A 57,671-nucleotide genomic window follows, 5' to 3' on the forward strand; every position below is an offset into this window, starting at 1 on the left:
GACCCGCCGGGCTGCCCTGCCCCTTCCCAGCTGCTCGGGTCCTAGCCGCTCGGGACGAGGCGGGACAGCAGGCGGCCGAAGTCGATGAGGCGGGCGATCTGGCCGGGGCCGCCGTCCTCCAGGGACTTGCTGAACCGGAAGGACTCCGGGCGCAGGCGCGCGGTGACGTGCGGCGGCGGGGCGTCCGGGTCGGGCTGGATGGTGGTGACCTCGTGGGGCATGGCGGTGGCCAGCACCAGGTAGACCCCGCGGTCCACGCGGTGCCCGCGCTCGTCGTGCCCGACGAGCGTGCGCATGCCGATGTGGCCGATCGCGTCGAGCGGCAGCACCTGCACCGAGGAGTCCAGCACGGTCCCGCCCGGGGCGCTCTCGTCGGCGGACTCCTCGCTGTGCCACAGGATGAGCCGCCGGCCGTCGCAGACCGCCGCCTCCTGCCAGATCGAGGTGCCGGCCTCCGTCAGGTCCACCACCCGCTCCAGGGTGAAGCCGCGCACGCGGCGCCGGCCGAGCACCCCGCCGATCGCCTCCAACGCGATGTCCGGGTGCAGGAAGTAGGCCTGCACGGCGTCCCTCAGCCGGGGGTGGGCGGACCAGTCCGCGCCTGCGGTACCCACGCCCAGATCCGTCATCGGGCGGCTCCTCGTCGCCTTGCTGAACATCTCCACACCTGCTTCGCGGTCCCGACTCATCAGGCCGACTCGACCCGTCCCCCGTTGCACCTTACCCACGGGGAGTGACAAGCCGGAGCCTGCGGGCGAGGACCGGCAAACCCCGACCGGCCGCCGGGCGCACGGCTCCTGACGGGCATGCAAAGCACAGGCAACGGGGCGTCAGGCGGGAGCAAAACACGGTCAGCGGCGAGCAAAGACGCTCGGAAAACGGGCCGGGCGGCGGGCGGCCCCTCGGCGGCCGTGGTGGGGGCTCGGGGGGATCTTCCCCGCCACGGCCGTCACCCAGCACAACGCGCCTGCCCGGAAGGGGTTACGGTGGCGGACATGCCCACCGTGATCCTCGTCCGGCACGGCCGTTCGACCGCCAACACCGACGGCGTACTGGCCGGCTGGACCCCCGGCGTCGCCCTCGACCACACCGGGCGCGCCCAGGCCACCGCGCTCGCCGCCCGCCTCGCCGCGCTCCCGCTGGCCGCGGTCGTCGCCAGCCCCCTGGAGCGCTGCCAGGAGACCGTCGGCCCGCTGCTGGCGACCCGGTCCGAACTGCCGCTGCACACCGACGACCGGTTCGGCGAGTGCCACTACGGCGACTGGACCGGCCGGAAGATCGGCGAGCTGGTCGCGGAGCCGCTGTGGGAGACCGTGCAGCGCCACCCCTCCGCCGCGGTCTTCCCCGGCGCCGAGGGCGAGTCGATGCGGGCGATGCAGGCCCGCGCGGTCGACGCCGTACGGGACTGGAACGCCCGGATCGAGGCCGCGCACGGCCCGGACGCGCTGTACCTGGTCTGCTCGCACGGCGACGTCATCAAGGCGCTGGTCGCCGACGCGCTCGGCATGCACCTCGACCTCTTCCAGCGGATCAACGCCGACCCCTGCTCGGTCACGGTGGTCCGCTACACCCCGCACCGGCCGTTCCTGCTGCGGCTGGGCGACACCGGCGACCTCACCGGGCTGATCCCGGTGCCGCCGGCCGAGGGCGCCGCGGACGCGCGCGCGGCGGGCCGGATCGACCCCGGGGACGCGGTGGTGGGCGGCTCGACCGGCACCTCGTGATCTCCTTCCGCAGTAGGGTGGATGACCGGCGGCCCGCGCCCCGGCGTGCCGCCCGCCACCAGCACAGTCGATCCATTCGATCGCGTCGAGTAAACGGAGCAGGGCGTGCCCCGTCAGGTCTTCTTCTACGAACACCCGGAGCGTTTCGTCGCCGGGACCGTCGGTCAGCCGGGACAGCGGACGTTCTTCCTCCAGGCCACCGCGCTGGGCCGGACCACCAGCGTGGCGCTGGAGAAGACGCAGGTGGCCGCGCTCGCCGAGCGCATCGACGAACTCCTGGACGAGGTGGTGCGCAGGACCGGCGGCAATGCCGCGGTGCCCGCCGTCGCCCCCAGCGAGATGCTGGACGCCGCCCCGCTGGAGGTGCCGGTCGAGGAGGAGTTCCGGGTCGGCACCATGGCGCTGGCGTGGGACGGCACCCATGAGCGGATGGTCATCGAGGCACAGGCCCTGGTGGAGCTGGTCGGCGGGGACGAGGAGGAGCTGGAGGCGGCCGAGGAGCAGCTGCTCCAGGACGACGAGAACGGCCCGCCGCTGCTGCGGGTGCTGCTCACCGGCGCGCAGGCCCGGTCGTTCGCCAAGCGCGCGCTCGACGTGGTCTCCGCCGGCCGCCCGCCCTGCCCGCTGTGCAGCCTGCCCCTGGACCCGGAAGGACACGTATGCCCGCGCCAGAACGGGTACCGGAGGTCGGCCTGAGCACCGGGACGGACCCGGGGACCGGCACCGCGGCACCGGCCGTCACCCCGGCCGTCGCTCCGGCCGCGTTCGACCCGCGGGACATGGAGGCGCTGCGCCACGGCGAGCTGACGGTGCGGGGGCAGATCCGCGACGCGTCCAACGCCGTGCTGCTGTGCGAGAGCACCCACGAGGGCCACACCGTCGTCTGCGTGTACAAACCGGTACGCGGCGAGCGGCCGCTGTGGGACTTCCCCGACGGCACCCTCGCCGAGCGCGAGGTCGCCGCCTACCTCGTCTCCGAGGCCACCGGCTGGGGCCTGGTGCCTCCCACCGTCCTGCGCGACGGACCGTACGGCGAGGGCATGGTCCAGCTGTGGATCGACTCCGCGGACGAGGACGACCCGGCCGACGACGACCCGGCCGAGGACGCCGGTGAGGACGCGGGCGCGGACGAGGAGGCCGGCGGCGCGGGGGGCGCCGGTGCGCTGCTGGCGCTGACGGAGGACCTGGAGCCGGCGCCGGGCTGGAAGGCGGTCGTCCGCGCCGAACTCGACGGCGGCGGCACCGCGCTGCTCGTCCACGCCGACGACCCGAGGCTGCGCCGGCTGGCCGTCCTGGACGCCGTGGTGAACAACGCCGACCGCAAGGGCGGCCACCTGCTGGTCGCCGCCGACGGCCGGCTCTACGGCATCGACCACGGCGTGACCTTCCACACCGACGACAAGCTGCGCACCCTGCTGTGGGGGTGGGCGGGCGAGCCGCTGCCGGTAGAGGCCGCCGACATGCTCCGACGGCTCGCAGCCGACCTCTCCGGCCCGCTCGGCGACCGGCTGGCCGAACTCCTCACCCCCGCCGAGACCGCCGCCCTGCGCGCCCGGGTGGACCGGCTCCTGGCCACCGGCGTCCATCCCTCGCCCTCCGGCGAGTGGCCCGCCATCCCCTGGCCGCCGGTCTGACCGGGCTGGAGGGCCTGGTCACGGGCGGGTTTCCGCCGGGCCCGCGAGGAGTGGGCGCGAGGCCGCCCGGTTACCCTCATCTCATGCATGCCTGGCCAGCCTCCGACGTCCCCGCCCTTCCGGGCACCGGACGCCCCCTCCGTCTGCACGACACGTCGACCGGGGGACTCGTGTCCGTCGAGCCCGGTCCGGTCGCCCGCCTGTACGTCTGCGGGATCACCCCGTACGACGCCACCCACATGGGGCACGCGGCGACCTACAACGCGTTCGACCTGGTGCAGCGGGTGTGGCTCGACACCAAGCGCCAGGTCGAGTACGTGCAGAACGTCACGGACGTGGACGACCCGCTGCTGGAGCGGGCCGCGGACACCGGGGACGACTGGACCGCGCTCGCCGAGCGCGAGACCGCGCTGTTCCGCGAGGACATGACGGCGCTGCGGCTGCTGCCCCCGGCCCACTACATCGGCGCCGTCGAGGCCATACCCGGCATCGTGCCGCTGATCGAGCGCCTGCGGGAGGCGGGCGCCGCCTACGACGTGGACGGCGACGTGTACTTCTCGGTCGAGTGCGACCCGCACTTCGGCTCGGTCTCCCGCCTGGACGCGGCGGCGATGCGGGTGCTCTCCGCGGAGCGCGGCGGCGACCCGGAGCGCCCGGGCAAGAAGAACCCGCTCGACCCGATGCTGTGGCGCGCCGAGCGGCCGGGCGAGCCGAGCTGGGACGGCGCGTCCCTCGGGCCCGGGCGGCCCGGCTGGCACATCGAGTGCGTGGCGATCGCGCTGGACCATCTCGGGATGGGCTTCGACGTCCAGGGCGGCGGCTCCGACCTCGCCTTCCCGCACCACGAGATGGGCGCCTCGCACGCCCAGGTGCTCACCGGCGGGTACCCGTTCGCGAAGGCGTACGTCCACGCCGGGATGGTCGGCCTCGACGGCGAGAAGATGTCCAAGTCCCGGGGCAACCTCGTCTTCGTCTCCGCGCTGCGCAAGGACGGGGTCGATCCGGCCGCGATCCGGCTGGCGCTGCTCGCGCACCACTACCGGGCCGACTGGGAGTGGACCGACGCCGTCCTCGCCGACGCCGTCGCCCGCCTCGGCCGCTGGCGCGCCGCCGTCTCCCGCCCGGACGGTCCGTCCGCCGACGCGCTGCTCGAAGAGGTGCGGGCCGCCCTCGCGGACGACCTGGACGCGCCTCGCGCCCTCGCCGCCGTCGACGCCTGGGCGGCCTCGCAGGCGGCGGGTGGGGGTACGGACACAGGTGCCCCCGGGCTGGTCTCCCGCACGGTCGACGCCCTCCTGGGCGTGGCCCTGTAATACGGCGCGCCGCTACTCGTCGCCGTCTTCCCCGGAGGAGCCGGAGCCGCTCTCGTCGTCGCCCTCGGCCTCGTCAGGAGCGGACTCCGGCTCCTGACGGGGCTCGGGTTTGGCGCGGAAGTTGGGCACCCCGTCCGTACCCTCGCTCGTCGCGTAGTCCCCGGGGTCGCGGCGCCGCAGGTACCGCTCGAACTCCTTGGCGATGGCCTCGCCGGATGCCTCCGGCAGCTCCGCGGTGTCCCGCGCCTCCTCCAGCGTCTGGACGTACTCCGCGACCTCGCTGTCCTCCGCGGCCAGCTGGTCGACGCCGACCTGCCAGGCGCGGGCGTCCTCGGGCAGCTCGCCCTGCGGGACGCGCAGGTCGAGCAGGTCCTCCAGACGGTTCAGGAGTGCCAACGTGGCCTTGGGGTTGGGCGGTTGGGAGACGTAGTGCGGCACCGCGGCCCACAGGCTCACCGCGGGGATGCCCGCGTGCGTGCACGCCTCCTGGAGGATGCCGACGATACCGGTGGGGCCCTCGTAGCGGGACTCCTCCAGGTTCATGGTGGCGGCCAGGTCCGCGTCGGAGGTGACCCCGGAGACCGGGACGGGCCGGGTGTGCGGGGTGTCGCCGAGCAGCGCGCCGAGGACGACGACCATCTCGACGCCCAACTCGTGGGCGAAGCCCAGGATCTCGTTGCAGAACGAGCGCCACCGCATGCTGGGCTCGATCCCGCGCACCAGCACCAGGTCGCGCGGCTTGGGCGACTGGATGCGGACCACCGACAGCCGGGTGGTGGGCCAGGTGATCTTCCGGGTGCCGCCGTCCATCCACACCGTGGGCCGGTTGACCTGGAAGTCGTAGTAGTCCTCCGCGTCGAGTGCCGCGAAGACCTCGCCCTTGAACTCCCGGTCGAGGTGGTCGACCGCGGTGGAGGCCGCGTCCCCGGCGTCGTTCCAGCCCTCGAACGCGGCCACCATGACCGGGTCGATCAGCTCGGGAACACCCTCCAGCTCGATCACCCAGCTCCTCCTTCCGGCCGGCGGAGGCGGCGGTCCGCCCCCGTACCGGCTTGCCGTGCGCGCGGTGTACGTCCACGTGCGGGAACAAGCCTACGGCGTCGGGGGCGGTGCGCCGCAGTCCGCGCCGGGGCCGGCCCTCCGCGTGCCGCCCCGCACACCCCGCCGGCCGGCTCCCCGGCCGCTGGAACCGGAATACGTCGGATCTGTTGTCGACCATTTCCGGCCTCCCTCTGGACGGAGCGCGCCATCCGGGGCTATACATCGGATCACCGATAGAGATCCGATGTCTCGTGACGGGAGAGTGCATGAGTCCGACCATCACCGGGGTCGAGGTGTCCGACATCCGCTTCCCGACCTCGGAGCAGCTCGACGGCTCGGACGCCATGAACCCCGACCCGGACTACTCCGCCGCCTATGTGGTGCTGCGCACCGACGGGCCGGACGAACTGGCCGGACACGCGCTGTGCTTCACCATCGGCCGCGGCAACGACGTCGTCGCCGCCGCGATCGGCGCCCTGCGCCCGTACGTGGTCGGCCGCACCGTGGACAGCGTCACCGCCGACCTCGGCGGCTTCGCCCGCCTGCTCACCCACGACTCGCAACTGCGCTGGCTCGGCCCGGAGAAGGGCGTGATGCACATGGCGGCCGGCGCGGTCGTCAACGCCGCCTGGGACCTGGCCGCCCGCCGGGCCGGCCGCCCGGTGTGGGAACTGCTGGCCGAAATGACCCCGGAACAGCTCGTGGACCTGGTCGACTTCCGCTACCTCGGCGACGCGCTGACCCGCGACGAGGCCCTGGAGATCCTGCGCCGCGCCGAACCCGGCCGCGCCGAGCGGGCGCGGCGGCTGCGCCGCGAGGGCTACCCCGCCTACACCACCGAGCCCGGCTGGCTCGGCTACACCGACGAGAAGCTGACCCGGCTGGCCCGCGAGGCGGTCGCGGCCGGCTTCACCCAGATCAAGCTGAAGGTCGGCGCCGACCTCGACGACGACCTGCGGCGGATGCGGCTGGCCCGGGCGGCGGTCGGCCCGGACATCCGGATCGCCGTCGACGCCAACCAGCGCTGGGAGGCGGCCGAGGCGATCACGTGGATGCGCGCGCTCGCCCCCTACGACCCGTACTGGATCGAGGAGCCGACCAGCCCCGACGACGTGCTCGGGCACGCGGCGGTGCGCGCCGGGCAGCCGGTGCCGGTCGCCACCGGCGAGCATGTCGCCAACCGGGTGGTGTTCAAGCAGCTGCTCCAGGCCGGCGCCGTGGACTTCGTGCAGATCGACGCGGCCCGGGTGGCCGGGGTCAACGAGAACGTGGCGATCCTGCTGCTGGCCGCCAAGTTCGGCGTGCCGGTCTGCCCGCACGCCGGCGGCGTCGGCCTGTGCGAACTCGTCCAGCACCTCTCGATGTTCGACTACGTGGCCGTCTCCGGCAGTTGGGACGACCGCGTGATCGAGTACGTCCCCCACCTGCACGAGCACTTCACCGACCCCGCGGTGGTCGCGGGCGGCCGCTACCGGGCGCCCACCGCCCCCGGCTTCTCCGCCCGCATGGTCCCCGCGACCCTCACCGACTACCGCTACCCGGACGGTCCGGTCTGGGTGGCCCGACAGGAGCTGGCAGCCCGATGACCGACGCCCCGCACACCCCCGTCCCCACCGCCTCCGCCCAGGACCTCGCCGGGCTGACCGCCCTGGTCACCGGCGGCGCCTCCGGCATCGGCGCCGCCACCGCCCGGCTGCTGACCGCCCGCGGCGCGCGCGTCGCCGTACTGGACCGCGACCCCGCGGGCGCCCCCGAGGGCACCGTCCCGGTCCAGGCCGACGTCACCTCCGACCAGGCGGTGCGCGCCGCGGTCGCCGAGGCCGTCGGCACCCTGGGCAGCCTGCACATCCTCGTCGGCAATGCCGGGATCGGCGCCGTGGGGACGGTGGAGGACAACGCCGACGACGAGTGGCGGCGGGTGCTGGACATCAATGTGCTCGGCCTGGTGCGGACCGCCCGCGCCGCCCTGCCGCACCTGCGCGCCGCCGCGGCCGCCCGCCCCGGCAGCGCCTCGATCACCCACACCTGCTCCATCGCGGCCACCGCCGGCCTGCCCCAACGGGCCCTGTACAGCGCCAGCAAGGGCGCCGTGCTCGCCCTGACCCTCGCGATGGCCGCCGACCACGTCCGCGAAGGCGTCCGGGTGAACTGCGTCAACCCCGGTACGGCCGACACGCCGTGGGTCGGCCGGCTGCTCGACCAGGCCGGCGACCCGGCCGCCGAGCGGGCCGCGCTCAACGCCCGGCAGCCGATGGGGCGGCTGGTCAGCGCCGACGAGGTCGCCGCCGCGATCGTCTACCTGGCGAGCCCCGCGGCCGCCAGCGTCACCGGGGCCAGTCTCGCCGTGGACGGCGGCATGCAGGGCCTGCGGCTGCGCCCGTCGGCCGACTAGGGTCCTGCCTGCCGCGACGGACCCCCGTCGCCGGCCCCGCCCGCACGCCCGAACCGCACTCCCCGCCCGCACCCCGCACCCGTTTCCCGCTAGGAGGGACCCACCGCATGCCCGTACCGGCACTGCCCCGGCTCGGCCTCGGCTGCGCCCCGCTCGGCAACCTCTACACCGCGATGACCGACGAGCAGGCCGAGGCGACGGTCGCGGCCGCGTTCGCCACCCGCGCCGGGCAGCCGGCGTACTTCGACGTGGCGCCGCACTACGGCCTGGGCCGCGCCGAGGAGCGGCTCGGCGCGGCGCTGGCCGGGCGGGACCGCGGGTCGTACCTGCTGTCGACCAAGGTCGGCCGGCGGCTGCGGGACCTGCGGCCCGGCGAGACCCCCGACGGCCAGGGCTTCGTCGACAACCCGCCCCGGGCCCGGGAGTGGGACTTCACCGCCGACGGCATCGAGGCCACCTTGGAGGGCTCGCTGCGCCGCCTCGGCGTGGACCGGGTCGACCTCGTCTTCCTGCACGACGTCGAGGACCACCTCGACGAGGTCCGCGCCACCGGCTTCCCGGCGCTCGCCGCGCTGCGCGACCAGGGCGTGGTCGGGGCGATCGGCTTCGGCATGAACCACAGCGGGGTACTGGCCGGCCTCGTCGCCGACCTCGACGTGGACGTGGTGCTGTGCGCGGGCCGCTGGACGCTGCTGGAGCGCACCGCGTACGACGACCTGCTGCCGGTCTGCGAGCGGCGCGGCACCCAGGTGGTGGCCGGCGGCGTCTACAACTCCGGGCTGCTCGCCGACCCCCGGCCGGGCGCGCCCTACGACTACCAGGCCGCGCCCGCCGGCCTCGTCGAGCGGGCCCGGCAACTCCAGGCGGTCTGCGGCGAGTTCGGGGTGCCGCTGCGGGCGGCCGCGCTGCGCTACCCGTTCGCGCACCCCGCGGTCACCTGCGCGGTGGTCGGCGCCGCGAGCGCGGCCGAGGTCCGCGACAACGCGGCGCTGTTCGACTACGACATCCCCGCCGAGCTGTGGCCCGCGCTCGTCGCGCAGGGCCTGCTCGACCCGGACGTGCCGCTGCCGGCCGCCGCCCTCCCGGCGGTGGGGCGGTGACCCGGCCGCTGCGCATCGACGCGCACCACCACCTGTGGGACCTCGACCGCCGCCCGCAGCCCTGGCTGCGCGGCGCCGCCCTGGCACCGCTGAACCGCACCTTCGCGCTGCCGGAGCTGCTGCCGGAGCTGGACGCGCACGGCATCGACACCACCATCGTCGTGCAGTCCAGCTCCTCGCTCGAGGAGACCCGCGACCTGCTGGCCCTCGCCCGCGCCTCGCACGGCCGGATCTCCGGCGTGGTCGGCTGGGCCGACCTCACCGACCCCGACGCGCTGCCCGGCGTGCTCGCCGAACTCGCCGCGGCCGGGCCGCTGGTGGGCATCCGCCACCAGGTCCAGGACGAGGCCGACCCGCAGTGGCTGGACCGCCCCGACGTGCGCGCCGGGCTGCGCGCGGTGGCCGCCGCCGGGCTCGCCTACGACCTGCTCGTCACCCCGCGCGAGCTGTCCGCCGCGCTCGCCGCCGTCGAGGAACTGCCCGAGGTGCGCTTCGTGCTGGACCACGCGGGCAAGCCGCCGATCGCGGCCGGGCGGTGGGAGCCGTGGGCCGAGCAGATCTCCGCGGTCGCCGACCACCCCAACACGGTGTGCAAGCTGTCCGGGCTGGTCACCGAGGCGGAGTGGGCGTCCTGGCGGCCGCAGGACGTGCTGCCCCACGCCCGCCACGTCCTGGCGGCCTTCGGCTCCGACCGGGTGCTCTTCGGCTCCGACTGGCCGGTGTGCACGCTCGCGGGCCGGTACGCCGACGTCGTCGCGCTCGCCGAGCAGGCGACGGCCGACCTGAGCGCGGACGAACGGCACGCGGTGTTCGGCGGCAACGCCTTCCGCGTCTACGGCCTGGCCTGACCGGCACGGCCTACCTGGCCTGACCTGCTTGGCCCGACCTGCCCGGCCCCTACAGGGTGGAGCGCAGCCACTGCTCGACGCTCGCCACATGGACCGTGGCCCAGGCGCGCGCCGCGTCGGGGTCGCGGTCGCGCAGCGCGCCGAGGATCGCCCGGTGCTCGTGGAGGGTGCGGGCGATGGCGTCCTCCTGGGTCACCCCGCGCCAGATCCGGGCGCGGGTGGTGGGCCCGGACAGCCCGTCCAGGAGCGAGCAGAGCACGGAGTTGCCCGAGCCCTGCACGATGCCGCGGTGGAAGTCCAGGTCGGAGGCGACCAGTTGCTCCACCGAGGGGGCCGGGCCGAGCGCGTCCAGCTTGCCCTGGAGGACGTCGAGCTCGTCGGCGGTGAGTCGGACCGCCGCCATCGCGGTCGCCGCCGGCTCCAGGATGCGCCGCACCGCCAGGAACTCCAGCACCGTGTCGTCGCGGTGGAAGTCCACCACGAAGCTCAGCGCCTCCAGCAGCAGTTGCGGGTCCAGGCTGGTGACGTAGGTGCCGTCGCCCTGCCGTACGTCGAGGATGCGGATCAGCGACAGCGCGCGCACCGCCTCGCGCAGGGAGTTGCGGGACAGCCCCAGCTCGGCCGCCAGTTCGCTCTCCTTGGGCAGCCGGTCGCCCGGCCGCAGCGCCCCCGAGACGATCATGTCCTTGATCTTCTCGATCGCCTCGTCCGTGACCGCCATCCGGGCCTCCCCGTGTCGGGCCTGCCGGCACCCTGCCGGGCCAGACCTCCGATGTATCCCCATTATGGGCCACACCCGCCGCCACGTCCCCACGCCCGCCCCCGTACGGGGCCGCCGCGCCGCGAAACCGCTGGAGCCGGCCCGGCCGCACACCCATACTGGCGCGCGTGATCCAGCACGAACTGATCGACCGGGTGCGGGCGTTGTGCCGCGCCGACGAGGGCGTCCGCGCCGCTTTGATGTACGGCTCCTTCGCCGCGGGGGAGGGCGACGCGCACAGCGACGTGGAGTTCTGGCTCTTCCTCGACCCGGCGGCGCGCGCCGCTCTCGACCCGGCTGCCTGGTGCGCCCGGGTCGCGCCGGTCCGCCTGCTGCTGCGCAACGAGTTCGGCACCCATGTGGCGCTCTTCGCCCAGGCGGTCCGCGGCGAGTTCCACTTCGCCACCACCGCGGACATCCCGTCGGTGGGGGAGTGGCCGGCCAGGGGCGCGGCCGTCGACGCGATGGTCGTGGTGGACCGCGACGGCGCGCTCGCCCCGGTGCTCGCCGCGCTGCCCGTCCGCGCGCCGCTGCCCGGCACCGCCGAGGAGGTCGCCGACCTGTGCGGGCGGTTCGCCAACTGGATGGTGCTCGCCGCCCACGTCACCGCCCGCGGCGAGCACCTGCGGGCGCGGGACGCCCTCGCGCACGCCGCCCGCCACCTGCTGTGGATGGCCCGCCTGGCCGAGCACAGCACCGCGCACTGGCTCACCCCGTCCCGCGCCGCCGAGGCCGAGCTGCCGCCCGCTACCGTCCGCGCCGTCGCCGCCGGCACCCTGCCCGCGCTGTGGCGCGAGGGCCGGGAGCGCTGGCTGGCCCTGCTGGAGCGGACCGGCCGCGTCCCATCCGCCGAACTCCTGGCGGAACTCGACGCCCTGCTGGACCCCGCGCCGCCCCAGCCGTAAAGCCGGACCCCAGCCGTAAAGCCGGACCCCAGCTGCAAGGCCGGACCCCAGCTGTGAAGCCGGGCCGCCCCCGCCGGGAAGCGGCGGGGCCGCCCGCCGTCCCCGGAGGAACAGCGGGCGGCCCCGGCTGATTCGAACGGCCGGTGCCGTCCTCAGTCCTGGCGCTCCTTCAGCAGGCGCGCCACGCCCTCCCTTACCTCCGGCGTGTCCAGACCCCGGATGGTGAGCGTGGTCCGACGCCGCAGCACGTCGTCCACGTCCTGTGCCCACTCGTGGTCGCGGGCGTAGACCACCTGGGCCCAGATCTCCGGCGCGTCCGGGTGGATGCGCTCGGCCAGCGCCGGGTCCTCGTTGGCCAGGCGGGCGATGTCGAAGGCGAGCGAGCCGTAGTGCCCGGCGAGGTGGCCCGCGGTGTCGGCGGCCATCCGCGGGCCGGGCGCGATGCCGTCGACGACCAGCCGGTGCGCGACCGCGTCGCGGCTGGCGAACCCGGGCAGCGGGGCGCGCTTGGGCAGCCGGGACAGCGGCTCCAGGTCGTCGGCGAGCGGGTGCCCGGGCAGCTCGGCGAGCTTCGCCATCACGGTGCGGCCGATGTGCCGGAAGGTGGTCCACTTGCCGCCCGCGATGGACAGCATCCCGCCGCGGCCCTCGGTGACCACGGTCTCCCGCTTGGCCTTCGCGGTGTCGCCCGGCCCGCCCGGCAGCACCCGCAGCCCGGCGAAGGAGTAGGTGATCAGGTCCCGGGTGAGCTGGTGGTCGCGGACGGAGAACGCCGCCTCGTCCAGGATCTGGGTGATGTCGGCCTCGGTGACCGCCACCTCGCCCGGGTCGCCCTCGTACTCCTCGTCGGTCGTGCCGAGCAGCAGCATGTCCTCCCACGGCAGCGCGAAGGTGATGCGGTACTTGTCGATCGGGGTGGCCAGTGCCGCCCGCCACGGCGCGGTCCGCTTGAGCACCAGGTGCGCGCCCTTGGACAGCCGGATCGAGGGCACCGCGGTCGGGTCCTCCATCCGCCGCAGGTGGTCCACCCACGGGCCGGTCGCGTTGAGCACCAGCCGCGCGTCCACGCCGAACTCGGCGCCGTCGGTGCGGTCGCGCAGCTCCGCGCCGGTCACCCGGCCGCGGGTGAAGCGCAGCCCGGTGACCTCGGCGTGGTTGAGCACGGTCGCGCCCGCGTCGACCGCCGCCCGCACCGTCATCAGGGCCATCCGGGCGTCGTTCATCTGCCCGTCCTCGTAGACCGCGACCGCGCGCAGGTCGTCGGTGCGCAGCTCGGGCACGTCGCGGGCGGCCCGGGCCGGGCTGATGACGTGCCCGACGCCGTCCCGGAACGCGGACAGCGCGGAGTACGCGAACACGCCCGCGCCGAGCTTGGCCGCGCCGTGCGGGCCGCCCTTGTAGACCGGCAGGTAGAAGGTGAGCGGGTTGGCCAGGTGCGGCGCGACGTCGTGGGAGACCGCGCGCCGCTCCAGGTGGTTCTCGGCGACCAGCCGCACCGCTCCGGTCTGGAGGTAGCGCAGGCCGCCGTGGAGCAGCTTGGAGGAGGCCGAGGAGGTGGCGCCGGCGAAGTCGCCGGCGTCCACCATCGCCACCCGCAGTCCCGACTGGGCGGCGTGCCAGGCGGTGGTGATGCCGAGGATGCCGCCGCCGATCACCAGCAGGTCGTACGTGGCGTGCCCGAGCAGTTCGCGGGTCTCGGCCCGCCCGGGGTTCGTGCCGGCGGTCGGGTGCGTCCCCAGCGCGGGGACGCGTTGCAGGGTGGTCATGGCGTTCTCAGTGCTCCTCTTCGATCCAGCCCATGGTCCGGGTCACGGCCTTGCGCCAGTTGTGGTACTCGCGCTCCCGTTCGGCGTCCGCCATCCGGGGCGTCCATTCCGCCGCGCGCCGCCAGTTGGCGCGCAGCGTGTCGGTGTCCGGCCAGAAGCCCACCGCGAGTCCGGCGGCGTAGGCCGCGCCCAGGCAGGTGGTCTCGGCGACCATGGGGCGCACCACGGGTGCGGCCAGCACGTCGGCGAGGGTCTGCATGAGCAGGTTGTTGGAGGTCATGCCGCCGTCGACCTTCAGGGCGGCCAGTTCGACACCGGAGTCCTTGGTCATCGCGTCGGCGATCTCGCGGGTCTGCCAGGCGGTCGCCTCCAGGACGGCGCGGGCGATGTGCGCCTTGGTGACGTAGCGGGTCAGCCCGGCGATCACCCCGCGGGCGTCGTCCTGCCAGTAGGGGGCGAACAGCCCGGAGAATGCCGGTACGAAGTAGGCGCCGCCGTTGTCCTCGACGGTCAGCGCCAGCGTCTCGATCTCGGCGGCGGTGCTGATCAGGCCCATCTGGTCGCGCATCCACTGCACCAGGGAGCCGGTGACGGCGATCGAGCCCTCCAGCGCGTACACCGGCGCCTGGTCGCCGATCCGGTAGCCGACGGTGGTGATCAGGCCGTTGTGCGAGTCCACCGGGGTCTCGCCGGTGTTGAGCAGCATGAACGTGCCGGTGCCGTAGGTGGACTTGGCCTCGCCGGGCGCGAAGCAGGTCTGGCCGAAGAGCGCGGCCTGCTGGTCGCCGAGGGCGGAGGCCACCGGGACGTCCGACAGCCCGCCGATGTCCGTGGTGCCGTAGACCTCGGCGGAGGAGCCGATGCGCGGCAGCACCGCGGCCGGCACGCCGATCTCGTCCAGGATCTCCTGGTCCCAGTCGAGGGTGCGCAGGTCCATCAGCAGGGTGCGGGAGGCGTTGGTGACGTCCGTGACGTGCACCCCGCCGTCCGCGCCGCCGGTGAGGTTCCAGATCACCCAGGAGTCCATGGTGCCGAAGAGGATGTCGCCGGCCTCGGCGCGCTCGCGCAGGCCCGGCACGTTGTCCAGCAGCCAGCGGATCTTCGGGCCGGCGAAGTACGACGCGAGCGGCAGCCCGGTCTTCGCGCGGAACCGGTCCTGGCCGACGTCCCGGCCCAGTTCGCGGCAGAGCGCGTCGGTGCGGGTGTCCTGCCAGACCAGCGCGTTGTGCACCGGCTCGCCGGTGTGCCGGTCCCACAGCAGCGTCGTCTCGCGCTGGTTGGTGATGCCGATCGCCTTGACGTCGGAGGGCGCGAAGCCGGGCACGTCCTGGGCGGCGCGGCGGACGGCGCCGGCCACCACCTCCTGGACGTTGGTCCAGATCTCGGCGGCGTCGTGCTCCACCCAGCCGGGCTTGGGGAAGATCTGCTCGTGCTCCTTCTGGTCCACCGCCACGATCCGGCCGTCCCGGTCGAAGACGATGCAGCGGCTGGAGGTGGTGCCCTGGTCGATGGCGGCGATGAAGGGGCCGGTGCCGTGCGAACCGCCGGCGTCCTGTGCGGCCGGGTCGGCGGAGGCGGTGGCGTCGGCGGCGGTGGTGCCGGTCTCGTGCGGGGTGTCGGTCACGGTCTGCTCCTGCTGGGTCTGGCGTCCTGTGCGGGCGGGTCGGTGGGCGGATCGGGCCGGTGCCGCGTGTCTCGTGTTCGGGTGCGGCGGTCGGCGGCGGGGCCGGTACGGCGGCCGTGGCGCGCGCGGAAGGGGGCCGCGCGCGCCACGCGCGCTCGGGTGGGCGCGTTACATGAAGGCCAGCCTGTACAAGCCACCGGCGATCGCGGCGCCGACAAGCGGGCCGACCACCGGAATCCACGCGTATCCCCAGTCCGAGCCGCCCTTGTTGGGCAGCGGGAGCAGCGCGTGCACGATCCGCGGGCCGAGGTCGCGCGCGGGGTTGATCGCGTAGCCGGTGGGGCCGCCGAGCGACAGGCCGATACCGACCACGAGCAGTGCGGTGAGCAGGATGCCCGTGCCGTTGAGCGCCAGGCCCTTGGTCATGCCCTGGGTGAGGATGAACTCCACCAGCACCGCGGTCGCGATGATCTCGGTGAGCAGGTTCTGCACCGGGTTGCGGATCTCCGGGCCGGTGGAGAAGACCCCGAGCACCGGGCCGCCGGGCTGCGCCTCCGCGTCGGCGCTGACCGGTCCGGCCGGGTCGGCCTTGGGGGCGCCGCCGGCCTCGCCGGCCGCGACCGCCTGCGCGGTGCCGTCGGCGGCCCCGCCGGCCGCCGGGCCCACCACGGCGGGGTCGGTCAGGTGCGCGTGGAACTGGCCGAGATAGGCCGCCCACACCAGTACCGCGCCGATGATCGCACCGCCGAACTCCCCGATCAGGTAGTACGGCATGGTGCTCCAGTCGCCGGTCTTGATGGCGACACCCAAGGTGACGGCCGGGTTGAGCTGGCCGCCGGAGTAGCCGTTGGCGATGTAGGCGCCGCCCAGCACCGCCAGGCCCCAGCCGAAGGAGATCGCCACCCAGCCGGCGTCTCTGGCCTTGGATCGTTTGAGGGTCACCGCGGCGCACACTCCGCCGCCGAGCAGGATCAGCACGGCGGTACCGAAGAGTTCGCCGATGACTATGTGGCCGTTGGACACGTCGACTCCTTTGTCCCAGTCCCTGAGCCGCGGTCCAATATTCGTCCGTTGTTCGACATTGTCGACCGCAGGTCGAAAGTCTCGCCCCCTGCGATGACCAGGTCAAGAGCCGTGTGACCGACCAGACTCATGACTTCCCGCCCGCCGGTCCGGGCACACCGCGGCAAGCCGCCCCGAAACGCCCCGCCCGGCACCCCGGGCCGCATCAGAACCGGCCCGCGCCCAGGTCGCGGGAGACCGCCCGCGCGCAGTCCCGCACCGCCGCGACCAGCTGCGCCCTGATCCCGCCGCCGTCGCAGACCCGCTCCACCGCGCCGGTCACGCCCACCGCGCCGACCGGCATCCGCCGCCGGTCGTACACCGGCGCGGCCACCGACGCCACGCCCTCCCAGGTCTCCTCCAGGTCCGCGGCCCACCCGCGGGCCCGGGTCAGGTCGAGCACCGCCTCGAAGTCCGCCGCCCGCGTGACCGTCCGCCCGGTCAGCGCGGGCCGCTCGCCCTCGGCCGCCTCGCTGTGCGCCACCGGGTCGTAGGCGGCCAGCACCTTGCCCAGCGCGGTGCTGTGCAGCGGCTGCATCGCCCCGACCTCCAGCACCTGGCGGCTGTCGTCGGGCCGGAAGACGTGGTGCACCACCAGCACGCCCTGCTGGTGCAGCACCCCCAGATACGCCGCCTCGCCGCTGGAGCGGGCCAGGTCGTCGGTCCACACCAGGGCCCGGGCGCGCAGCTCGTGCACGTCCAGGAAGCTGTTGCCCAGCCGCAGCAGCTCCGCGCCCAGCTGGTACTTGCCCGACGCCGGGTCCTGCTCGACGAAGCCCTCCTGCTGGAGGGTGCGCAGGATGCCGTGCGCGGTGCCCTTGGCCAGCCCGAGCGAGGAGGCCACGTCCGACAGGCCCAGCCGCCGCTCGCCGCCGGCCAGCAGCCGCAGGATCGCCGCGGCGCGTTCCAGGGACTGGATGGGACCTGGCATGGCGGCGCTCCAAGATCTGCGGGACGGTGCGGTTCGCCGGCCGCCGCGCACGCCGACCGGGGCGGTGACCGGGGGCGGCAGCGGGCGGCAGGAGATGCTCCGGGTCGACAATGTCGACCTTGGACATTCTTCATCATGGCAGACCACGGCCCGCACCCCACCCGTACGACCCGTCCGGTGGCTGGAATCGCCCGAGTCTTTCCGGCCGCTCCCGCTACTCTGGCGGAGTGCGTGCCGCGCCCCCGGGGGCGCGGCGGCGCATAGCCGACAGCCGTCGCACTCCAGGGAGCAACCCATGGCCTTGCCGTCCCCCTCGTCCACCCCCGCCGCGTCCGCGCACGACGCGGCCCGGGTCGCCGCACTCCGGGAGGCACTCGCCTCCCGCGTCGTCGTCGCCGACGGCGCGATGGGCACCATGCTCCAGGCGCAGGAGCCGACGCTCGACGACTTCCAGCAGCTCGAAGGGTGCAACGAAGTCCTCAACGTCACCCGCCCGGACATCGTCCGCTCCGTCCACGAGGCCTACTTCCAGGCCGGGGTGGACTGCGTCGAGACCAACACCTTCGGCGCCAACCACTCGGCGATGAGCGAGTACGACATCCCCGAGCGGATCGAGGAGCTGTCCGAGGCCGGCGCCCGCCTGGCCCGGGAGGTCGCCGACGGCTTCGCCGCCGACGGCCGCCGCCGCTTCGTGCTCGGCTCGATCGGCCCGGGCACCAAGCTGCCCACCCTCGGCCACATCGACTACCTCACCCTGCGCGACGGCTACCAGGCCAACGCGGCCGGCCTGATCGCCGGCGGCGCCGACGCCCTGGTCGTGGAGACCATGCAGGACCTGCTCGGCGTGAAGGCCGCCGTGCTCGGCGCCCGCCGCGCGATGGCCGCCGCGGGCGTCGACCTGCCGGTGATCTGCTCGGTGTCGGTGGAGACCACCGGCACCATGCTGCTCGGCTCCGAGATCGGCGCCGCCCTGACCGCGCTCGAACCGCTCGGCATCGACCTGATCGGCCTGAACTGCTCCACCGGCCCCGCCGAGATGAGCGAGCACCTGCGCTACCTCGCCCGCCACTCCCGCATCCCGCTCAGCTGCATGCCGAACGCGGGCCTGCCGGTGCTCACCAAGGACGGCGCGCACTACCCGCTGTCCCCGTCCGAACTCGCCGACGCGCACGAGATGTTCGCCCAGGAGTACGGCCTGTCCCTGGTCGGCGGCTGCTGCGGCAGCACCCCCGAGCACCTGCGCCAGCTGGTGGATCGGATCGGCGGCCACGACATCGTCCGCCGCGACCCGCGCGCCGAGCCCGGCGCCGCCTCCCTCTACCAGACCGTGCCCTTCCGCCAGGACACCTCCTACCTGGCGATCGGCGAGCGGACCAACGCCAACGGCTCGAAGAAGTTCCGCGAGGCGATGCTGGAGGGCCGCTGGGAGGACTGCGTGGAGCTGGCCCGCGACCAGATCCGCGAGGGCGCCCACCTGCTCGACCTCTGCGTGGACTACGTCGGCCGCGACGGCGTCGCCGATATGGCCGAGATCGCCGGCCGCTTCGCCACCGCCTCCACGCTGCCGATCGTGCTGGACTCCACCGAGGTGGACGTGCTGAAGGCCGGGCTGGAGAAGCTCGGCGGCCGCGCGGTGCTCAACTCCGTCAACTACGAGGACGGCGACGGCCCCGAGTCCCGCTTCGCCCGCGTCACCGCGCTCGCCGCCGAGCACGGCGCCGCGCTGATCGCGCTGACCATCGACGAGGAGGGGCAGGCCCGTACCGCCGAGAAGAAGGTGGAGATCGCCGAGCGGCTGATCGCCGACCTCACCGGCAACTGGGGCATCCGCGAGTCCGACATCCTCATCGACTGCCTGACCTTCACCATCTGCACCGGCCAGGAGGAGTCCCGCAAGGACGGCGTCGCCACCATCGACGCCATCCGCGAGCTCAAGCGCCGCCACCCGGACGTGCAGACCACGCTGGGCCTGTCCAACATCTCCTTCGGCCTCAACCCCGCCGCCCGCACCGTGCTCAACTCCGTCTTCCTCGACGAGTGCGTCAAGGCCGGGCTGGACTCCGCGATCGTGCACGCCGCCAAGATCCTGCCGATCGCCCGCATCCCCGAGGAGCAGCGCCAGGCCGCCTACGACCTGGTCTACGACAAGCGCGCCGAGGGCTACGACCCGCTGCAGAAGCTGATGCAGCTCTTCGAGGGCGTCGACTCCAAGTCCCTGAAGGCCGGCCGCGCCGAGGAGCTGATGGCGCTGCCGCTGGAGGAGCGCCTCCAGCGCCGGATCATCGACGGCGAGAAGAACGGCCTGAGCGCCGACCTGGACGAGGCGCTGGCCGAGCGCCCCGCCCTCGAGATCGTCAACGACACGCTGCTGGCCGGGATGAAGGTGGTCGGCGAACTGTTCGGCTCCGGCCAGATGCAGCTGCCGTTCGTGCTCCAGTCCGCGGAGGTGATGAAGACCGCGGTCGCCTACCTCGAACCGCACATGGAGAAGAGTGACGACGAGGGCAAGGGCACCATCGTGCTGGCCACCGTCCGCGGCGACGTGCACGACATCGGCAAGAACCTGGTCGACATCATCCTCTCCAACAACGGCTACACCGTGGTCAACCTGGGCATCAAGCAGCCGGTCTCCGCGATCCTGGAGGCCGCCGAGGACAACCGCGCCGACGTGATCGGCATGTCCGGGCTGCTGGTGAAGTCCACGGTGATCATGAAGGAGAACCTGGAGGAGCTCAACCAGCGCGGCCTGTCCGCGAAGTACCCGGTGATCCTCGGCGGCGCGGCCCTGACCCGCGCCTACGTCGAGCAGGACCTGCACGAGATCTACGCCGGCGAGGTCCGCTACGCCCGCGACGCCTTCGAGGGCCTGCGGCTGATGGACGCCCTGATCGGGGTGAAGCGCGGGGTGCCCGGCGCGGCGCTGCCGGAGCTGAAGGCCCGCCGGGTGCCCAAGCGGGAGCAGCCGGAGGAGCCCGAGGAGGTCAACCTCGGCCAGATCCGCTCCGACGTCGCCGTGGACAACCCGGTGCCCGCGCCGCCGTTCTGGGGCAGCCGGGTGGTCAAGGGCATCCAGCTCGCCGACTACTCCTCCTGGCTGGACGAGGGCGCGCTCTTCAAGGGCCAGTGGGGCCTGAAGCAGTCGCGCGCCGACGGCCCGAGCTACGAGGAACTGGTCGAGAGCGAGGGACGCCCCCGGCTGCGCGGCCTGCTGACGAAGCTCCAGTCCGAGCACCTGCTGGAGGCGGCCGTCACCTACGGCTACTTCCCGTGCGTCTCCAAGGGCGACGACCTGATCGTGCTCCACGAGGACGGCACCGAGCGCACCCGCTTCACCTTCCCGCGCCAGCGGCGCGGGCGGCGGCTGTGCCTGGCCGACTTCTTCCGGCCCGAGGAATCCGGCGAGACCGACGTCGTCGGCTTCCAGGTGGTCACCGTCGGCAACCGCGTCTCCGAGGCGGCCAACGAGCTGTTCGCCGCCGACTCCTACCGCGACTACCTGGAACTGCACGGCCTGTCCGTCCAGCTCGCCGAGGCGCTCGCCGAGTACTGGCACGCCCGGGTCCGGGCCGAGCTCGGCTACGCCGGGGAGGACCCCGCCGACGTGGTCGACATGTTCGACCTGAAGTACCGCGGCGCCCGCTTCTCCCTGGGCTACGGCGCCTGCCCCGACCTGGAGGACCGGGCCAAGATCGCCGCCCTGCTGGAGCCGGAGCGGATCGGCGTCAAGCTCTCCGAGGAGTTCCAGCTGCACCCCGAGCAGTCCACCGACGCGATCATCGTCCACCACCCGGAGGCGAAGTACTTCAACGCGCGCTGACCAGCGGTTCATCCGCCGTTCAGCGGGCCGGGAGCGCCCGTCGTAGACTTGTGGGTCCGGCACAGGCCGGTCGTCTCCCCGCACCTTCCGCGGGGCACGGCGACCGGCCTTCGTGCCCCCCGGAGCCCAGGAGTACCGAGGAGTGGGGCCTATGACGAGCAGCATCCCGGTCGCCGCCGTCCGCACGCAGGAGGAGGCCGACGACGGCCCCTGGGCGGTGCTGCTGGATCTGGACGGCACCCTGGTCGACACCGAGGGGCTGTGGTGGGCGGCGGAGTCCGCGGTCTTCGCCGACCTCGGGCACGTGCTGGACGAGGAACACCGCTCGGTGGTCGTCGGCGGCCCGATGACCCGCAGCGTGGGCCACCTCGTCGACGTCACCGGCACCAGCGTGCCGCTGCCCGAGCTGATGGCCGCGATCAACAGCCGCTTCGAGCACCTGGTCGCCGAGGGCGCGCCCCTGATGCCCGGCGCCCGGCGGCTGCTGACCGAACTCGTCGCGCACACCGTGCCCACCGCACTGGTGTCCGCCTCGCACCGCCGCACCATCGACGCCATGCTCCGCTCGCTCGGCCCGGAGCACTTCGCCTTCACCCTGGCCGGCGACGAGATCGGCCGCACCAAGCCGCACCCGGACCCGTATCTGGCCGCCGCCGCCCGGCTGGGCGCCGACCCCGCGCACTGCGTGGTCGTCGAGGACACCCTCACCGGCGTCGCGTCCGCCGAGGCGGCCGGCTGCCGGGTGGTCGCGGTGCCCTCGCTGGTGCCGATCCCACCGGCGCCGGGCCGCACCGTCGTACGGTCCCTGGAGGACCTCGACGTCCCTTTTCTGCGCTCCTTGCGCACGGCCCTTCACTGAGCGTGTGATCTTACCCGCTCCGCTTGTGCAGACCACTGACTTTGGCCCACCCGTTGGTGCTGATCACCGCAGATCTCGGTATCGTCGCCCCAGCGTGCCCCGCGCTGCCGCCGCCCTGCTCCTGTGATCCGGGTACGCGGGCGGGCCTGTTGGGCCTTTCGGGCGCGCCACGAGCCCCCGGCACATGCGCAAGAGGAGAACTAGCAACGATGAACCGCAAGCTTCTGGTGCTGCCGGCCCTGCTCGGCGCGTTGGCACCCGCCATCACCGGGTGCGGCAGTTCCGGCGGCAGCGGCGGCAGTGGCAAACCCATCGTCGTCGGCACCACCGACAGCATCGAGCTCACCAAGGACAACCCGGCGCCGCTGGACCCGGCCACGTCCTACGACAGCGCCACCTGGAACATCTTCTACAACACCTTCCAGATGCTGCTGACCTACCAGCGCGGCAGCACCACGCCGACGCCCGACGCGGCCAAGGAGTGCCACTACGACGGCACCTCGGGACTGACGTACCAGTGCACGATGCGCGACGGCGAGAAGTTCTCCACCGGGCGCGCGCTCACCTCCGCGGACGTGAAGTACTCCATCGACCGGATGCAGAAGATCCACTGGGCCGACGGCCCGTCGTCGCTGATATCCGACGTCAAGAGCGTGGACGCGCCCGACGCGCAGACCGTGGTCTTCCACCTCAAGCAGCCCGACGCGACCTTCCCCGCGAAGCTCGCCACCCCCGCCGCCGCGATCGTGGACAGCACCGTGTACCCGGCGGCGAAGCCGTACACCGGCTGGCGGCTGGTCGGCTCCGGCCCGTACAAGCTGGACTCCTGGACCGCGGGCAAGCAGGCGGTGTTCACCAAGAACGACCACTACGACGGCACCCTGAAGATGCACAACAGCGCCGTCACCCTCAAGATGTACGCCGACTCCGACACGATGGAGAACGCGCTCAAGTCCGGCGCCCTGGACGTGATGAGCCGGCAGATGTCGCCGGACCAGATCCAGAAGCTCCAGTCGAACCCTGACCCGGACTTCAAGCTCACCGAGTCCTCCGGCGGCGAGGCCCGCTACCTCTTCCTCAACACCGACGCGCCGTCGCTGAAGAAGACCGCGGTCCGCCAGGCGATGGCCCAGCTCGTCGACCGCCAGGCGATCACCCGCGACGTCTACCAGCGCACCGCGGTACCGCTGTACTCGGTGGTCCCGCAGGGCATCACCACCCACGTCAACTCCTTCTACGACACCTACGGCGAGCCCAGCGTCAAGAAGGCGCAGAAGACCCTGGAGAACGCCGGCATCACCGACAAGGTGCCGCTGACCATCAACTTCCGCCGCGACAACGGCGGCACGATGAACCAGGCCGAGGCCGAGGCCATCGCCAAGCAGCTCAACGCCTCCGGGCTCTTCGACGTCACCGTCAAGAGCGAGCAGTGGAACGCGTTCCTGAAGGCCGCCGGCGAGGGCAAGTACCAGGTCTTCGCGCTGAGCTGGCTGCCGGACTTCCCCGACCCCGACAACTACATCGCGCCGTTCTTCGACAAGGAGACGTTCATCCCGCTGCCGTACGACCTGACGCAGATCCGGAACACGATCCTGCCGGAGACCCGCCGCCAGGCCGAGCGCAGCGCCACCACGGACGCCTTCGACGAGGCGCAGAAGCTCGTCGCCGAGCAGGTGCCGATGCTCCCGCTGTGGCAGGCGAACCAGTACATCGCCGCCCGCAACGACATCACCGGCGCGGAGTGGGCGCTCAACGCGTCGACCACCACGCAGTTCTGGGAGCTGGGCCGCGGCGCCTCCAGCTGACCGCGACCGCCGCGACCGCCGCGCCCCCGGGCGCGGCACGCGAAAGGGCAACGCCCCTGCGCCGGACCGGTGCAGGGGCGTTGCCGTGGGCGGGCGGCTCGGCTCAGCCCGCGCCGGGCCGCACCAGGCCGCTCTCGTACGCGTACACCGCCGCCTGCACCCGGTCGCGCAGGCCCAGCTTCGTCAGCACATGGCCGACATGCGTCTTCACGGTGGTCTCGCTGACGAACAGCTCGGCGGCGATCTCCGCGTTCGACAGGCCGCGGGCCACCAGCCTCAGCACCTCCACCTCGCGCTCGGTCAGCGTGTGCAGCGGCTGCGGCAGCGCCTCCTCGCCCGACGGGAGGCGGCCGGCGTACTTGTCCAGCAGCCGCCGGGTGATGCTGGGCGCGAGCATCGCCTCGCCGGCGGCCACCACCCGGATCGCCTGCACCAGTTCCGCGGCCGGCGCGTCCTTGAGCAGGAAGCCGCTGGCCCCGGCGCGCAGCGCCTCCACCACGTACTCGTCCAGGTCGAAGGTGGTCAGCACCAGCACCTTCGCCGGGCCCGACCGGTCCGGGCCGGTGATCTGCCGGGTCGCCTCCACCCCGTCCATCCGGGGCATGCGGATGTCCATCAGCACCACGTCGGGCTGCAACGCCCGCACCTGGTCCAGCGCCTGCTGCCCGTCCCCGGCCTCGCCGACCACGGCCAGGTCCGGTTCGGCCTCCAGGATCATCCGGAAGCCGGTGCGCAACAGGGGCTGATCGTCCACCAGCAGGACGCGGATCGCCACAAGTACTCCTTCGCTAGACCGGACCATTCTCGCCCACGAGGGGCCCGGTGCCGCCCGCGTCGGCGGGGCGCGCCAGCGGGTACGGCGGGGGAGTGCCGCCGAACTCCGGGCACAGCGCCTGGTGGTCGCACCACCCGCACAGCGGGGTGCGCCGCGGCCGCCAGTCACCGCTGGCCGTCGCCTCCTGGATCGCCTCCCACAGCGCCAGCAGCCGCCGCTCGGTGCGCAGCAGGTCCGCCTCCGACGGGTCGTACGTCCGCACGTCGCCGCTGCCGAGGTAGACCAGCTGGAGCCGGCGCGGCACCACCCCGCGCAGCCGCCACAGCACCAGCGCGTAGAACCGCATCTGGAACAGCGGCTCGTCGGCGTACTCCGGGCGGGGCGCCTTGCCCGTCTTGTAGTCCACCACCCGCAGGTCCCCGGTGGCCGGCGCCACGTCCAGCCGGTCGACGTAGCCGCGCAGCGTCAACCCCGACTCCAGCACCGTCTCCACGTACAACTCGCGCTCGGCGGGCTCCAGCCGGGTCGGGTCCTCCAGCGTGAACCACCGCTCCACCAGCCGCTCGGCGCTCGCCAGCCACTCCGCCAGCGCCGCTGCGTCGAGCGCGCCCTCGGCCGCGGTGAACAGCCCGGCCAGCTCCGGGCGGGCGGCCAGCAGCCGCTGCCACTCGCCGGGCACCATCGCGCGGGCCCGCTCCGGTGTGCGCTCGGCGGCCGGCGCGTCGAACAGCCGCTCCAGCACCGCGTGCACCACGGTGCCGCGGGTCGCCGCCTGGCTCGGCTGCTCCGGCAGCCGGTCGATCACCCGCAACCGGTACAGCAGCGGGCAGCGCATGAAGTCCGCCGCCCGCGACGGCGACAGCGACGCGGGCGGGCGCGGCGGCAGCCCGCCGCCGGGGCCGCCCGACGGCCCCTTCGCCGCGGCCGCCCCGGTCTGCTCCGCCTGCTTCGTCTGCGTCCCCATGGCAGACGACCTTACGGCCTGCCACCGACACAGGGCACGCGCCGGTGTGCCCCACGCGACAGGGCCATATCATGGGCCCGATGCCCCTCGTGCCGCATGATCGGCACGGGGGTCTGTTTTCAGAAGGGGAATGAGTGAGCGAGAGCGGCGGTCCACCGTCCCGGAACACCCGCGCGCCGGGCCGCGGCGGCGAGGACGGCACGGACAAGCAGCCGAGGGAGCCGGGCGGCGGCATCCTCATGGGCAGGTTCCTCGGCGTCCCCATCTACGTCGCCCCCAGCTGGTTCCTGGTCGCCGCACTGATCACCTGGGTCTTCGGCGGACAGCTCGACCATGTGCTGCCCGACCTCGGCGGCGTCCGCTACCTCGTCTCGCTCTTCTTCGCGGTCGCCTTCTACGCCTCGGTGCTCGTCCACGAACTGGCGCACACGGTGGCGGCGATCCGGTTCGACCTGCCGGTGCGCCGCATCCAACTCCAGTTCTTCGGCGGCGTCTCGGAGATCGAGAAGGACTCCGACACCCCCGGCCGCGAGTTCATGCTCTCCTTCGTCGGGCCGCTGCTGTCGCTGGTGCTGTCCGGGGTCTTCTACGGCGGGATGCAGCTCGTCGACCGCGGCACCGTGCCCGGGGTGCTGCTCGCCGGGCTGACGGTCAGCAACCTGATCGTGGCGATCTTCAACTTCCTGCCCGGACTCCCGCTGGACGGCGGCCGCATGCTGCGGGCGGTGGTCTGGAAGCTCAGCGGCGACCCGATGAAGGGCACCGTGGCGGCCGCCTGGGCCGGGCGGGTGCTCGCGCTGGCCGTCCTGATCGGCATGCCCATGCTGTCCTACCTGCGGGGCGGCGGAGAGAGCGGCGCGGACTCGCTCACCGACGCGCTGCTGGCCGCGATCCTCGCCGCGATCATGTGGACCGGCGCGGGCAACGGGCTGCGGATGGCGCGGCTGCGCGAGCGCCTGCCCGACCTGCGGGCACGCACCCTGACCCGGCGGGCCGTGCCGGTCTCCTCCGACACCCCGCTGTCCGAGGCGCTGCGCCGGGCGAACGAGGCAGGCGCGCGGGCCCTGGTCGTCGTGGACGGCAAGGGCGACCCGACGGCGCTGGTGCGCGAGTCGGCGATCATCTCGGTGCCCGAGCACCGGCGCCCCTGGGTCGCGGTCAGCGGCCTGTCCCACGACCTGCGCCCGGGGATGCGGGTGTCCGCCGACCTCACCGGCGAGGAACTCCTCGACACCCTGCGCGCCACCCCCTCCACCGAGTACCTCGTGGTGGAGCCCACCGGCGAGATCTACGGCGTCCTGTCCACCGCCGACGTCGAGCGCGCCTTCGTCGCCGCCATGTCCCGCGCGGCCTAGTTCCGCGCGGCCTGGTTCCGCGCGGCCTGGCACCGCGGACCACCCGCCCGTGGCCGCCGTCGGAACGGGTGCCGCGAGCCACTAAGGTGGTCCTATGTCCGAACCGACTGGTGCAGCCCGCAGGCGCGGGCCTTTCAGAGTCGGGGACCAGGTCCAGCTCACCGACCCCAAGGGACGCCACTACACGTTCACGCTCGAAGCCGGAAAGCAGTTCCACACCCACAAGGGCGCTTTCCCGCACGACGAGCTGATCGGTGCCCCCGAGGGCAGTGTGGTGCGGACCACGGGAAACGTCGCCTACCTCGCGCTGCGCCCCCTGCTCCCCGACTACGTCCTGTCCATGCCCCGCGGCGCCGCCGTGGTCTACCCCAAGGACGCGGGGCAGATCCTGGCGATGGCCGACATCTTCCCCGGCGCCCGGGTGGTCGAGGCAGGCGTCGGCTCCGGCTCGCTGAGCAGCTTCCTGCTCCGCGCGATCGGCGACCACGGCATGCTGCACAGCTACGAGCGCCGGGCGGACTTCGCCGAGATCGCCACCCAGAACGTCGAGCGCTACTTCGGCGGCCCGCACCCGGCCTGGCAGCTCACCGTGGGCGACCTCCAGGACCACCTGTCGGACACCGACGTGGACCGGGTCGTCCTCGACATGCTCGCGCCCTGGGAGTGCCTGGAGGCCGTCGCCAAGGCCCTGGTGCCCGGCGGCATCCTGTGCGCCTACGTGGCCACCACCACCCAGCTCGCCCGCACCGTGGAGGCGATCCGCGAGCACGGCACCTTCAACGAGCCGGCCGCCTGGGAGTCGATGGTCCGCACCTGGCACGTCGAGGGGCTCGCGGTCCGGCCCGACCACCGCATGATCGGCCACACCGGCTTCCTCCTCACCGCCCGGCGGCTGGCCGACGGCGTCGAGCCGCCGCTGCGCCGCCGCCGCCCCGCCAAGGGCGCCTACGGCGAGGACTACACCGGCCCGGGCGGCGGGAGCGGCGCCGACAGCTGAGGTCCGTTTCCGGCCAACTTCACCGCGCCGCCGCCGGTTTGCCCGCCCGGGCCGCCGGCGGCGGCGCGGCGCTTTTCCGCCACCTGGGGACGTACCGGACGGGTCCGGGCCCACCGGCGAGACCGCGGGGACCGGCGGCCCGGGTCCGCACCGCCCCCGCCGTACCGCGCCCGTGTGACGTGTGGCACCATGCTGGCCACCCCCGCAGACCGAACCCCCAGGAGCCAGGCGAGTGCAGCCCTCCGCAGGTCAGGCCCTTCCGCACACGCACAGCCGCGCTGTGCACTGGATCACCACGGCCGCCGCCGTGGGCGCCCTGGTCGGGGCCATGGCCCTGGTGCAGCCCGCGGACGCCAGCCCCAAGGCCGCCGCCAGACCCGCCGCGACGACATCCGGGCCGCCGGTCGCCGCGCCCGACCCGAACGCCGTCAGCTACCCGCTGACCTGCGCCCCCGGCGCCAAGGTGGACGTGATCTCGCACGTCTCGGCCGACTTCGACGGCGACGGGCGGCCCGAGACCGCCGTCGTGGTCCGCTGCCACTCCGACACCGGCACCCCGCCCAGCGGCGTGTACGTGCTGTCCGCCCCGGCCCACCCCGGCGGCGCTCCGAAGATCGCGGTCACCCTGGTCAGGCCCCAGGACGACCGGCAGATCTCCGACTTCCGGCTGGACGGCGACACCGTCAAGGCCACCGTGCTCGGCTTCTCCAGCGACGACGTCGCCCGCTGCTGCCCGGACCTGAAGCGCACCTACACCTGGGAGTGGCGCGGCGACCGGTACGTGGCGCTGCCCGGCCCGGCCGCCGGGGCCGTCTGAGCCGAGGGCCGCCGCGGTCAGTCGGCCGCCGGGCCGTACACCTCGACCCGGTCCGCCACCCGCCGCACATGGATGCACTCGCCCGGGCACTCCCGGGCCGAGTCCACCACGTCGGTGAGCAGCGGCAGCGGCACGGGCACGGTGGCGCCCGGGGACTGGCGCAACTCGTCGTCGGAGTCCTTGACGTACGCCAGCCCGTCGATGTCCAACTCGAACACCTCGGGCGCGTACTGCACGCAGATCCCGTCGCCCGTACACAGGTCCTGGTCGATCCAGACCTCTAGTGCCTCGGCTGCGCCCTGGCCCTGGCTGTCGCTCACGCGGAACCCATCCCTGCCGTTCGTCGTTCCGGAAATAACCGGGGAAGCACCCGGGGAAGCAACAGCCCCCGGCGGCTGTTGACCCGAACGACGATACAACCGGCGGCTTTCGAATGGAGATCGGCGGGTATCCCAGTGGCGGAGGGACGTGCGCAAGGGTGAAGATCGGACACACCGCGATCGTCTTTGTGATCTAGGGGTTTCAACCCCTACCAGCCCAGGTAGGGTCTGGGAACGTCCAGCTCCCCTTGGAGGAGGTGAGGACCGTGGCGGCCCACGACGACGAATTCAACCGTGGCGGCCGACCCGCTCGTGGTTCGGAAGACCCCATGAGCCAGGTCGCCTTTCTTGAGCAGGAGATCGCCGTCCTGCGACGCAAGCTCGCCGACTCTCCGCGGCACACGAGGATTCTCGAGGAGCGGATCGTCGAGCTGCAGACCAACCTGGCGGGCGTCTCCGCACAGAACGAACGGCTCGCGAGCACCCTGCGCGAGGCCCGCGACCAGATCGTGGCCCTCAAGGAGGAGGTCGACCGGCTGGCCCAGCCGCCGGCCGGCTTCGGCGTGTTCCTACAGGCCAATGACGACGGCACTGCCGACATCTTCACCGGCGGCCGCAAGCTGCGGGTCAACGTCAGCCCGTCCGTCGAACTCGACGAGGTCAAGCGCGGCCAGGAGCTGATGCTCAACGAGGCGCTGAACGTCGTGGAGGCGATGGAGTTCGAGCTGGTCGGCGACATCGTCACCCTCAAGGAGATCCTGGAGGACGGCGAGCGCGCCCTGGTGATCGGGCACACCGACGAGGAGCGCGTGGTCCGGCTCGCCGAGCCGCTGCTCGACGGCACCCTGCGCACCGGCGACGCGCTGCTGCTCGAACCCCGCTCCGGCTACGTGTACGAACGCGTGCCCAAGAGCGAGGTCGAGGAGCTGGTCCTCGAAGAGGTCCCTGACATCGACTACCGGCAGATCGGCGGCCTCGGCAACCAGATCGAGCAGATCCGCGACGCGGTCGAGCTGCCCTACCTGCACGCCGACCTGTTCAAGGAGTACGAACTGCGGCCGCCCAAGGGCGTGCTGCTGTACGGCCCGCCCGGCTGCGGCAAGACGCTCATCGCCAAGGCGGTCGCCAACTCGCTCGCCAAGAAGGTCGCCGAGGTCACCGGCCGGCCGCAGGGCAAGAGCTACTTCCTGAACATCAAGGGTCCCGAGCTGCTCAACAAGTACGTCGGCGAGACCGAGCGGCAGATCCGCCTGGTCTTCCAGCGGGCCCGGGAGAAGGCCTCCGAGGGCACCCCGGTCATCGTCTTCTTCGACGAGATGGAGTCCCTGTTCCGCACCCGCGGCTCGGGCGTCAGCTCCGACGTGGAGAACACCATCGTCCCCCAGCTCCTCGCCGAGATCGACGGCGTCGAGGGCCTGGAGAACGTGATCGTGATCGGCGCCTCCAACCGCGAGGACATGATCGACCCGGCCATCCTGCGCCCCGGCCGGCTCGACGTGAAGATCAAGATCGAGCGTCCGGACGCCGAGGCGGCCAAGGACATCTTCTCCAAGTACCTGGTCGACACCCTCCCGCTGCACTCCGACGACCTCGCCGAGCACGGCCAGTCCCGGGCCGGCACCGTGGACGCCATGATCCAGTCGGTGGTCGAGCGGATGTACTCCGAGAGCGAGGAGAACCGCTTCCTGGAGGTCACCTATGCCAACGGTGACAAGGAGGTCCTGTTCTTCAAGGACTTCAACTCCGGCGCGATGATCCAGAACATCGTGGACCGGGCGAAGAAGATGGCGATCAAGGACTTCCTCGACCACGACCAGCGCGGGCTGCGGGTGAACCACCTGCTCGCCGCGTGCGTGGACGAGTTCAAGGAGAACGAGGACCTGCCGAACACCACCAACCCCGACGACTGGGCGCGGATCTCCGGCAAGAAGGGCGAGCGGATCGTGTTCATCCGCACCCTGGTGACCGGAAAGCAGGGAGCGGACACCGGACGCTCCATCGACACCGTGGCGAACACCGGACAGTATCTGTAAGCACTACCCTCCGGCTGCGGGTCCCGACCAGCGGGTACCCGCAGCCGGTGTGTTTCGGGCCCGGACGGGCCGGAGCCGGGCAAGGAGGGCCGCATGACCGTACGGCGAGTAATGGGTATCGAGACGGAGTACGGCATCTCCGTCCCCGGCCACCCCAATGCCAATGCCATGCTCACCTCGTCCCAGATCGTCAACGCCTACGCGGCGGCGATGCACCGGGCGCGGCGCGCACGCTGGGACTTCGAGGAGGAGAACCCGCTGCGGGACGCCCGCGGCTTCGACCTCGCCCGGGAGGCGGCCGACTCCACCCAGCTCACCGACGAGGACATCGGCCTCGCCAACGTGATCCTCACCAACGGCGCCCGGCTCTACGTCGACCACGCCCATCCGGAGTACTCCTCGCCGGAGATCACCAACCCGCGCGACGCGGTGCTGTGGGACAAGGCGGGGGAGCGGATCATGGCCGAGGCGGCGGTGCGCGCCGCCCAGCTGCCCGGCGCCCAGCAGATCCTGCTCTACAAGAACAACACGGACAACAAGGGCGCCTCCTACGGCACCCACGAGAACTACCTGATGCGCCGGGAGACCCCGTTCTCGGACATCGTCCGGCACCTGACGCCGTTCTTCGTCTCCCGGCAGGTGGTCACCGGCGCCGGGCGGGTCGGCCTCGGCCAGGACGGGCACGAGGACGGCTTCCAGCTCAGCCAGCGCGCGGACTACTTCGAGGTCGAGGTGGGGCTGGAGACCACCCTCAAGCGCCCGATCATCAACACCCGGGACGAACCGCACTCCGACGCGGAGAAGTACCGCCGGCTGCACGTGATCATCGGCGACGCCAACCTCTCGGAGATCTCCACCTACCTCAAGCTGGGCACCACCTCGCTGGTGCTGTCCATGATCGAGGAGGGGTTCATCAAGGTCGACCTCGCGGTAGACCAGCCGGTGCGGACCCTGCACGAGGTCTCCCACGACCCCGGGCTGCGCCGGCTCATCACACTGCGCAACGGCCGTAAACTTACGGCCGTACAGCTCCAGATGGAGTACTTCGACCTCGCCCGCAAGTACGTCGAGGAGCGCTACGGCGCCGACGCCGACGAGCAGACCAGGGACGTGCTGACCCGCTGGGAGGACGTCCTGGGCCGCCTGGAGACCGACCCGATGAGCCTGTCCGGCGAGCTGGACTGGGTGGCGAAGCTGGAGCTGCTGGAGGGCTACCGGCGCCGCGACGGCCTGGACTGGGACGCCGCCCGGCTGCACCTGGTCGACCTCCAGTACGCCGACGTGCGCCCCGACAAGGGCCTGTACAACCGCCTGGCGGCCCGCGGCCGGGTCAAGCGGCTGCTGACCGAGGACGAGGTGCTGCGGGCGGTACAGCGCCCGCCGGAGGACACCAGGGCCTACTTCCGCGGCCGCTGCCTGGAGCAGTACGCCGACGACGTGGCCGCCGCCTCCTGGGACTCGGTGATCTTCGACCTGCCCGGCCACGACTCGCTCCAGCGCGTGCCCACCCTGGAGCCGCTGCGCGGCACCCGGGAGCACGTCAAGGACCTGCTGGACCGCTGCCGCACGGCCGACGAGCTGGTCCGCGTGCTGTCCGGTGGCTGATCCGCGGCTGAAACGGCCCGGAACCGGGAATCAAGTCCCTAGCACTCGGACGTTGTCGTATTCGAGGGCCGTAGTCGGACCCTCCTTGTAGGGTCTGATCTTGTACGCACGCAACCGAGCGGGGTGAGGGACATGGCTACCAAGGACACCGACGGCGGACAGCAGCGGGCTACGCGTTCCACGGACGAGGCCGAGGAGGTCCAGGAGGACACCAAGGCCGCCGAGGACCTCAAGGAGCGCCACGAGAAGCTCTCGGACGACGTGGACTCGGTCCTCGACGAGATCGACGACGTCCTGGAGGAGAACGCCGAGGACTTCGTGCGCTCCTTCGTCCAGAAGGGCGGCGAGTAGCCGCTCACCCGTTCGTCCGCCCCGCGTCCTGTGGACCGCGGGGCGGATGGATGCGGGGCCCATGGGTAGGGTCCGTAGCAAACACCATGATCGTGTGGAAGGAATCGCGTGGAAGCCAACACTCGTAAGCCCGGGCATCTGCCGGCTGCCTTCCTGACGCCCGGCTCGTCGTCGTTCCTCGACTTCCTCGGCGAGCACTCGCCCGAGCTGCTGCCCGGCAACCGGGCGCTGCCCGCGGTCAAGGGCGCGGTTGAGCTGCCGCACGGCACCACCATCGTGGCCGCCGTCTTCGACTCCGGCGTCGTGCTCGCCGGCGACCGCCGCGCCACCATGGGCAACGTGATCGCCCAGCGCGACATCGAGAAGGTCTTCCCGGCCGACGAGTACTCCGCGGTCGGCATCGCCGGCACCGCCGGCCTGGCGGTCGAGATGGTCAAGCTCTTCCAGCTGGAGCTGGAGCACTACGAGAAGATCGAGGGCGCCACGCTCTCCCTGGAGGGCAAGGCCAACCGGCTGTCCACCATGATCCGCGGGAATCTCGCGATGGCCATGCAGGGCCTCGCCGTGGTCCCCCTCTTCGCCGGTTACGACACCGACCGCGCCAAGGGCCGCATCTTCTCCTACGACATCACCGGCGGCCGCACCGAAGAGGTCAACTTCGCCACCACCGGCTCCGGTTCGGTCTTCGCCCGCGGCGCGCTGAAGAAGCTCCACCGCCGCGACCAGACCGAGCAGCAGACCGTCACCGCGGTCATCCAGGCGCTGTACGACGCGGCCGACGACGACTCGGCCACCGGCGGCCCGGACCTGACCCGGCAGATCTTCCCGATCGTCACCGTCATCACCGAGGACGGCTTCCGCCGGCTCGAGGAGTCCGACGTCGCCACGATCGCCCGCTCGGTGCTCGACGGCCGGCTCGAACACCCCGACGGCCCGCAGGCCGAGGTGCTGTGACGCCCGCTCACCCGCCGCGCCCGCCGCGGCCCTTGACCTACGCAGCAGCGCCGACGACAGCAGAAAGGCACGGTTGAGCCGGTGTCCACGCCCTTTTACGTTTCGCCCCAGCAGGCCATGGCGGACCGCGCGGAGTACGCCCGCAAGGGGATCGCGCGCGGCCGCAGCGTCGTGGTGCTCCAGTACGTCGACGGGATCGTCTTCGTCGCCGAGAACCCCTCGCGGGCGCTCCACAAGGTCAGCGAGATCTACGACCGGATCGCCTTCGCCGCCGTCGGCAAGTACAACGAGTTCGAGAACCTCCGGATCGGCGGGGTGCGCTACGCCGACCTGCGCGGCTACACCTACGACCGCGACGACGTCACCGCGCGCGGCCTCGCCAACGTCTACGCGCAGACCCTCGGCACCATCTTCTCCAGCGTCGGCGAGAAGCCGTACGAGGTGGAGCTGATCGTGGCCGAGGTGGGCGCCGCGGCCGAGGACGACCAGATCTACCGGCTGCCGCACGACGGGTCCATCGTCGACGAGCACGGTGCCGTCGCCGTCGGTGGCAACTCCGACCAGATCGGCAGCTACCTCGACCAGCGGCACCGCGACGGCATGACCCTGGCGGAGGCGCTGGCGCTGGCCGTCGAGTCCCTCGGGCGCGACTCCAACGGCGGGAGTGACCGGCAGCTCACCGCCGAGCAGCTTGAGGTCGCGGTCCTCGACCGCACCCGGCCCCAGCAGCGCAAGTTCAAGCGCATCCTCGGCCGCCAGCTCTCCCGCCTCCTCGAGTCCGACAGCGCGGCCACCACGAAGACGGACGACCCCTCGGACGAAGAAGAGGAGTAGCCCTCCCCGCCCCTCCCCCCGCCCAACCCGGTTCTCTCGGTTGGGGGACCACCTGTGGGTGGTGGGCTGGTCGCGCAGTTCCCCGCGCCCCTGCCCCCGGGGTGGGCTGGTCCTGTGGGTTGGGGGACCACCTGTGGGTGGTGGGCTGGCCGCGCAGTTCCCCGCGCCCCTGGGCCCCTCGGGCCAGCCCGGTCCCGTCGGTTGGGGGACTACCCGCGTCCCTGCGTCGCTGTGCGCTGCGGAGCAGCCGCACTCACCCAGGGGCGCGGGGAACTGCGCGACCAGCCACCGCGCAGCGGCAGTCGCGCGCGTGCGGCAAGTGGCACGGACCGTCACGGCGCCAACGCAGTGGACCCGCGGGGAACGAGTTGGACGGGCAGCTCGACCGGGGCGACGGGCACCCCGTCAATGCGCCCGAGCAACGTGGCCATACCCTGCGCCCCGACCTCCTCGGCGGGAAGCCGCACCGTGGTGAGCTCGGGATCGAGCGCGGTCGCGAGTTCGAGATCGTCGAAGCCCGAGACGGACAAATCCTGCGGCACCCGGAGCCCGAGCCGCCGCGCGGCCTTGCAGGCGCCGGCGGCGAGGATGTCGCCGTCGCAGAGGAGTGCGGTGGGTCGGGGCCCGGCCCCGGTGAGGGCGCGCACGGCCGCGTCATGAGCCGCACGGACGTTCAGCCCGCACCGCTCGATCCCCGGCAGGGCCCCCTCGACGCCCGCGAGCTCCTCGCGGACGGTCTGCGCCCGCACCCGGAACGTCCAGGTGTCCACGTCGGCCGCGAGATGCGTGATCCTGCGGTGGCCGAGCCCCACGAGGTGCCGCACCACCTGGCGGATGCCGTCCGCGACGGCGAGGTCGACCGTCGGCGGACCGCCCGCCGCCCCGGGCCCGCTGTCCAGCATCACCAGCGGCAGCCCGCCCTCGGCGATCCCCGCGAGCGCGTCGGCCGCCATGGAGGAAGCGATCACCCCGTCGATCGCGGCCCGCGCGGAGCCGAACGGGTCACGGGCCGGCCCGACCCCCTCGGGCGAGGGGTAGAGCACCACCCCGAAGCCGTGCGCGTCGGCCACCCGCGCGGCCCCGGCGTAGACCCGGGCGAAGTACTCGTGGGTGAGCGCGGGCACCACGAGCAGCGCGGTCCTGGTCCGCCCCAGCCGCAGGCTGCGCGCGGCCGCGTTCGGCCGGTACCCCAGTTCCCCGGCCGCCCCCCGCACCGCCTCCGCGGTGCGCTCCGAGACCCGCCCGCGCCACTTCCCGCCGAGCACCAGCGACACCGTCGCCTGCGACACGCCGGCCACCCGCGCCACATCGCGCGATGTGGGTCGATCGCTCCCGGCCACCTCGCCCGCCGCCTTCCTGGAACCCGCCCCACGGTCTGGACCCGTGAGCTGCCGACATGGTACGTATGACGCCGAAGACGTTATACGTAACACTAAATGCGGAGGGGCGATGGCGAGCGGCTACGGCGACCTGTTGCGGACCCGGCACGCCGCGCGGCTGCTCGGCGGCACCCTGCTGGGCCGGCTGCCCAACGCGATGTCCGGGCTGGCGATCGTGCTGTTCGTCCGGGCGCACGGCGCCGGCTACGGCCTGGCCGGCACCCTGTCCGCGCTGTACGGGCTCGCGGTCGCCCTCGGCCAGCCGCTGCTCGGGCGGGCGGTGGACCGCAGGGGGCAGCCGCGGGTGATGGCGGGGGCCGCGCTGCTGTCGGCCGCCGGGTTCGGGCTGCTCGCCGCGAACGGCCCGCGCCCGCTGCCCGTCGCGGTCGCCGCGGTGCTGCTCGCCGGGGTCGCCACACCGCCGCTGGAAGGCGGCCTGCGGGCGCTGTGGCCGGCGGTGCTGGACCGGGAGGAGCAGGTGCGCCGCGCCTACGCGCTGGACGCCGCCGCCCAGGAGGTGCTGTTCACGCTGGGGCCGCTGCTGGTCACCGCGGCGGTCGCGGCCGCCTCCGAGGCCGCCGCGGTGGTCCTCACCGGGCTGCTGGGCGTGGCCGGCACCCTGATCGTCGTCACCTCCGGGCCGTCCCGGCAGTGGCGCGCCGAGGTCCGCGCGCCGCACTGGCTGGGCGCGCTGCGCTCGCCCGGGCTGCTGGCGCTGCTGGGCGCCTGCTTCTTCGTCGGCATCGCGCTGGGCGCCTTCTCGCTGGCCGCGGTCGCCTACGGGGACGCGCACGGCGGCGGCTCCGCCGCGTCCTACCTGCTGGCCGCCAACGGCTTCGGCGCGCTGACCGGCGGCCTGGTCTACGGCACCCGCACCTTCGCCGGCGCCCCCGAGCGGCGGCTGCGGCTGCTCGCGGTGGGCCTGGCCGCCTGCTACCCGCCGCTGCTGCTCGCCCCCGCGCTGGGCTGGATGCTGCCGCTCGCCGCGCTGTCCGGGCTCTTCCTGGCGCCCACCCTCGCCTGCGCCTTCCTGGTGGTCGACCGACACGCCCCGCCGGGCACCGTCACGGAGGCGTTCTCCTGGGTGGTGACCGCCATGGGGGTCGGCGCGGCGCTGGGCACCGCGGTCGCCGGGGTCGCTGCGCAACACGTCGGAACCTCCGCCGGATTCGGGGTTTGCGCCGCCTGCGGGGCCGTGGCGCTGGGCGTACTGCTGTCCACCGGGCGAATCCTGACGCCCCGCGAGGTCGAAACCGGTCGGCAGGTCACGGAAAAAGATCCAAACCGTGCCCCCGATCCCCGTTTCAGCACGTCGGATCAGGCGTAATGTTCAGACATGGACCGCCGCATTTTCGGGCTGGAGAACGAGTACGGCGTCACATGCACGTTCAGGGGACAGCGGCGTCTGTCCCCTGACGAGGTGGCGCGGTACCTCTTCCGCCGTGTCGTGTCATGGGGCCGCAGCAGCAATGTTTTCCTCCGCAATGGGGCCCGCCTCTATCTCGACGTCGGCTCGCACCCGGAGTACGCCACTCCCGAGTGCGACAACGTCACCGAACTCGTCACGCACGACAAAGCCGGGGAACGCATCCTCGAGGGCCTTCTGGTGGACGCCGAGCGGCGCCTGCACGAAGAGGGCATCGCCGGCGACGTCTACCTCTTCAAGAACAACACCGACTCGGCCGGCAACTCCTACGGCTGCCACGAGAATTACCTGGTCGCCCGGCACGGGGAATTCTCCCGGCTGGCGGACATCCTGATTCCCTTCCTCGTCACCCGCCAGCTGCTGTGCGGCGCGGGCAAGGTGCTCCAGACCCCGCGCGGCGCGGTCTTCTGCGTCAGCCAGCGCGCCGAGCACATCTGGGAGGGCGTCAGCTCGGCGACCACCCGCTCCCGGCCGATCATCAACACCCGGGACGAGCCGCACGCCGACGCCGAGCGGTACCGCAGGCTGCACGTCATCGTCGGCGACTCCAACATGTCGGAGACGACGATGCTGCTCAAGGTCGGCGCCACCGACCTGGTGCTGCGGATGATCGAGGCCGGCACCGTGATGCGCGACCTGACCCTGGAGAACCCGATCCGGGCCATCCGCGAGGTCAGCCACGACATCACCGGCCGCCGCAAGGTGCGGCTCGCCTCCGGCCGGGAGGCGTCCGCGCTCGACATCCAGCAGGAGTACTACTCCAAGGCCGTCGAGTTCTGCGAGCGCCGCGGCATCCGCAGCGGCGTCATCGACCAGGTGCTGGAGCTGTGGGGCCGGGCCCTGGAGTCCATCGGCAGCGGCGACCTGTCGAAGATCGGCACCGAGATCGACTGGGTGATGAAGTACCAGCTGATCGAGCGCTACCGCAACCGCGACAACATCACCATGTCCCACCCGAGGGTCGCGCAGATAGACCTCGCGTACCACGACATCCACCGCCGGCGCGGGCTGTACTACCTGCTGGAGCGGAAGGGCCAGGCCAAGCGGATCTGCAGCGACCTGAAGATCTTCGAGGCGAAGTCGGTGCCGCCGCAGACCACCCGGGCCCGGCTGCGCGGCGACTTCATCCGCCGCGCCCAGGAGCAGCGCCGCGACTTCACCGTCGACTGGGTGCACCTGAAGCTCAACGACCAGGCGCAGCGCACCGTGCTGTGCAAGGACCCGTTCCGGTCGGTGGACGACCGGGTGGAGAAGCTGATCGCCGGTATGTGACCCGCTATGTGACCCGGCATCCGCCACCTTCGGCCCCACCGGCCGCGCAGGCCCCGTGCGTATCTCGTACGGGGCCTGCGGCACGCCGTAGGGTGTGGGGGCTGTACTCGTGTTCTCCGCCATGGATCGACCCAGCAGGCCCCCACTCCGACGACCGTAACGAGGATTTCCGTGCGCCGACGCTCAGTACTGCTCTCCGTACCCGCGCTCCTGCTCACCGCCGCCGGCTGCGGCAGCGACAGCAAGAGCGGCTCGGCGAAGCCCAGTTCGTCGCCGTCGGCGACCACTTCGGCCGCCTCGCCGAGCGCCTCGGCGACCCCGACGGCGAAGATCGTCTCCGGCCCGGTGCCGGGGATCACCGCGGGCACCGGCTTCAACCAGAAGCCCACCGTCGCCAAGGGCACCGGCACCCCTTCCTCCGACCTCGCCGTGAAGACGGTGATCAAGGGCGACGGCGCGAAGATCGCCAGCGGCGACTACGTCCAGGTGAACTACCTGGGGCAGATCTGGAACACCGGGAAGGTCTTCGACACCTCCTTCGGCAAGAGCCCGTACACGAACGTGATCGGCGAGGGCAAGCTCATCCCCGGCTGGGACCAGGGCCTGGTCGGCCAGAGCGTCCACAGCCGGGTGGAGATGGCGATCCCGCCGTCGCTCGGCTACGGCAGCAGCGGCAACTCGCAGGCCGGCATCAAGGGCACCGACACGCTGGTGTTCGTCATCGACGTGCTCGACCGCTTCGACGCGAAGAGCTCCGCCCAGGGCAAGGCGGTCGCGCAGAACGACGCGGCCCTGCCGAAGGTCGGCACCAACACCGACGGCAAGATGCCCTCGCTGACCATCCCGAAGAGCGCCAAGGCCCCCACCAAGCTCGTCTCGGCCTACATCCTCGAAGGCGACGGCCCGGTGATCAAGTCCACCGACGCGGTGCTGGCGCAGTACCAGGGCAAGGTGTGGACCACCGGCAAGGAGTTCGACTCCAGCTACAGCCGCAGCCAGCTGGCGGCGTTCGAGCTGAGCCAGCTCATCAAGGGCTGGCAGGAGGGCCTGGTCGGCAAGAAGGCCGGCAGCCGCATCCTGCTGGTGACCCCCGGCTCACTCGCCTACGGCGCCAACCCGCCGTCGGGCAGCGGCATTCCGAAGAACGCGACGCTGGTCTTCACCCTCGACGTGCTGGCCATCCTGTGAGGTCTGCAAGACTGTTCGGGTTGCCCGCAACAGCACAAGGAGCACCGCAGTGAGCATCGACAAGCCCGAGATCGACTTCCCGGGCGGCGAGCCGCCGGCCGGCCTCGAGATCAAGGACATCTGGGAGGGCGACGGCCCGGTCGCGAAGGCCGGCGACACCGTCTCCGTCCACTACGTGGGCGTCGCGTTCTCCACCGGCGAGGAGTTCGACGCGAGCTGGAACCGCGGCGTGCCGCTGCAGTTCCAGCTCGGTGTCGGCCAGGTCATCGCCGGCTGGGACCAGGGCGTGCAGGGCATGAAGGTCGGCGGCCGCCGCCAGCTGACCATCCCCGCGCACCTCGCCTACGGCGACCGCGGCGCCGGCGCCACCATCGCGCCGGGCGAGACCCTGATCTTCGTCTGCGACCTCGTGAGCGTCTGATCGCACGAGCAGCTGATCCGACGAGCGTCTGATCGGCCGAGCGCCTGATCGGACGAGCGTTTTACCACCGCGCACCGGGGCGCCCCCGGTGCGCTGACCTCGGCCCCCGCCGCTGTCCGGCGGGGGCCGCGGGTTTTGGGGGCGGCGCCGCTGAGCGGTACGGTTCAGCGGGGCCACGCCCGCGGGCGCGCCGGGCGGGAGAACACACGGATGAGGGCGTACTGATGGCGATCGCCAAGGCCGAGCGGCTGATGAACCTCGCGCTGTGCCTGATGAACACCCGGCGCCCGGTCAGCAAGCGCGACCTGCGCGCCTCGATTGAGGCGTACCACGAGGTCACCTCCGACGAGGCGTTCAACCGGATGTTCGAGCGCGACAAGGACGACCTGCGGGAACTCGGCCTGGTCATCGACACCGTGGAGAGCATCGACGGCGAGTTCGGCTACCTCGCCCGCAGCGACCGCAACCGACTGCCGGACATCGCCCTGGACCCCGAGGAGGCCGCCGCGCTCGCGCTGGCCGCGAAGGTCTGGCAGCAGGCCCGGCTCGCCGAGGCCGCCAGCGGGGCGTTGCAGAAGCTGCGCGCGGCCGGGGTGCCGTACGAGGACACCACCACCGCGCTGGAGCCCCGCATCCCGGCGCCGGAGCCGGCCTTCGAGGCGCTGATGGTCGCCACCCGCGAACGCAAGGCGGTCGCCTTCGACTACCGCAAGGCCAACGCCGTACGGCCCGAGCCGCGACTGGTCGAGCCGTGGGCGCTGGAGTGCTGGCGCGGCCACTGGTACCTGGCCGGCCACGACCGCGACCGCGGCGAGGTGCGGGTCTTCCGGCTGTCGCGGATCTCCGGCCGGGTCAGGGCGCGCGGCGCCTTCACCGTGGAGGTGCCCGACCACATCGACGTCCGCGAGGCCGTGGCGCGCTGGGCCGGCGAGGGCGCCACCGCCGCCACCGCGCGGATCAGACTGCGCCGCGACAGCGGCTACCCGCTGCGCGCCCGCGCGGTGGCCACCACCCCGGTCGACGCGGAGTGGGACGAGCTGGAGGTCCCGTACGGGCACGGCCTGGACGCGTGGCTGGCCGAGTTCGGCCCGGACGTGGTCGTGGTGGCGCCCGAGGAGTTGCGGGTGGAGCTGGTGGACCGGCTGCGCGCCGTGGCGAAGGGCTGACCGTGATCCAGTGCTGGGGGAGCGACCGATGAGCAACGCGATCGACCAGACCCGCCGGATGCTGTCCCTGGTGACGTATCTGCGCGAGCGGCCCGGGGCGCGGGTCAGCGAGGTGGCGCGGGCCTTCGGGGTGAGCGAGGCCGAGCTGATCGGCGACCTGAACGTCCTGCCGCTGTGCGGCACCAGCTTCCGCGGCGGTGACCTGCTCGACATCGACACCGACGGCGAGCGGATCTGGTGGCACAACCCCGGCACCGCCGACGACGTGGCGCAGCCGCTGCGGCTGGCCGCCGACGAGGCGACCGCGCTGCTGGTGGCCGCCCGCGCGGTGGCCAATCTGCCCGGCCTGCGCGAGGGCGACCGGCAGGCGCTCCAGCGCGCGGCGGCGAAGCTGGAGACGGCGGCGGGGGAGGCGGCCGGGGCCAGCGGCCGGCTGTCGGTGACCTTCGAGTCCGAGGGCAGCGTGTTCGCCACCGTCGACCGCGCGCTGACCGAGCGCCGCCGGCTGTGGATGCGCTACTACTCGCCGGCCCGCGACACGCTCACCGACCGCGAGGTGGACCCGATCCGGCTGTTCGCCGTCGGCCACACCTATGTGGAGGGCTGGTGCCGGCTGTCGGAGGACCGCCGCACCTTCCGGCTGGACCGGGTCGCGGAGATCCGGCTGCTGGACGAGCCGTCCGACCCGCCCCGGATCGAGCCGCGCGACCTGTCCCAGGGCCTGGTGCAGCCGGCCGGCGACGATCCCGAGGTGGTGGTCGAGGTCGGGCCCGGCGGGCGCTGGGTCGCCGAGTACTACCCGCACGACAGCGCCGAGGAGCTGCCCGACGGCGGCCTGCGGATCACCCTGCGCACGCCCGACCCCGGTTCGCTGCGCCGGCTGGCGCTGCGGCTGGGCCGCGACGGCCGGATCGTCTCGCCGCCCGACCTCGCCGAGGGCGCCCGCGAGGCGGCGGTACGGGCCTTGGCCGCGTACGGTGAGTGACGCCACGGGCGGCGGTACGCTCCGGGCGGCCCGCCCGCCCCAGGACGACGGGCAGCCGCAGGATGACGCGGAGCCGCAGGACGCCGCGGCGGCGCCCGCGGCGGTGTTCCGGGCGAACTGCACGCACTGCCGCAGCAGCTTCCAACTGGACGCCGGAGCACTGCGGTTGGCCATCGGCGCCTCCTCCCGCAGCACCTTCTACTCCTTCACCTGCCCCGAGTGCGGCGAGGCCGTCCGCAAGCCGGCCGGCGAGCGGATCGTCGAGCTGCTCACCGGCGGCGGGGTGCCCACGATGCGGCTGACCGGCGGCTGAACCCCCGCTCGAGCCGCCGGCCGAACCCCCGGCGGGCCGTGCGGCGGCGGGCTGCGGCCTGCCCCCGCCCGGCGCCCGATAGGCTCGCGCCTCATGTGGTGGCTTTTTCTCTACGTCGGGCTGTCGACCGCCGGCCTGCTGGTGCTCGGCGCGCTCGCGGTCCGGGTCTTCGCGGCCGTCCAGGCACTCGCCCACCAGGTCACCGCCAGCACCGAGGCGCTGACCGCGGCGAGCGAGCGGCTGCGCCGGGCCGCGGTTCCGCTGGCCGAGCGGACCGGGGAGATCTCACGCCGCTGAGACCTGCCGAGATTCCGGCAGGTGAGGGTACTCTTGCCCCGGCGGCCCGCGAACCAGGCGCGACTCGGGCCGCAGCCGGGTGGACGACGGTGCTTACGTCGCCGTCCGCAGCCGCGCGCTACGATCACCGCGCGGCACGGCTTCGGGCACCCGCCCGGCTCCGGACCGTGGGCGCACGGACCACGCCGCCAAGGTGAGAAGGTGGACCTTCGATGCTCAGCAACCTGAAACCCCTGGAAATCCTCCTCATCATCGCCGTCGTCGTCGTCCTGTTCGGCGCGAAGAAGCTTCCCGACCTCGCGCGTTCGGTCGGCAAGTCCGCCCGCATCCTCAAGAGCGAGGCCAAGGCGATGAAGAGTGACAGCACCGCGCAGGCCGACGGTGCCGCCGCGCCGCAGACCGCCGCCCGTACCATCCAGTCCGCCCCGGGCGACACCGCCAGCGCGCGCCCGGTGAGCGAGCCGGCCCGCACCACCAGCCAGAGCTGATCCGAGACCGTTACCGCCGCCCGGCCGTCCCCCGCGGCGACCGGCGACAGGTGAAGGACCAAGCCGGGACCGGGTGCTCCGGTGGCGGCTGCCGCACGAGACGAGGACGTGGGTGCTCAAGACTGCCCGCAAGCAGGTGACGAAGGACCCCGAGGGCCGGATGCCCCTCGCGGACCATCTGCGTGAGCTGCGCAACAGGCTGTTCAAGTCGGTCCTGGCGATCCTCGTCGTCACGATCGTGGCGGCGGTGTTCTACAAGCACATCATCGAACTGCTCCAGCACCGCATCCCGGCGAACGTCCGCTGTGTGAACGGCGCGGTGCCCACCGCCGAGCAGAAGACGCACACCGAGGCGTGCGCGCAGATGACCGTGAGCGGTCTGCTCGGCGGTTTCTCGATCGCGCTGAAGGTCTCGCTGATGGCCGGCGTGGTCGTCTCCTCCCCGGTGTGGCTCTACCAGCTGTGGGCCTTCCTCGCGCCCGGGCTGCACAAGAACGAGAAGCGCTACACGCTCGGCTTCGTCGCCGCCGGTGTGCCGCTGTTCCTGGCCGGCGCCGTGCTCGCGTACGAGATCCTGCCGCAGACCGCGCGGATCATGATCGGGTTCGTCCCCAGCGACACCACGAACCTGCTGCCGCTGGACGACTTCCTCGACCTCGTGGCCCGGCTGATCATCGTCTTCGGCCTCGCCTTCGAGCTGCCCCTGGTGCTGGTCCTGCTGAACTTCACCGGCATGGTCACCGGGCGGCGGATGCTCGGGTGGTGGCGCGGCATGGTCATCGGCATCACCGTCTTCGCGGCCGTGGCCACGCCGACCGGTGACCCGCTGTCGATGTCGCTGCTCGCCGCGCCCATCGTGCTGCTGTATTTCCTCGCGATGATCGTCTGCTTCTTCAACGACCGCCGCCGGGACCGCCGCCGCTCGGCCGATCCCGACTTCTCGCTCGACCCCGACGAGGCGTCCAGCCTCGACTACGTCCCCGAGCAGGTTGCCGCGCAGCCGTTCGACGCCGACGCGGAGCGCCGCACCTCCGACGACGACTACGGCGACGCCACGTAGCGGCTCCCCGCCGCGGGGTCCTGTTCGTCTTCCGGGTGCGCCCCGGTGGCGGGCTGGTCGCGCCGTTCCCCGCGCCCCTGTTCTGGCGGCTCGCCGTCGCCGGGGCGCGGGCACACACGTAACGCAAGGGGCGGTCAGCCCGGGGGAAGGGGAGCGCGGGGGTGGGCAGGGAGATCACGCTGGCCGTGAATCCGGCGGCCGGGCGGGGGCGGGCCGCTGCGGCGGGCGGGCGTGCGGCGGGGGAGCTGAGGGCGGCCGGGTTCCAGGTGCGGGAGGAGGTCGGCGCGGACGCGGCCGACGCGGTGGCGCGGATGAGGGCCGCGGTGGCGGACGGCACCGGGGCGGTGGTGGCCGTCGGCGGCGACGGGATGGTGTCGCTGGCGCTCCAGGCGGTGGCGGGCACGGACACGCCGCTGGGCGTGGTCGCCGTGGGCACGGGGAACGACTTCGCGCGGGCCAACGGCCTGCCGGTGAAGGACCCGGCCGCCGCCGGGCGGACCCTCGCGCGGGCGCTGGCCGAGGGCCGTACCCGCCGGATCGACCTGGGACGGGTCGGCGACACCTGGTTCGGCACCGTGCTGGCCTCGGGCTTCGACTCGCGGGTCAACGACCGGGGCAACCGGATGCGCTTCCCTGGCGGCCGCTTCCGCTACGACGCGGCGATGCTCGCCGAACTGGCCGCGCTGCGCCCGATCCCCTACACGGTGGCCTTCGACGACGCCCCCGAGCAGCAGGTGGAGGCGACCCTGATAGCCGTCGGCAACGGCACCTCCTACGGCGGCGGCATGCGCATCTGCGCCGGCGCGCGGCCCGACGACGGACTCTTCGACGTGTGCGTGGTCGGCCCGTGCAGCCGCACCACGCTGCTGCGGGTCTTCCCCCGCGTCTACCGCGGCACCCACACCGCGCACCCGGTGGTCACGGTGCACCGGGCGGCACGGGTGCGGCTGAGCGCGGCGGGCGTCACCGGGTACGCCGACGGGGAGCCGCTCGGCCCGCTGCCGCTGACCGCGCGGACCGTACCGGGCGCCCTGCACCTGCTGGTGTGAGCCCCCCGGCGGGAGTCGGGCGGTAAAGATCACGCACGGTGTCGGTGCCCCCGGGTAGGCTCGTGCAGGAGATGACCGAAGAGATGTCGCCAGCCGAGCGCTACGCCGCCAGCCGTCGCCGCGCCGCAGAGAACGCCACCGCGCTCGCGCAGTTCCGCGAGCTCTACGAGTTCGGCCTCGACCCGTTCCAGATAGACGCCTGCCGCGCGCTGGAGGGCGGCAGCGGAGTCCTGGTCGCCGCCCCCACCGGCTCGGGTAAGACGATCGTCGGCGAGTTCGCCGTCCACCTGGCCCTGGCCGAGGGCCGCAAGTGCTTCTACACCACGCCCATCAAGGCCCTGTCCAACCAGAAGTACAACGACCTGGCGAAACGCTACGGCGCCGCGAAGGTCGGCCTGCTCACCGGTGACAACAGCGTCAACGGCGACGCGCCCGTGATCGTGATGACCACCGAGGTCCTGCGCAACATGCTCTACGCGGGCTCCCCGGCCCTCGACGGCCTCGGCTACGTGGTGATGGACGAGGTGCACTACCTCTCCGACCGCTTCCGGGGCGCGGTGTGGGAGGAAGTGATCATCCACCTGCCGCAGTCGGTGACCCTGGTGTCGCTGTCGGCGACGGTGTCGAACGCGGAGGAGTTCGGCGACTGGCTGGACACCGTACGCGGCGACACCGCGGTGATCGTCTCCGAGCACCGGCCGGTGCCGCTGTGGCAGCACGTCCTGGCCGGGCGGCGGATGTACGACCTGTTCGAGGAGAAGTCCGGGCCCGCCGACCCCGGCGGGCGCCGCGAGGTCAACGCCGACCTCGAACGGCTCGCCCGGATGGAGAACCAGCGCACCTACCCGCGCGGCCGCCGCGGCCGGGAGGCGGACCGGGAGCGCGAGCGGCGCGCCCGCAGCCGGATCTGGACGCCCAGCCGCGCCGAGGTCATCGACCGGCTGGACAGCGAGGGCCTGCTGCCCGCGATCACCTTCATCTTCAGCCGGGCCGGCTGCGAGGCGGCCGTCCAGCAGTGCCTGTACGCGGGCCTGCGGCTGAACAACGACGACGCCCGGCTGCGGGTGCGGTCCATCGTGGAGGAGCGCACCCGCGCCATCCCCGACGAGGACCTGCACGTCCTGGGCTACTTCGAGTGGCTGGAGGGTCTGGAGCGCGGCATCGCCGCCCACCACGCCGGGATGCTGCCCACCTTCAAGGAGGTGGTCGAGGAGCTGTTCGTCAAGGGCCTGGTCAAGGCGGTGTTCGCCACCGAGACCCTGGCGCTGGGCATCAACATGCCGGCCCGCTCGGTGGTGCTGGAGAAGCTGGTGAAGTGGAACGGCGAGACCCACGCCGACATCACCCCCGGCGAGTACACCCAGCTCACCGGCCGCGCCGGGCGCCGCGGCATCGACGTCGAGGGCCACGCGGTGGTGCTGTGGCAGCGCGGCTTCGACCCGGGGGCCGTCGCCGGCCTGGCCGGCACCCGGACGTACCCGCTGCGCTCGTCGTTCAAGCCGTCGTACAACATGGCGGTCAACCTCGTCGGGCAGTTCGGGCGGCACCGCTCCCGGGAGCTGCTGGAGACGTCCTTCGCGCAGTTCCAGGCCGACCGCTCGGTGGTCGGCATCGCCCGGCAGGTGCAGCGCAACGAAGAGGGACTCGACGGCTACCAGGAGTCGATGACCTGCCACCTCGGCGACTTCGACGCCTACATGCGGCTGCGCCGCGAGCTGAAGGAGCGCGAGGCCGACCTCGCCCGGCAGGGCGCCGCGCAGCGCCGGGCCGCCGCCGCGGCGGCGCTGGAGAAGCTGAAGCCGGGCGACATCATCCACGTGCCCGCGGGGAAGTACGCCGGGCTCGCGCTCGTGCTGGACCCGGGGGTGCCCGCCGGCCGGGTCACGGGGCACCGGCGCGGCGAGGAGTACCACGACGGGCCGCGCCCGCTGGTGCTCACCGCCGAGCGCCAGGTCAAGCGGCTGGCCCAGCTGGACTTCCCGGTGCCGGTGGAGGCGCTGGACCGGATGCGCATCCCCAAGTCGTTCAACGCGCGCAGCCCGCAGTCCCGGCGCGACCTCGCCTCGGCGATGCGCAGCAAGGCCGGCACCGCCGGCTGGGCGGCGCCCTCCCGGCACCGCAAGCAGCGCTCGGCGGCCGCCGACGACACCGAGATCGCCCGGCTGCGCGCCGAGATCCGCGCGCACCCCTGCCACGGCTGCGCGGACCGCGAGGACCACGCCCGGTGGGCCGAGCGCTACCAGCGGCTGCGCCGCGACACCCAGCAGCTGGAGCGGCGGATCGCCGGCCGCACCAACACCATCGCCCGCACCTTCGACCGGGTCTGCGCGGTGCTCGGCGAACTGGGCTACCTCGACGGCGACACCGTCACCCCCGAGGGGCGCCGGCTGGCCCGGCTCTACGGCGAACTGGACCTGCTGGCCAGCGAGTGCCTGCGCGACGGGGTGTGGGACGGGCTCGGCCCGGCCGAACTCGCCGCGTGCGCCTCGGCGCTGGTCTACGAGTCCCGGCAGTCCGACGACTCGGTGCTGCCGAAGCTCCCGACCGGGAACGCGAAGGCGGCGCTCGGCGAGATGGTGCGGATCTGGGGCCGGCTGGACGCGCTGGAGGAGGACCACCGGATCAGCCAGACTGAGGGCGTCGGCCAGCGCGAGCCCGACCTCGGCTTCGCCTGGCCCGCCTACCGCTGGGCGTCCGGGCACGGCCTGGACGCGGTGCTGTCCGACGCGGACATGCCCGCCGGGGACTTCGTGCGCTGGTGCAAGCAGCTCATCGACGTGCTCGGCCAGATCGGCAACGCGGCGCCGGAGGACAGCCCGGTGCGGCGCAACGCGCGCAAGGCCGTGGACGGGCTGCTGCGGGGCGTGGTGGCGTACTCCTCGGTGGGGTGAAGTTCACCACGCGGTGTTGACGGCCGCGGCGGGCCGCCCGAACCGGGCGGCCCGCCGCGGCCGTTCCGGTGCCGGTCGCCAACTCCTTCTGCGCTTCCTGTGAGTTGGCACTGCCGGGATTTTCCGGTGCGCCGGTGTGACCTGCGCGGCGGTCCGCCGGCCGGGCGTTGAGCTGTGAGGATCGTGTGAGGGACCGGTTCCGTTTTATTGGCCGTTTACCAAAGCACTGCTTGGCTGAGGCGAGTGCATTTGACATCTATCAGCGATAGCAGGGAAGCGGTACCTGCGTGAGCAGCCAACCCCCCATCCACACGCGGCAGCACAGCGGTCGACGAGAGGCGGTACCAGCAGGACGGGAGGCCGAGGCGTTCCCCTCGGCGGTCCGGACACCCGGCAAGCGGGTCGACGGCATCGACGGGCTGCGCACCCTGGCCGTGATGCTCGTGATCATCTACCACTTCCACCCCGACAAGGTGCCCGGCGGTTCCATCGGGGTGGACATCTTCTACACGATCAGCGGGTTCGTGATCACCCGGCTGCTGCTCGCGGAGTTCGCCAGAACCGGCGGCATCGGGCTGTGGCAGTTCTACCGGCGCCGCTGGTGGCGGCTGGTGCCCGCGCTGCTGGTGGTCTGCGTCATGACCGCACTGCTCAGCTTCGCGCCCCTCCAGTCCTTCCGGCACGGCGTCTCGGCGGCGCTGCTGTCCGCCTTCTCCCTGGTCAACCTGGTCCGCGCGGCCCAGGCCGGCGCCTACTCCGGCGTCACCGCGCCGCTCGGCCACACCTGGTCGCTCGGCGTCGAGGAGCAGTTCTACCTGCTGTGGCCGCCGGTGCTGCTCCTGCTGCTGCGCCGGCTGCGGGCCCGTACGGTGCTGATCGCCGCGGCGGTGCTGACCCTGCTGCCCCTGCTGTGGCGCTTCCACCTGTGGGACGCGCAGGCCGCGCACCGCATCTACAACGGCCCCGACACCCGGGCCGACCAGCTGCTGGCGGGCGCGGTACTGGCGATCCTGCTGGCCCGGCTGGCCCCGGACGACCCCTGGCGGGAGAAGCTGCGGACCTGGGCGGCACGGCTGTGGGTGCCCGCGTTCGTGCTGCTGGGCCTGATCGTCTGGCAGGTCCAGATCACCGGGCACAGCGCCTGGATCGCGCCGGAGTACACCGTCGGGTTCCTCGTCACCGCGCTGCTCACGGTGGTGCTGCTCACCGCGCTGGAACTGCTGCCCGGCTCACCGCTGGCGAAGGTGCTCTCGATCGCGCCGCTCGCCTGGATCGGCCGTAACCTCAGCTACGGCCTCTACCTGTGGCACTACCCGCTGATGCACCTGCTCAGCGACCTGGGGGTGCGGCGGATGCTCTTCCCGTCGACCCTGCTCGCCACCTTCATCATGGCGCTGGCGTCGTACTTCCTCGTCGAGGAGCCGTGCCGCCGCTTCAAGCAGCGCGGCGGCAAGGGCCGGCGCGGCACCCCCGCCACCGCGGCGGCCCGGGAGCCGGCCGCGACGGCCGCCGCGGGCGGCTGACACCGCAACGCACCGCGCACCCGCACCGCACCGGCACCCGCACCCGCACCCGTCACGGGAGTGCGGGTGCGGCCGGCCCGCGCAAGAGCGCCTTGCGCGGGGGTGGGGGAATTCGGTCAGCTTTGATAGGAGGGAGCGCGGCGGAAGGAGCGGGGATGGCGGAGGGGTTCAAGCGGCGCACGCCCAGCCAGTGGGGGGAAGGCGGCGCGCTGAAGGCGGAGATCCTGGCGGCGGCCGGACGGCTGCTGGCGGCGGCCGGCCGTGAGGACGCGGTGTCGCTGCGCGCGGTCGCCCGGGAGGTGGGGATCTCCGCACCCAGCATCTACCTGCACTTCAAGGACCGCTCCGACCTGGTGGCGGCGGTGACCCAGGAGGCGTACGAGACGCTCGTCGCCGACCTGCGCGCGACCTGGGACCGGGCGGAGGCGGCCGGGCCGCCGGCCGCGCTGCGGGCGATGGCCCAGCGCTACTGCGGCTTCGCGCTGGAGAACCAGACCCGCTACCGGCTGATGTTCGGCCTGGAGCGGGTGGCGGCGCCGCGCGAGCACTCCCCGCAGCACCCGGTGTGGCTGCTGTCCGGGGTGTGGCAGGACGCGGTCGCCGCCTGCCGGAGCGCCGACCCGTGCGGCGAGCGGGACCGCAAGGACGCGCTGCTGCTGTGGTCGGCGCTGCACGGGATCGTCGCCATCTCCATGGCGCTGCCCTTCGAGGCGGACCGGGAGATCATCGCGCGCCGGGCGGACGACCTGCTCGACCGGGTGATGGCCGGATAGCGACGGTGGTCACTTCGTGGTGTTGATGTGACACACGGGGTCGATATCGTTGCCCATGGCACCTAACGCCGTTAGGGATGTTGGGTGGCCGCTCTGCCGAGGAGGAACCCATGGCCGAGACCTCGACCGCCGCACCGTCGGAACACCTCGCCTACCCCGCGCCCCGCGCGAGCGGGTGCCCGTTCGACCCGCCGCCCTCCCTGCTCGCCCTGCAAGAGGAGGACGCCCCGCTGGCCCGGGCCCGGATATGGGACGGCACCAGCCCCTGGATCGTCACCCGCTACGACCAGCTGCGGGCCCTGCTCGGCGATCCCCGCCTCAGCTCCGACACCACCCACGACGGCTTCCCGTTCCGCAACGCAGCCGGCCAGGTCAGCGACCGGGTCCGCCGCACCTTCATCACCATGGACGACCCGGAGCACGCACGGCTGCGCCGCATGGTCACCGGGCCGTTCGCCATCCGGAACGTCGAGGCGCTCCGCCCGTCGGTGCAGGCCATCGTCGACGACCTCATCGACCGCCTGCTGGCCGGCCCGAAGCCCGCCGACCTCGTCGAGGCGTTCGCCACCCCGGTCCCGAGCCTGGTCATCTGCGAACTGCTCGGCGTGCCCTACACCGACCACGACTTCTTCCAGCGCAACACCCGGGTCGTGGTGCGCCGCACCTCCACCCCGGACGAGGTGGTCGCCGCGCAGACCGCGCTCATCGACTACCTCGACGACCTGCTGGGCGACAAGCTGACCCGACCCGGCGACGACCTGCTCTCCAAGCTCGCCGGGCAGCGCGTGGACACCGGGCAGATGACGCGGCGCGAGGCCGCGCAGATGGGCGTGCTGCTGCTCAGCGCCGGACACGAGACGACCGCGAACATGATCGCGCTCGGCACCGTCGCGCTGCTGCGCCACCCCGAGCAGCTCGCCCTGCTGCGTGGGACCGACGACCCGAAGGTGGTCGCCGGCGCCGTCGAGGAACTGCTGCGCTACCTCACCATCACCCACTCCGGGCGGCGCCGGGTGGCACTGGAGGACATCGAGCTCGACGGCCAGGTGATCCGCGCCGGGGAGGGCGTCATCCTCGCCGGGGACGTCGCCAACCGCGACCCGCGCGCCTTCCCCGACCCGCACCGCCTGGACCTCACCCGCGACGCCCGGCACCACGTCGCCTTCGGCTTCGGCGTCCACCAGTGCCTCGGCCAGCCGCTGGCCCGCGTCGAGCTCCAGGTCGTCTACAGCACCCTGTACTCCCGCATCCCCACGCTGCGGTTGGCGGTGGACCCCGACCAACTGGAGTACAAGCACGACGGGTTGGTCTACGGCGTCTACGAACTCCCCGTCACCTGGTAGCGGCTGCCCCGCCCGAAAATCCGCCGGCGACCCGCCGGCGACCCGCCGGCAATCCGGCCGCAAGCCCGTCGAGAGCCCTTCCAGAGCCCTTCGAAAGCGAGGTTCCCCATGAGCGCCGACACCAGTGCAGACCTGCGGGTCGAGGTGGACCAGCCCAAGTGCGTCGCGTCCGGCCAGTGCGTCCTGGCCGCGCCCGACGTCTTCGACCAGGACGACGACGGCATCGTCGAGATCCTGACCGACCGGCCCGCCGCCGACCGGTACGGGGACGTCAAGGAGGCGGCCGCGCTGTGCCCGGCCGCCGTGATCCGGCTGGTGAGTGAGTGACGGGCGCCGCCCCGCGCCGCGTGGTGGTCGTCGGGGCGTCGGCCGCCGGTCTGGCGGCGGTCGAGGCCCTGCGCCGCGACGGGTACGACGGCGCCCTGACCCTGGTCGGGGCGGAGCCGCACCTGCCCTACGACCGGCCGCCGCTGTCCAAGCAGGTGCTGGCCGGCGCGTGGCCGGCCGAGCGCACCGCGCTGCGCGCACCAGCCGAACTGGACGCGCTGGACGTGGAGTTGCGGCTCGGCGTGGCGGCCGCGGCGCTGTCGGTGGTCGGCCGCACGGTGACCCTGGCGGACGGCGCCGAACTCGGCTACGACGGCCTGGTCATCGCCACCGGGGTGCGTCCGCGGCGGCTGGGCCCGGGCGGGGCCGAGGGCCTGCACGTGCTGCGCTCCCTGGAGGACGCGCTCGCCCTGCGCGAGCGGCTGGCCGCCGGAGGGCGCCTGGTCGTGGTGGGCGGCGGCTTCCTCGGCACCGAAGTGGCCGCCGCCGCCCGCACCCTGGGCGCGGCCGTCACCCTCGTCGAACCGGCCGACGTACCGCTGGCCCACCTGCTCGGGCCGCAGGTGGGAGGGCGCCTGGCGCAGCTGCACCGCGATCGCGGGGTGGACCTGCGCACCGGCGTCGCGGTCACGGCCGTCGAGGAGGCCCGCGGCCGGGTGACGGGGGTGCGGCTGGCCGACGGCGCCCTTCTCCCGGCCGACGACGTGCTGGTGGCGATCGGCTCGCTGCCCAACACCGAGTGGCTGCGCGGCAGCGGGCTGCGCGTGGCCGACGGGATCGAGTGCGACGAGTACAGCGCCGCCGCCCCCGGGGTGTACGCGGCCGGGGACGTCGCGCGCTGGTTCAACCCGCTGTTCGGCACCCCCATGCGCGTCGAGCACCGCACCAACGCCGCCGAGCAGGGCATGGCCGCCGCCCGCAACCTGCTGCGCCCGCAGGAGCCCAGGCCCTTCGCCCCGGTCCCGTACTTCTGGTCCGACCAGTACGACCTGAAGGTCCAGGCGTACGGTCTGCCGCGCGGCAGCAGCCAGGCGCGGGTGGTCGACGGCGACCTCGCGGCCGGGCGGTTCCTCGTCGCCTACGGCAGCGGGGGCCGGGTCACCGGGGTGCTCGGGGTCGGCATGCCGCCGCGGACCCTGCGGCAGTGGCGGACCGCGGTGGCCGGCCGTACGGCGTGGGAGGAGGCGCTGCCCGTGCCGTGACAGGCGCCCGGGGCGCGCGGCGCCGGGGCGGCGCCGGTGTGCGGCGCCGGCGGCACGGCGGATGCGAACGGCCCTGCCCGGCACGTCAGTCGGTGCCGGGCAGGGCCGTGGGATCGGCGGGGTTCAGGCGCGGGCTGCTCGCTCAGGCGCCTTCCTGCTCGCGCTCGATCTCCGCGTTCCACTCGCGCTTGGAGGACTGCCAGCCGTCCTCGTCCTTGCCGCGGCGCCAGTACCCGGAGACGGACAGGCCCTCGCGGGGGACACCGCGCTCCAGCCGCAGGTGGCGGCGCAGTTCGCGGACGAAGGTCGCCTCGCCGTGCACGAAGACCTGCACGCTCCCGGCGGGGAACTCCAGCCCGGTGACGGCCTCGACCAGCGCCGCGCCGACGGGCGCGTCGCCGCGGTGCAGCCAGACCACGTCCACGCCCGGCCCGGCGGTGAGCTTCTGCTGCTCCTCTGGCCCGGAGACCTCGACGAAGACCTTCGCGTCCGCGTCGGCCGGCAGCCGCTCCAGCGCGGCGCCGATGGCGGGCAGCGCGCTCTCGTCGCCGGCGAGCAGGTGCCAGTCGGCGGCCGGGTCGGGGGCGTACCCGCCGCCCGGGCCCATGAAGTACAGCACGTCGCCGGGCCGGGCCGAGGCCGCCCACGGTCCGGCGAGGCCCTCGTCGCCGTGGACCACGAAGTCCACGGCCAGCTCGCGGGTCGCCGCGTCGTAGGAGCGCACGGTGTACGTACGGGTGCGCGGCCAGCGCTCGCGCGGCAGGTCGCGGCGGAGTGCCTCCATGTCCAGCGGTTCGGGCAGCGTCTCGCCCTCGGCCGGGAAGAGCAGCTTGACGTAGTGGTCGGTGTACTCCCCGACCTCCAGGGGGGCGGCCGGGTCCACGCCGAGCACCACCCGGACCATGTGCGGGGTGATCCGCTCGGCGCGCAGCACGGTCGCGCGCTTCGGGGTGGGGGTCCTGCGTTGCGGTCGGTCCGCCATCGATGCGCCCGCTTCCTCGCGCTGTCGCGCGTTCGGCATGCTCAAGTACTTAGGCAAGCCTAACTGATGGATCTGCGGGTGCTCCGGGCCCGGTGCGGCTCAGCCCGGCAGGCCCGTCGTGCGCAGGGTGAGGTTGAGGCGGCCGGCGGTCAGACCGGTGGCCGGGTCGCCGGTGCCGGGGTGGACCTTGGGGACGCCGTGGTAGGCGTAGCGCGACGGGCCGCCGAAGACGAAGAGGTCGCCGGACTCCAGCAGGACGTCGGTGTAGGGCCTGGTGCGGGTGTCGGGGTTGCCGAAGCGGAAGACGCAGGTGTCGCCGATGCTCAGGGAGACCACGGGTGCGTTCGCCCGCTCGTCCTTGTCCTGGTGCATGCCCATCGCGGCGGCCCCGTCGTAGAAGTTGACCAGCGCCGTGTCGGGTGCGTAGGAGGCGCCGGCCGCCGGGTCCTGGTAGGCGTCGGCGACCGCGGCGCGGCCCAACTCGGCCAGCCAGGACGGAAAGGCGGCGACCCGGGCGCCGTTCACGTCGGGCGCGGTGCGCGAGTAGGCATACGGGCGCCAGTGCCAGCCCACGCAAACCGTGAGAACTGACATCACGCCGCCGCGCGGCAGCCGGGTGTGCCGCATCGGCACCGGCCCGCGCGCCCATTCCCGGCAGGCGGCGACCAGTTCGCGCTGCCGGTCCAGGTCGAGCCAGCCGGGTACGTGGACCGCGCCGGGTGCCGGGCTGCTGCGCGGGCGGGGGAGCAGCGCGTTCACGACGGGGCGTCCGCGCGCTGCTGGTCGCGCAGGTGGGCCTGGGTGAGGGACAGTTCGCCGTGCAGCACGCGCGCGGCGAGGTCGGCGTCGCCCGCGGCGATCGCCTCCACCAGGGCCGCGTGCGCGGCCTCGCCGTGCTCCTCGTCATGGGCGCGGACGTCCATCAGGCCGAGCAGCGCGAGCATGTTCTCCCTGAGCACCGGCGCGAACTCGGCGAACAGGTCGGTCAGGACGGGGTTGTGGGCGGCGGCGACCACCTCGCGGTGCAGGGCGATGTCGGCGTCGATGAAGGCCGCACCCGGGCCGTCGGGCGGCGCGCTCCCGCCGGGGCCGGGGTCCGCGCCATGGTCCGCCGAGCCGTGGTGCGCGCCATGGCGCGTCGAGCCGTCGTCGTCCACCGGCCCGGCTCCCGCCCCGCGCAGGCCCGCCGCCGCGGCCGCCACCGTCCGCGCCGCGAGCGCGGCCCGCAGGGCCGCCACGTCCTCGGGCGTCCGCCGGGCCGCCGCGATCCGGGCCGCCTGGACCTCCAGCAGCACCCGCACCTCGTACACGTCCGACAGGGCCGCGCGCCGCAGCCGGGCCGGCCAGTCCTGGACCGGGCGGTCAGCGATCACGAACACCCCCGCGCCCTGCCGGGTCCGTACCATCCCCGCGCCGGCCAGCGCCCGCAGCGCCTCGCGCACGGTCGAGCGGCCCACGCCCAGCAGGGCGGCGAGCGTGGTCTCGCCGGGCAGCTTCGTGCCCACCGGCCACTGGCCGCCGGTGATCTGCTCGCGCAGCCGCTCCGCCGCCTGCTCCACCAGCGGGCTGGGCCGCAGTGAACCGAGCGTCATCGCCGTCTCCCACCTCTCCGTCCGCCCCTCGTGGCGCCGACTCTATCGGCCGCGCCCACCTCTCAGCTTGTCTGAGGACCTGAGAGGTGGTTACAGTGGCCGCCATGACGCAGCGGAGCCTTCTCCTCGGCCGCCGCGGCGGGGCCTGAGGGACCGGCACCCCGCCGCGGGGTTTCGTGCTGCCGGTCGACCACCGGCGACCACGAAGAGGAACAGCCCCAGCATGACCACGCACCCCGCGAACCACCCGCGCGGCGGCGCCCGCCCGGGCGACCCGCACCCCGCGGCCGAGACCGCCGGCGCCCCCGCGCCCACGCTGCGCACCCCGGCCGGCCCCGTGCCCGCCGGCGCCCCCTGGTGGAACCCGCAGCGCGGCAGCGCCATGCCCTACCACCGCTACCGCCCTGCCCGGGAGCGCGTCGAGGTGCGCACCTCCGGTGGGCGGCACTGGCCCTCCCGCCGGATCGACCGGGCACCGCTGTGGGTGCCGGTGGACCTGCGCGACGGCAACCAGGCGCTCGCCGAACCGATGGACCCCGCCCGCAAGCGCCGGATGTTCGACGTCCAGGTCGCGATGGGCTTCAAGGAGATCGAGGTCGGCTACCCCTCGGCCAGCCGCACCGACTTCGACTTCGTCCGCCACCTCGCCGAGTCCGGCGCGGTGCCGCAGGACGTGACCCCGGTGGTGTTCACCGCCGCCCGCGCCGACCTGATCGAGCGGACCTTCGCCTCGATCGCGGGCCTGCCGCGCGCCGTGGTGCACCTGTACACCGCGACCGCGCCGGTCTGGCGCGAGGTGGTGATCGGCCGGGAGCGGGCCGCGCTGCGGGCGCTGATCGAGCAGGCGGCCGGCCTGATGGCCCGGCTCGCCGACCGGCGGCCCGGCGTGCGCTTCCAGTTCTCACCCGAGGTCTTCAACCTCACCGAGCCCGACTTCGTCCTGGAGGTGTGCGACGGCCTGACCGAGCTGTGGGACGCCTCCCCGGACCGCCCGGTGATCCACAACCTGCCGGCCACCGTGGAGATCGCCACCCCCAACGTCTACGCCGACCAGATCGAATACATGCACCGCCACCTCGCCCGCCGGGACGCGGTGATCCTGTCGGTGCACCCGCACAACGACCGCGGCACCGGCGTGGCCTGCGCCGAACTCGCCCTGCTGGCAGGCGCGCAGCGCGTCGAGGGCTGCCTGTTCGGCAACGGCGAGCGCACCGGCAACGTGGACCTGGTCACGCTCGCGCTGAACCTGCACACCCAGGGCGTCGACCCGATGCTGGACTTCTCCGACATCGACGCGATCCGCGCCACCGTCGAGCACTGCAACCGCCTGGCGGTGCCCGGCCGCCACCCCTACGTCGGCGAGCTGGTGCACACCGCCTACTCCGGCACCCACCAGGACGCGATCAAG

At 73.2% G+C, this 57,671-nt stretch carries 52 protein-coding genes (1 of these 52 running past the window's edge); 38 read left to right on the forward strand and 14 right to left on the reverse strand.

The window, feature by feature from the left end; genetic code table 11:
* Nucleotides 1-41: 41 nt before the first annotated feature.
* Nucleotides 42-629 (reverse strand): hypothetical protein, encoded by a 588-nt coding sequence (locus tag WA788_RS11010; RefSeq protein ID WP_335975275.1) that lies wholly within the window; start codon nt 627-629, stop codon nt 42-44.
* 366 nt (nt 630-995) lie between these two features.
* Here WA788_RS11010 and WA788_RS11015 point away from each other — a divergent pair, with 366 nt between their 5' ends.
* The 4 genes from WA788_RS11015 (at nt 996) to mshC (ending at nt 4,671) form a co-directional block, all read left to right on the forward strand.
* Nucleotides 996-1,724, forward strand: coding sequence for a histidine phosphatase family protein (locus WA788_RS11015; RefSeq protein ID WP_335975278.1), 729 nt, complete (start codon nt 996-998; stop codon nt 1,722-1,724).
* 105 nt (nt 1,725-1,829) lie between these two features.
* Nucleotides 1,830-2,420 carry a DUF3090 domain-containing protein gene (locus tag WA788_RS11020; protein WP_335975281.1) on the forward strand — a complete coding sequence of 197 codons (591 nt, stop codon included), beginning with the start codon at nt 1,830-1,832 and terminating at the stop codon, nt 2,418-2,420.
* Complete coding sequence (locus WA788_RS11025; RefSeq protein WP_443034009.1) at nt 2,384-3,358, forward strand: SCO1664 family protein; 975 nt, start codon at nt 2,384-2,386, stop codon at nt 3,356-3,358. The genes WA788_RS11020 and WA788_RS11025 overlap by 37 nt, the downstream gene beginning before the upstream one ends.
* An 83-nt stretch (nt 3,359-3,441) precedes the next feature.
* A complete protein-coding gene (gene mshC, locus WA788_RS11030; RefSeq protein ID WP_335975284.1) occupies nt 3,442-4,671 on the forward strand; it encodes a cysteine--1-D-myo-inosityl 2-amino-2-deoxy-alpha-D-glucopyranoside ligase in 1,230 nt (409 codons plus the stop codon).
* Between the two features lie 12 nt (nt 4,672-4,683).
* On the opposite strand, the gene WA788_RS11035 is transcribed toward mshC, so the two are convergent.
* On the reverse strand, nt 4,684-5,673 hold the full coding sequence (locus WA788_RS11035; protein WP_335975288.1) for a PAC2 family protein: 990 nt from the start codon (nt 5,671-5,673) through the stop codon (nt 4,684-4,686).
* Between the two features lie 305 nt (nt 5,674-5,978).
* Between WA788_RS11035 and WA788_RS11040 the strand changes: the two genes are divergently transcribed.
* From WA788_RS11040 to WA788_RS11055, 4 genes are all read left to right on the forward strand, one after another.
* On the forward strand, nt 5,979-7,298 hold the full coding sequence (locus WA788_RS11040; protein WP_335975293.1) for an enolase C-terminal domain-like protein: 1,320 nt from the start codon (nt 5,979-5,981) through the stop codon (nt 7,296-7,298).
* Nucleotides 7,295-8,104 (forward strand): SDR family NAD(P)-dependent oxidoreductase, encoded by an 810-nt coding sequence (locus WA788_RS11045; RefSeq protein WP_335975295.1) that lies wholly within the window; start codon nt 7,295-7,297, stop codon nt 8,102-8,104. Before WA788_RS11040 ends, WA788_RS11045 begins: the two co-directional genes overlap by 4 nt.
* A gap of 107 nt (nt 8,105-8,211) precedes the next feature.
* Complete coding sequence (locus tag WA788_RS11050) at nt 8,212-9,204, forward strand: aldo/keto reductase (protein ID WP_335975298.1); 993 nt, start codon at nt 8,212-8,214, stop codon at nt 9,202-9,204.
* Nucleotides 9,201-10,052: an amidohydrolase family protein gene (locus tag WA788_RS11055; protein WP_335975302.1), complete on the forward strand. Its 852-nt coding sequence runs from the start codon at nt 9,201-9,203 to the stop codon at nt 10,050-10,052. Before WA788_RS11050 ends, WA788_RS11055 begins: the two co-directional genes overlap by 4 nt.
* Nucleotides 10,053-10,101: 49 nt before the next feature.
* Here WA788_RS11055 and WA788_RS11060 read toward each other — a convergent pair whose 3' ends face one another.
* Nucleotides 10,102-10,773, reverse strand: coding sequence for a FadR/GntR family transcriptional regulator (locus tag WA788_RS11060; protein ID WP_335975305.1), 672 nt, complete (start codon nt 10,771-10,773; stop codon nt 10,102-10,104).
* A gap of 167 nt (nt 10,774-10,940) precedes the next feature.
* On the opposite strand from WA788_RS11060, the gene WA788_RS11065 reads away from it, so the two are divergent.
* Complete coding sequence (locus tag WA788_RS11065; RefSeq protein ID WP_335975309.1) at nt 10,941-11,717, forward strand: nucleotidyltransferase domain-containing protein; 777 nt, start codon at nt 10,941-10,943, stop codon at nt 11,715-11,717.
* Nucleotides 11,718-11,869: 152 nt separating this feature from the next.
* On the opposite strand, the gene WA788_RS11070 is transcribed toward WA788_RS11065, so the two are convergent.
* From WA788_RS11070 to WA788_RS11085, 4 genes are all read right to left on the reverse strand, one after another.
* Nucleotides 11,870-13,483, reverse strand: coding sequence for a glycerol-3-phosphate dehydrogenase/oxidase (locus tag WA788_RS11070; RefSeq protein ID WP_335975312.1), 1,614 nt, complete (start codon nt 13,481-13,483; stop codon nt 11,870-11,872).
* 7 nt (nt 13,484-13,490) lie between these two features.
* Nucleotides 13,491-15,002, reverse strand: a complete 1,512-nt coding sequence (gene glpK / locus WA788_RS11075) for a glycerol kinase GlpK (protein WP_335976248.1) — start codon at nt 15,000-15,002, stop codon at nt 13,491-13,493.
* A gap of 273 nt (nt 15,003-15,275) precedes the next feature.
* Nucleotides 15,276-16,130: an MIP/aquaporin family protein gene (locus WA788_RS11080; protein WP_335975314.1), complete on the reverse strand. Its 855-nt coding sequence runs from the start codon at nt 16,128-16,130 to the stop codon at nt 15,276-15,278.
* A 205-nt stretch (nt 16,131-16,335) separates the two neighbouring features.
* Nucleotides 16,336-17,100 (reverse strand): IclR family transcriptional regulator, encoded by a 765-nt coding sequence (locus WA788_RS11085; protein WP_335975317.1) that lies wholly within the window; start codon nt 17,098-17,100, stop codon nt 16,336-16,338.
* Nucleotides 17,101-17,395: 295 nt separating this feature from the next.
* On the opposite strand from WA788_RS11085, the gene metH reads away from it, so the two are divergent.
* From metH to WA788_RS11100, 3 genes are all read left to right on the forward strand, one after another.
* A complete protein-coding gene (gene metH, locus WA788_RS11090; RefSeq protein ID WP_335975321.1) occupies nt 17,396-20,917 on the forward strand; it encodes a methionine synthase in 3,522 nt (1,173 codons plus the stop codon).
* Nucleotides 20,918-21,068: 151 nt separating this feature from the next.
* A complete protein-coding gene (locus tag WA788_RS11095; protein WP_335975325.1) occupies nt 21,069-21,776 on the forward strand; it encodes an HAD family hydrolase in 708 nt (235 codons plus the stop codon).
* Nucleotides 21,777-21,985: 209 nt separating this feature from the next.
* Nucleotides 21,986-23,581: an ABC transporter substrate-binding protein gene (locus tag WA788_RS11100; RefSeq protein WP_335975330.1), complete on the forward strand. Its 1,596-nt coding sequence runs from the start codon at nt 21,986-21,988 to the stop codon at nt 23,579-23,581.
* 103 nt (nt 23,582-23,684) lie between these two features.
* Here WA788_RS11100 and WA788_RS11105 read toward each other — a convergent pair whose 3' ends face one another.
* Both WA788_RS11105 and WA788_RS11110 read right to left on the reverse strand, forming a co-directional pair.
* Complete coding sequence (locus WA788_RS11105; protein WP_335975333.1) at nt 23,685-24,356, reverse strand: response regulator transcription factor; 672 nt, start codon at nt 24,354-24,356, stop codon at nt 23,685-23,687.
* Nucleotides 24,357-24,369: 13 nt separating this feature from the next.
* Entirely contained in the window at nt 24,370-25,320 is a 951-nt protein-coding gene (locus tag WA788_RS11110) for a RecB family exonuclease (protein WP_335975335.1), read from the reverse strand.
* Nucleotides 25,321-25,454: 134 nt separating this feature from the next.
* Here WA788_RS11110 and WA788_RS11115 point away from each other — a divergent pair, with 134 nt between their 5' ends.
* From WA788_RS11115 to WA788_RS11125, 3 genes are all read left to right on the forward strand, one after another.
* On the forward strand, nt 25,455-26,675 hold the full coding sequence (locus tag WA788_RS11115) for a site-2 protease family protein (protein WP_335975338.1): 1,221 nt from the start codon (nt 25,455-25,457) through the stop codon (nt 26,673-26,675).
* 94 nt (nt 26,676-26,769) lie between these two features.
* Nucleotides 26,770-27,672 carry a tRNA (adenine-N1)-methyltransferase gene (locus tag WA788_RS11120; protein ID WP_335975342.1) on the forward strand — a complete coding sequence of 301 codons (903 nt, stop codon included), beginning with the start codon at nt 26,770-26,772 and terminating at the stop codon, nt 27,670-27,672.
* Between the two features lie 280 nt (nt 27,673-27,952).
* Complete coding sequence (locus tag WA788_RS11125; protein ID WP_335975346.1) at nt 27,953-28,489, forward strand: hypothetical protein; 537 nt, start codon at nt 27,953-27,955, stop codon at nt 28,487-28,489.
* A 17-nt stretch (nt 28,490-28,506) separates the two neighbouring features.
* Here the strand turns inward: WA788_RS11125 and WA788_RS11130 are convergent, their stop codons facing one another.
* On the reverse strand, nt 28,507-28,809 hold the full coding sequence (locus WA788_RS11130) for a ferredoxin (RefSeq protein ID WP_335975348.1): 303 nt from the start codon (nt 28,807-28,809) through the stop codon (nt 28,507-28,509).
* 266 nt (nt 28,810-29,075) lie between these two features.
* Between WA788_RS11130 and arc the strand changes: the two genes are divergently transcribed.
* The 5 genes from arc to prcA all read left to right on the forward strand — a co-directional run bounded on the left by arc (nt 29,076) and on the right by prcA (nt 34,586).
* A complete protein-coding gene (arc, locus tag WA788_RS11135) occupies nt 29,076-30,842 on the forward strand; it encodes a proteasome ATPase (protein ID WP_335975352.1) in 1,767 nt (588 codons plus the stop codon).
* A 93-nt stretch (nt 30,843-30,935) separates the two neighbouring features.
* Nucleotides 30,936-32,447, forward strand: coding sequence for a depupylase/deamidase Dop (gene dop, locus WA788_RS11140; RefSeq protein WP_335975355.1), 1,512 nt, complete (start codon nt 30,936-30,938; stop codon nt 32,445-32,447).
* Between the two features lie 132 nt (nt 32,448-32,579).
* Nucleotides 32,580-32,798 (forward strand): ubiquitin-like protein Pup, encoded by a 219-nt coding sequence (locus tag WA788_RS11145; RefSeq protein WP_335975358.1) that lies wholly within the window; start codon nt 32,580-32,582, stop codon nt 32,796-32,798.
* A gap of 108 nt (nt 32,799-32,906) precedes the next feature.
* Nucleotides 32,907-33,752 (forward strand): proteasome subunit beta, encoded by an 846-nt coding sequence (prcB, locus tag WA788_RS11150; protein WP_335975360.1) that lies wholly within the window; start codon nt 32,907-32,909, stop codon nt 33,750-33,752.
* Between the two features lie 81 nt (nt 33,753-33,833).
* Complete coding sequence (gene prcA, locus WA788_RS11155; protein ID WP_335975363.1) at nt 33,834-34,586, forward strand: proteasome subunit alpha; 753 nt, start codon at nt 33,834-33,836, stop codon at nt 34,584-34,586.
* A 332-nt stretch (nt 34,587-34,918) separates the two neighbouring features.
* Here prcA and WA788_RS11160 read toward each other — a convergent pair whose 3' ends face one another.
* On the reverse strand, nt 34,919-35,926 hold the full coding sequence (locus WA788_RS11160; RefSeq protein ID WP_335975366.1) for a LacI family DNA-binding transcriptional regulator: 1,008 nt from the start codon (nt 35,924-35,926) through the stop codon (nt 34,919-34,921).
* Between the two features lie 109 nt (nt 35,927-36,035).
* Here WA788_RS11160 and WA788_RS11165 point away from each other — a divergent pair, with 109 nt between their 5' ends.
* The 17 genes from WA788_RS11165 (at nt 36,036) to WA788_RS11245 (ending at nt 53,689) form a co-directional block, all read left to right on the forward strand.
* The gene (locus tag WA788_RS11165) at nt 36,036-37,292 is read left to right on the forward strand and encodes an MFS transporter (protein ID WP_335975369.1); all 1,257 of its coding nucleotides are present in this window, start codon (nt 36,036-36,038) and stop codon (nt 37,290-37,292) included.
* A gap of 9 nt (nt 37,293-37,301) precedes the next feature.
* Entirely contained in the window at nt 37,302-38,663 is a 1,362-nt protein-coding gene (gene pafA / locus WA788_RS11170) for a Pup--protein ligase (protein WP_328461949.1), read from the forward strand.
* A gap of 171 nt (nt 38,664-38,834) precedes the next feature.
* Nucleotides 38,835-39,851, forward strand: coding sequence for an FKBP-type peptidyl-prolyl cis-trans isomerase (locus WA788_RS11175; protein WP_335975376.1), 1,017 nt, complete (start codon nt 38,835-38,837; stop codon nt 39,849-39,851).
* A gap of 49 nt (nt 39,852-39,900) precedes the next feature.
* Nucleotides 39,901-40,272 (forward strand): FKBP-type peptidyl-prolyl cis-trans isomerase, encoded by a 372-nt coding sequence (locus tag WA788_RS11180; RefSeq protein ID WP_335975379.1) that lies wholly within the window; start codon nt 39,901-39,903, stop codon nt 40,270-40,272.
* A gap of 224 nt (nt 40,273-40,496) precedes the next feature.
* Nucleotides 40,497-41,438 carry a helix-turn-helix transcriptional regulator gene (locus WA788_RS11185; RefSeq protein ID WP_335975382.1) on the forward strand — a complete coding sequence of 314 codons (942 nt, stop codon included), beginning with the start codon at nt 40,497-40,499 and terminating at the stop codon, nt 41,436-41,438.
* 28 nt (nt 41,439-41,466) lie between these two features.
* A complete protein-coding gene (locus WA788_RS11190) occupies nt 41,467-42,423 on the forward strand; it encodes a helix-turn-helix transcriptional regulator (RefSeq protein WP_335975385.1) in 957 nt (318 codons plus the stop codon).
* The gene (locus WA788_RS11195; protein WP_335975388.1) at nt 42,416-42,736 is read left to right on the forward strand and encodes a hypothetical protein; all 321 of its coding nucleotides are present in this window, start codon (nt 42,416-42,418) and stop codon (nt 42,734-42,736) included. The genes WA788_RS11190 and WA788_RS11195 overlap by 8 nt, the downstream gene beginning before the upstream one ends.
* A gap of 93 nt (nt 42,737-42,829) precedes the next feature.
* A complete protein-coding gene (locus tag WA788_RS11200) occupies nt 42,830-43,033 on the forward strand; it encodes a hypothetical protein (protein WP_335975391.1) in 204 nt (67 codons plus the stop codon).
* 212 nt (nt 43,034-43,245) lie between these two features.
* Nucleotides 43,246-43,521: a Sec-independent protein translocase subunit TatA gene (gene tatA, locus WA788_RS11205; RefSeq protein WP_335975395.1), complete on the forward strand. Its 276-nt coding sequence runs from the start codon at nt 43,246-43,248 to the stop codon at nt 43,519-43,521.
* 112 nt (nt 43,522-43,633) lie between these two features.
* Nucleotides 43,634-44,581 (forward strand): twin-arginine translocase subunit TatC, encoded by a 948-nt coding sequence (tatC, locus tag WA788_RS11210; protein WP_335975397.1) that lies wholly within the window; start codon nt 43,634-43,636, stop codon nt 44,579-44,581.
* Between the two features lie 161 nt (nt 44,582-44,742).
* The gene (locus WA788_RS11215; protein WP_335975402.1) at nt 44,743-45,630 is read left to right on the forward strand and encodes a diacylglycerol kinase; all 888 of its coding nucleotides are present in this window, start codon (nt 44,743-44,745) and stop codon (nt 45,628-45,630) included.
* A gap of 71 nt (nt 45,631-45,701) precedes the next feature.
* Nucleotides 45,702-48,521 carry a DEAD/DEAH box helicase gene (locus WA788_RS11220; RefSeq protein ID WP_335975407.1) on the forward strand — a complete coding sequence of 940 codons (2,820 nt, stop codon included), beginning with the start codon at nt 45,702-45,704 and terminating at the stop codon, nt 48,519-48,521.
* A 287-nt stretch (nt 48,522-48,808) separates the two neighbouring features.
* Nucleotides 48,809-50,044: an acyltransferase family protein gene (locus tag WA788_RS11225; RefSeq protein WP_335975410.1), complete on the forward strand. Its 1,236-nt coding sequence runs from the start codon at nt 48,809-48,811 to the stop codon at nt 50,042-50,044.
* A 155-nt stretch (nt 50,045-50,199) separates the two neighbouring features.
* Nucleotides 50,200-50,817, forward strand: a complete 618-nt coding sequence (locus WA788_RS11230) for a TetR/AcrR family transcriptional regulator (protein ID WP_335975412.1) — start codon at nt 50,200-50,202, stop codon at nt 50,815-50,817.
* Nucleotides 50,818-50,927: 110 nt separating this feature from the next.
* A complete protein-coding gene (locus WA788_RS11235; RefSeq protein ID WP_335975416.1) occupies nt 50,928-52,160 on the forward strand; it encodes a cytochrome P450 in 1,233 nt (410 codons plus the stop codon).
* Nucleotides 52,161-52,292: 132 nt separating this feature from the next.
* On the forward strand, nt 52,293-52,487 hold the full coding sequence (locus WA788_RS11240; protein ID WP_335976251.1) for a ferredoxin: 195 nt from the start codon (nt 52,293-52,295) through the stop codon (nt 52,485-52,487).
* Nucleotides 52,484-53,689 (forward strand): NAD(P)/FAD-dependent oxidoreductase, encoded by a 1,206-nt coding sequence (locus tag WA788_RS11245; RefSeq protein ID WP_335975420.1) that lies wholly within the window; start codon nt 52,484-52,486, stop codon nt 53,687-53,689. Before WA788_RS11240 ends, WA788_RS11245 begins: the two co-directional genes overlap by 4 nt.
* A gap of 142 nt (nt 53,690-53,831) precedes the next feature.
* Here the strand turns inward: WA788_RS11245 and WA788_RS11250 are convergent, their stop codons facing one another.
* The 3 genes from WA788_RS11250 to WA788_RS11260 all read right to left on the reverse strand — a co-directional run bounded on the left by WA788_RS11250 (nt 53,832) and on the right by WA788_RS11260 (nt 56,263).
* A complete protein-coding gene (locus WA788_RS11250; RefSeq protein WP_335975424.1) occupies nt 53,832-54,671 on the reverse strand; it encodes a siderophore-interacting protein in 840 nt (279 codons plus the stop codon).
* Nucleotides 54,672-54,770: 99 nt separating this feature from the next.
* Nucleotides 54,771-55,430, reverse strand: a complete 660-nt coding sequence (locus WA788_RS11255) for an alpha-ketoglutarate-dependent dioxygenase AlkB family protein (RefSeq protein WP_335975427.1) — start codon at nt 55,428-55,430, stop codon at nt 54,771-54,773.
* On the reverse strand, nt 55,427-56,263 hold the full coding sequence (locus WA788_RS11260; RefSeq protein ID WP_335975430.1) for a FadR/GntR family transcriptional regulator: 837 nt from the start codon (nt 56,261-56,263) through the stop codon (nt 55,427-55,429). Before WA788_RS11260 ends, WA788_RS11255 begins: the two co-directional genes overlap by 4 nt.
* 223 nt (nt 56,264-56,486) lie before the next feature.
* Here WA788_RS11260 and WA788_RS11265 point away from each other — a divergent pair, with 223 nt between their 5' ends.
* A protein-coding gene (locus WA788_RS11265) for a 2-isopropylmalate synthase (RefSeq protein WP_335975434.1) crosses the window boundary here: on the forward strand, nt 56,487-57,671 show its 5' portion. Its footprint extends 693 nt past the window's final position; the window shows 1,185 of its 1,878 coding nt (coding positions 1-1,185); its start codon is at nt 56,487-56,489; its stop codon lies off the right edge, out of view.

Source organism: Streptomyces sp. CA2R106, assembly GCF_037034245.1.
Taxonomy (GTDB): Bacteria; Actinomycetota; Actinomycetes; order Streptomycetales; family Streptomycetaceae; genus Actinacidiphila.

Excerpts from the sequence above, each read along its gene's own strand:
- WA788_RS11010 (WP_335975275.1), bottom strand. The coding sequence starts at position 629 with ATGACGGATCTGGGCGTGGGTACCGCAGGCGCGGACTGGTCCGCCCAC.
- WA788_RS11015 (WP_335975278.1), top strand. The coding sequence starts at position 996 with ATGCCCACCGTGATCCTCGTCCGGCACGGCCGTTCGACCGCCAACACC.
- WA788_RS11025 (WP_443034009.1), top strand. The coding sequence starts at position 2,384 with ATGCCCGCGCCAGAACGGGTACCGGAGGTCGGCCTGAGCACCGGGACG.
- mshC (WP_335975284.1), top strand. The coding sequence starts at position 3,442 with ATGCATGCCTGGCCAGCCTCCGACGTCCCCGCCCTTCCGGGCACCGGA.
- WA788_RS11040 (WP_335975293.1), top strand. The coding sequence starts at position 5,979 with ATGAGTCCGACCATCACCGGGGTCGAGGTGTCCGACATCCGCTTCCCG.
- WA788_RS11045 (WP_335975295.1), top strand. The coding sequence starts at position 7,295 with ATGACCGACGCCCCGCACACCCCCGTCCCCACCGCCTCCGCCCAGGAC.
- WA788_RS11050 (WP_335975298.1), top strand. The coding sequence starts at position 8,212 with ATGCCCGTACCGGCACTGCCCCGGCTCGGCCTCGGCTGCGCCCCGCTC.
- WA788_RS11060 (WP_335975305.1), bottom strand. The coding sequence starts at position 10,773 with ATGGCGGTCACGGACGAGGCGATCGAGAAGATCAAGGACATGATCGTC.
- WA788_RS11070 (WP_335975312.1), bottom strand. The coding sequence starts at position 13,483 with ATGACCACCCTGCAACGCGTCCCCGCGCTGGGGACGCACCCGACCGCC.
- WA788_RS11085 (WP_335975317.1), bottom strand. The coding sequence starts at position 17,100 with ATGCCAGGTCCCATCCAGTCCCTGGAACGCGCCGCGGCGATCCTGCGG.
- metH (WP_335975321.1), top strand. The coding sequence starts at position 17,396 with ATGGCCTTGCCGTCCCCCTCGTCCACCCCCGCCGCGTCCGCGCACGAC.
- WA788_RS11095 (WP_335975325.1), top strand. The coding sequence starts at position 21,069 with ATGACGAGCAGCATCCCGGTCGCCGCCGTCCGCACGCAGGAGGAGGCC.
- WA788_RS11100 (WP_335975330.1), top strand. The coding sequence starts at position 21,986 with ATGAACCGCAAGCTTCTGGTGCTGCCGGCCCTGCTCGGCGCGTTGGCA.
- WA788_RS11110 (WP_335975335.1), bottom strand. The coding sequence starts at position 25,320 with ATGGGGACGCAGACGAAGCAGGCGGAGCAGACCGGGGCGGCCGCGGCG.
- WA788_RS11120 (WP_335975342.1), top strand. The coding sequence starts at position 26,770 with ATGTCCGAACCGACTGGTGCAGCCCGCAGGCGCGGGCCTTTCAGAGTC.
- dop (WP_335975355.1), top strand. The coding sequence starts at position 30,936 with ATGACCGTACGGCGAGTAATGGGTATCGAGACGGAGTACGGCATCTCC.
- WA788_RS11145 (WP_335975358.1), top strand. The coding sequence starts at position 32,580 with ATGGCTACCAAGGACACCGACGGCGGACAGCAGCGGGCTACGCGTTCC.
- WA788_RS11165 (WP_335975369.1), top strand. The coding sequence starts at position 36,036 with ATGGCGAGCGGCTACGGCGACCTGTTGCGGACCCGGCACGCCGCGCGG.
- pafA (WP_328461949.1), top strand. The coding sequence starts at position 37,302 with ATGGACCGCCGCATTTTCGGGCTGGAGAACGAGTACGGCGTCACATGC.
- WA788_RS11185 (WP_335975382.1), top strand. The coding sequence starts at position 40,497 with ATGGCGATCGCCAAGGCCGAGCGGCTGATGAACCTCGCGCTGTGCCTG.
- WA788_RS11190 (WP_335975385.1), top strand. The coding sequence starts at position 41,467 with ATGAGCAACGCGATCGACCAGACCCGCCGGATGCTGTCCCTGGTGACG.
- WA788_RS11200 (WP_335975391.1), top strand. The coding sequence starts at position 42,830 with ATGTGGTGGCTTTTTCTCTACGTCGGGCTGTCGACCGCCGGCCTGCTG.
- tatA (WP_335975395.1), top strand. The coding sequence starts at position 43,246 with ATGCTCAGCAACCTGAAACCCCTGGAAATCCTCCTCATCATCGCCGTC.
- WA788_RS11220 (WP_335975407.1), top strand. The coding sequence starts at position 45,702 with ATGACCGAAGAGATGTCGCCAGCCGAGCGCTACGCCGCCAGCCGTCGC.
- WA788_RS11230 (WP_335975412.1), top strand. The coding sequence starts at position 50,200 with ATGGCGGAGGGGTTCAAGCGGCGCACGCCCAGCCAGTGGGGGGAAGGC.
- WA788_RS11235 (WP_335975416.1), top strand. The coding sequence starts at position 50,928 with ATGGCCGAGACCTCGACCGCCGCACCGTCGGAACACCTCGCCTACCCC.
- WA788_RS11250 (WP_335975424.1), bottom strand. The coding sequence starts at position 54,671 with ATGGCGGACCGACCGCAACGCAGGACCCCCACCCCGAAGCGCGCGACC.
- WA788_RS11260 (WP_335975430.1), bottom strand. The coding sequence starts at position 56,263 with ATGACGCTCGGTTCACTGCGGCCCAGCCCGCTGGTGGAGCAGGCGGCG.